The organism is Lacrimispora sp. 38-1, assembly GCF_049890855.1.
GTDB lineage: Bacteria > Bacillota > Clostridia > Lachnospirales > Lachnospiraceae > Lacrimispora.
The window spans coordinates 1-57,671 of sequence record NZ_JBANEW010000083.1 but is presented as its reverse complement, the minus strand read 5'-3'; the positions used below and the strand labels follow the sequence as shown (position 1 = coordinate 57,671).

63 protein-coding genes, 2 tRNA genes and 1 pseudogene are annotated in these 57,671 nt (G+C 37.9%); 57 read left to right on the top strand and 9 right to left on the bottom strand.

The features are described 5' to 3' along the window. Positions 1-70: 70 nt before the first annotated feature. Entirely contained in the window at positions 71-208 is a 138-nt protein-coding gene (locus tag V7D18_RS23330; protein WP_170313509.1) for a hypothetical protein, read from the top strand. Positions 209-485: 277 nt separating this feature from the next. Here V7D18_RS23330 and V7D18_RS23325 read toward each other — a convergent pair whose 3' ends face one another. Together V7D18_RS23325 and V7D18_RS23320 are read right to left on the bottom strand one after the other, a co-directional pair. Next, positions 486-719 carry a hypothetical protein gene (locus V7D18_RS23325; RefSeq protein WP_426157986.1) on the bottom strand — a complete coding sequence of 78 codons (234 nt, stop codon included), beginning with the start codon at positions 717-719 and terminating at the stop codon, positions 486-488. A gap of 274 nt (positions 720-993) precedes the next feature. Then, positions 994-1,194 carry a cold-shock protein gene (locus tag V7D18_RS23320; RefSeq protein WP_104436338.1) on the bottom strand — a complete coding sequence of 67 codons (201 nt, stop codon included), beginning with the start codon at positions 1,192-1,194 and terminating at the stop codon, positions 994-996. Positions 1,195-1,479: 285 nt separating this feature from the next. Between V7D18_RS23320 and V7D18_RS23315 the strand changes: the two genes are divergently transcribed. Further along, the gene (locus V7D18_RS23315; RefSeq protein WP_426157984.1) at positions 1,480-1,914 is read left to right on the top strand and encodes a DUF5684 domain-containing protein; all 435 of its coding nucleotides are present in this window, start codon (positions 1,480-1,482) and stop codon (positions 1,912-1,914) included. Positions 1,915-2,019: 105 nt separating this feature from the next. Here V7D18_RS23315 and V7D18_RS23310 read toward each other — a convergent pair whose 3' ends face one another. Then, positions 2,020-3,684 carry a S8 family peptidase gene (locus V7D18_RS23310; protein ID WP_426157982.1) on the bottom strand — a complete coding sequence of 555 codons (1,665 nt, stop codon included), beginning with the start codon at positions 3,682-3,684 and terminating at the stop codon, positions 2,020-2,022. An 87-nt stretch (positions 3,685-3,771) separates the two neighbouring features. Next, positions 3,772-4,137, bottom strand: coding sequence for an ACT domain-containing protein (locus V7D18_RS23305; RefSeq protein ID WP_426157980.1), 366 nt, complete (start codon positions 4,135-4,137; stop codon positions 3,772-3,774). A 312-nt stretch (positions 4,138-4,449) separates the two neighbouring features. On the opposite strand from V7D18_RS23305, the gene V7D18_RS23300 reads away from it, so the two are divergent. Then, complete coding sequence (locus V7D18_RS23300; RefSeq protein WP_426157979.1) at positions 4,450-4,791, top strand: four-helix bundle copper-binding protein; 342 nt, start codon at positions 4,450-4,452, stop codon at positions 4,789-4,791. Positions 4,792-5,866: 1,075 nt separating this feature from the next. Further along, a complete protein-coding gene (locus V7D18_RS23295) occupies positions 5,867-6,187 on the top strand; it encodes a hypothetical protein (protein ID WP_426157977.1) in 321 nt (106 codons plus the stop codon). 131 nt (positions 6,188-6,318) lie between these two features. Here V7D18_RS23295 and V7D18_RS23290 read toward each other — a convergent pair. Both V7D18_RS23290 and V7D18_RS23285 read right to left on the bottom strand, forming a co-directional pair. Then, a tRNA-Val gene (locus V7D18_RS23290) sits at positions 6,319-6,391 on the bottom strand. A gap of 75 nt (positions 6,392-6,466) precedes the next feature. Further along, positions 6,467-6,540: transfer RNA gene (locus V7D18_RS23285), tRNA-Pro, on the bottom strand. A 127-nt stretch (positions 6,541-6,667) separates the two neighbouring features. Between V7D18_RS23285 and V7D18_RS23280 the strand changes: the two genes are divergently transcribed. Genes V7D18_RS23280 through V7D18_RS23270 form a run of 3 tightly spaced genes read left to right on the top strand, consistent with a single transcriptional unit; the run spans position 6,668 to position 10,678 of the window. After that, positions 6,668-7,462, top strand: a complete 795-nt coding sequence (locus V7D18_RS23280; RefSeq protein ID WP_426157975.1) for a Cof-type HAD-IIB family hydrolase — start codon at positions 6,668-6,670, stop codon at positions 7,460-7,462. Further along, on the top strand, positions 7,462-8,901 hold the full coding sequence (gene lpdA / locus V7D18_RS23275; RefSeq protein ID WP_426157974.1) for a dihydrolipoyl dehydrogenase: 1,440 nt from the start codon (positions 7,462-7,464) through the stop codon (positions 8,899-8,901). Before V7D18_RS23280 ends, lpdA (V7D18_RS23275) begins: the two co-directional genes overlap by 1 nt. After that, on the top strand, positions 8,891-10,678 hold the full coding sequence (locus V7D18_RS23270) for an aminopeptidase P family protein (protein WP_426157972.1): 1,788 nt from the start codon (positions 8,891-8,893) through the stop codon (positions 10,676-10,678). The genes lpdA (V7D18_RS23275) and V7D18_RS23270 overlap by 11 nt, the downstream gene beginning before the upstream one ends. A 22-nt stretch (positions 10,679-10,700) precedes the next feature. On the opposite strand, the gene V7D18_RS23265 is transcribed toward V7D18_RS23270, so the two are convergent. Next, complete coding sequence (locus V7D18_RS23265; protein WP_426157971.1) at positions 10,701-11,042, bottom strand: helix-turn-helix domain-containing protein; 342 nt, start codon at positions 11,040-11,042, stop codon at positions 10,701-10,703. A gap of 171 nt (positions 11,043-11,213) precedes the next feature. Between V7D18_RS23265 and V7D18_RS23260 the strand changes: the two genes are divergently transcribed. Further along, positions 11,214-12,113 (top strand): GGDEF domain-containing protein, encoded by a 900-nt coding sequence (locus V7D18_RS23260; protein WP_426157970.1) that lies wholly within the window; start codon positions 11,214-11,216, stop codon positions 12,111-12,113. Positions 12,114-12,168: 55 nt separating this feature from the next. On the opposite strand, the gene V7D18_RS23255 is transcribed toward V7D18_RS23260, so the two are convergent. After that, complete coding sequence (locus tag V7D18_RS23255) at positions 12,169-12,759, bottom strand: prolyl-tRNA synthetase associated domain-containing protein (RefSeq protein ID WP_426157968.1); 591 nt, start codon at positions 12,757-12,759, stop codon at positions 12,169-12,171. Between the two features lie 154 nt (positions 12,760-12,913). Between V7D18_RS23255 and rlmD the strand changes: the two genes are divergently transcribed. From rlmD to V7D18_RS23240, 3 genes are all read left to right on the top strand, one after another. Beyond that, positions 12,914-14,347 carry a 23S rRNA (uracil(1939)-C(5))-methyltransferase RlmD gene (rlmD, locus tag V7D18_RS23250; RefSeq protein WP_426157966.1) on the top strand — a complete coding sequence of 478 codons (1,434 nt, stop codon included), beginning with the start codon at positions 12,914-12,916 and terminating at the stop codon, positions 14,345-14,347. A 192-nt stretch (positions 14,348-14,539) separates the two neighbouring features. Next, a complete protein-coding gene (locus tag V7D18_RS23245; RefSeq protein WP_426157965.1) occupies positions 14,540-15,046 on the top strand; it encodes a GNAT family N-acetyltransferase in 507 nt (168 codons plus the stop codon). 100 nt (positions 15,047-15,146) lie between these two features. After that, positions 15,147-15,632 carry a GNAT family N-acetyltransferase gene (locus V7D18_RS23240; RefSeq protein WP_426157963.1) on the top strand — a complete coding sequence of 162 codons (486 nt, stop codon included), beginning with the start codon at positions 15,147-15,149 and terminating at the stop codon, positions 15,630-15,632. Positions 15,633-15,797: 165 nt separating this feature from the next. Here the strand turns inward: V7D18_RS23240 and V7D18_RS23235 are convergent, their stop codons facing one another. Further along, entirely contained in the window at positions 15,798-16,673 is an 876-nt protein-coding gene (locus V7D18_RS23235) for a LysR family transcriptional regulator (protein WP_426157962.1), read from the bottom strand. A gap of 366 nt (positions 16,674-17,039) precedes the next feature. On the opposite strand from V7D18_RS23235, the gene V7D18_RS23230 reads away from it, so the two are divergent. The 46 genes and pseudogenes from V7D18_RS23230 to V7D18_RS23005 all read left to right on the top strand — a co-directional run bounded on the left by V7D18_RS23230 (position 17,040) and on the right by V7D18_RS23005 (position 57,213). Next, positions 17,040-18,815, top strand: a complete 1,776-nt coding sequence (locus V7D18_RS23230; RefSeq protein ID WP_426157960.1) for an ABC transporter substrate-binding protein — start codon at positions 17,040-17,042, stop codon at positions 18,813-18,815. Positions 18,816-18,867: 52 nt separating this feature from the next. After that, positions 18,868-19,818, top strand: a complete 951-nt coding sequence (locus tag V7D18_RS23225; protein WP_426157958.1) for an ABC transporter permease — start codon at positions 18,868-18,870, stop codon at positions 19,816-19,818. Then, complete coding sequence (locus tag V7D18_RS23220; protein ID WP_426157956.1) at positions 19,815-20,939, top strand: ABC transporter permease; 1,125 nt, start codon at positions 19,815-19,817, stop codon at positions 20,937-20,939. The genes V7D18_RS23225 and V7D18_RS23220 overlap by 4 nt, the downstream gene beginning before the upstream one ends. A gap of 13 nt (positions 20,940-20,952) precedes the next feature. Next, a complete protein-coding gene (locus V7D18_RS23215; protein WP_426157955.1) occupies positions 20,953-22,035 on the top strand; it encodes an ABC transporter ATP-binding protein in 1,083 nt (360 codons plus the stop codon). Continuing rightward, the gene (locus V7D18_RS23210) at positions 22,019-23,002 is read left to right on the top strand and encodes an ABC transporter ATP-binding protein (protein WP_426157953.1); all 984 of its coding nucleotides are present in this window, start codon (positions 22,019-22,021) and stop codon (positions 23,000-23,002) included. Before V7D18_RS23215 ends, V7D18_RS23210 begins: the two co-directional genes overlap by 17 nt. Further along, on the top strand, positions 22,980-24,158 hold the full coding sequence (locus V7D18_RS23205; protein ID WP_426157951.1) for an amidohydrolase family protein: 1,179 nt from the start codon (positions 22,980-22,982) through the stop codon (positions 24,156-24,158). Before V7D18_RS23210 ends, V7D18_RS23205 begins: the two co-directional genes overlap by 23 nt. Further along, positions 24,155-25,288 carry an amidohydrolase family protein gene (locus tag V7D18_RS23200; protein WP_426157949.1) on the top strand — a complete coding sequence of 378 codons (1,134 nt, stop codon included), beginning with the start codon at positions 24,155-24,157 and terminating at the stop codon, positions 25,286-25,288. Before V7D18_RS23205 ends, V7D18_RS23200 begins: the two co-directional genes overlap by 4 nt. Next, on the top strand, positions 25,285-25,983 hold the full coding sequence (locus V7D18_RS23195; RefSeq protein WP_426157947.1) for a gamma-glutamyl-gamma-aminobutyrate hydrolase family protein: 699 nt from the start codon (positions 25,285-25,287) through the stop codon (positions 25,981-25,983). The genes V7D18_RS23200 and V7D18_RS23195 overlap by 4 nt, the downstream gene beginning before the upstream one ends. A gap of 28 nt (positions 25,984-26,011) precedes the next feature. Beyond that, positions 26,012-27,712 carry an acetolactate synthase large subunit gene (locus tag V7D18_RS23190; protein ID WP_426157946.1) on the top strand — a complete coding sequence of 567 codons (1,701 nt, stop codon included), beginning with the start codon at positions 26,012-26,014 and terminating at the stop codon, positions 27,710-27,712. A 165-nt stretch (positions 27,713-27,877) separates the two neighbouring features. Beyond that, a complete protein-coding gene (locus tag V7D18_RS23185) occupies positions 27,878-29,065 on the top strand; it encodes an MFS transporter (RefSeq protein WP_426157944.1) in 1,188 nt (395 codons plus the stop codon). 14 nt (positions 29,066-29,079) lie between these two features. Beyond that, positions 29,080-29,565, top strand: a complete 486-nt coding sequence (locus V7D18_RS23180) for a permease (protein ID WP_318063834.1) — start codon at positions 29,080-29,082, stop codon at positions 29,563-29,565. Beyond that, complete coding sequence (locus tag V7D18_RS23175) at positions 29,562-30,101, top strand: permease (protein ID WP_426157942.1); 540 nt, start codon at positions 29,562-29,564, stop codon at positions 30,099-30,101. Before V7D18_RS23180 ends, V7D18_RS23175 begins: the two co-directional genes overlap by 4 nt. Before the next feature lie 95 nt (positions 30,102-30,196). Then, on the top strand, positions 30,197-30,481 hold the full coding sequence (locus V7D18_RS23170; RefSeq protein WP_426157940.1) for an ArsR/SmtB family transcription factor: 285 nt from the start codon (positions 30,197-30,199) through the stop codon (positions 30,479-30,481). Positions 30,482-30,513: 32 nt separating this feature from the next. Then, the gene (gene lpdA, locus V7D18_RS23165) at positions 30,514-31,899 is read left to right on the top strand and encodes a dihydrolipoyl dehydrogenase (protein WP_426157938.1); all 1,386 of its coding nucleotides are present in this window, start codon (positions 30,514-30,516) and stop codon (positions 31,897-31,899) included. 25 nt (positions 31,900-31,924) lie between these two features. Beyond that, positions 31,925-32,314 carry a hypothetical protein gene (locus tag V7D18_RS23160; protein WP_426157936.1) on the top strand — a complete coding sequence of 130 codons (390 nt, stop codon included), beginning with the start codon at positions 31,925-31,927 and terminating at the stop codon, positions 32,312-32,314. Then, on the top strand, positions 32,311-32,604 hold the full coding sequence (locus V7D18_RS23155) for a 4Fe-4S dicluster domain-containing protein (RefSeq protein WP_426157935.1): 294 nt from the start codon (positions 32,311-32,313) through the stop codon (positions 32,602-32,604). The genes V7D18_RS23160 and V7D18_RS23155 overlap by 4 nt, the downstream gene beginning before the upstream one ends. Beyond that, the gene (gene gcvH, locus V7D18_RS23150) at positions 32,597-33,454 is read left to right on the top strand and encodes a glycine cleavage system protein GcvH (RefSeq protein ID WP_426157934.1); all 858 of its coding nucleotides are present in this window, start codon (positions 32,597-32,599) and stop codon (positions 33,452-33,454) included. Before V7D18_RS23155 ends, gcvH begins: the two co-directional genes overlap by 8 nt. Next, complete coding sequence (locus V7D18_RS23145) at positions 33,447-33,845, top strand: putative zinc-binding protein (RefSeq protein WP_426157932.1); 399 nt, start codon at positions 33,447-33,449, stop codon at positions 33,843-33,845. The genes gcvH and V7D18_RS23145 overlap by 8 nt, the downstream gene beginning before the upstream one ends. 3 nt (positions 33,846-33,848) lie before the next feature. Continuing rightward, the gene (locus V7D18_RS23140) at positions 33,849-34,253 is read left to right on the top strand and encodes a putative zinc-binding protein (protein WP_426157931.1); all 405 of its coding nucleotides are present in this window, start codon (positions 33,849-33,851) and stop codon (positions 34,251-34,253) included. A gap of 112 nt (positions 34,254-34,365) precedes the next feature. Next, positions 34,366-35,355, top strand: coding sequence for a lipoate--protein ligase (locus V7D18_RS23135; protein WP_426157929.1), 990 nt, complete (start codon positions 34,366-34,368; stop codon positions 35,353-35,355). A 100-nt stretch (positions 35,356-35,455) separates the two neighbouring features. Beyond that, positions 35,456-36,079, top strand: a complete 624-nt coding sequence (locus tag V7D18_RS23130; protein ID WP_426157927.1) for a hypothetical protein — start codon at positions 35,456-35,458, stop codon at positions 36,077-36,079. A 72-nt stretch (positions 36,080-36,151) separates the two neighbouring features. Continuing rightward, positions 36,152-36,721 (top strand): thioredoxin family protein, encoded by a 570-nt coding sequence (locus V7D18_RS23125; RefSeq protein ID WP_426157925.1) that lies wholly within the window; start codon positions 36,152-36,154, stop codon positions 36,719-36,721. Position 36,722: 1 nt separating this feature from the next. Beyond that, positions 36,723-37,412 (top strand): cytochrome c biogenesis protein CcdA, encoded by a 690-nt coding sequence (locus V7D18_RS23120; RefSeq protein WP_426157923.1) that lies wholly within the window; start codon positions 36,723-36,725, stop codon positions 37,410-37,412. Between the two features lie 259 nt (positions 37,413-37,671). Next, on the top strand, positions 37,672-37,998 hold the full coding sequence (locus V7D18_RS23115; RefSeq protein ID WP_426157921.1) for an ArsR/SmtB family transcription factor: 327 nt from the start codon (positions 37,672-37,674) through the stop codon (positions 37,996-37,998). A 149-nt stretch (positions 37,999-38,147) separates the two neighbouring features. Next, positions 38,148-38,495, top strand: a complete 348-nt coding sequence (locus V7D18_RS23110) for an ArsR/SmtB family transcription factor (RefSeq protein ID WP_426157919.1) — start codon at positions 38,148-38,150, stop codon at positions 38,493-38,495. Positions 38,496-38,508: 13 nt separating this feature from the next. Next, on the top strand, positions 38,509-39,594 hold the full coding sequence (gene arsB / locus V7D18_RS23105; RefSeq protein WP_426157917.1) for an ACR3 family arsenite efflux transporter: 1,086 nt from the start codon (positions 38,509-38,511) through the stop codon (positions 39,592-39,594). Between the two features lie 21 nt (positions 39,595-39,615). Next, the gene (locus V7D18_RS23100; protein WP_426157915.1) at positions 39,616-39,798 is read left to right on the top strand and encodes a hypothetical protein; all 183 of its coding nucleotides are present in this window, start codon (positions 39,616-39,618) and stop codon (positions 39,796-39,798) included. Positions 39,799-39,820: 22 nt separating this feature from the next. Further along, positions 39,821-40,216: an arsenite efflux transporter metallochaperone ArsD gene (gene arsD, locus V7D18_RS23095; protein ID WP_426157913.1), complete on the top strand. Its 396-nt coding sequence runs from the start codon at positions 39,821-39,823 to the stop codon at positions 40,214-40,216. Positions 40,217-40,299: 83 nt separating this feature from the next. Then, complete coding sequence (locus V7D18_RS23090; protein WP_426157911.1) at positions 40,300-41,514, top strand: MFS transporter; 1,215 nt, start codon at positions 40,300-40,302, stop codon at positions 41,512-41,514. A 109-nt stretch (positions 41,515-41,623) separates the two neighbouring features. Further along, complete coding sequence (locus V7D18_RS23085; protein ID WP_426157909.1) at positions 41,624-41,857, top strand: 4Fe-4S dicluster domain-containing protein; 234 nt, start codon at positions 41,624-41,626, stop codon at positions 41,855-41,857. 53 nt (positions 41,858-41,910) lie between these two features. Continuing rightward, positions 41,911-43,647, top strand: coding sequence for an arsenical pump-driving ATPase (gene arsA / locus V7D18_RS23080; protein WP_426157907.1), 1,737 nt, complete (start codon positions 41,911-41,913; stop codon positions 43,645-43,647). Between the two features lie 340 nt (positions 43,648-43,987). Further along, a complete protein-coding gene (locus tag V7D18_RS23075) occupies positions 43,988-44,938 on the top strand; it encodes a PstS family phosphate ABC transporter substrate-binding protein (RefSeq protein ID WP_426157905.1) in 951 nt (316 codons plus the stop codon). A gap of 63 nt (positions 44,939-45,001) precedes the next feature. Continuing rightward, on the top strand, positions 45,002-45,928 hold the full coding sequence (pstC, locus tag V7D18_RS23070) for a phosphate ABC transporter permease subunit PstC (RefSeq protein ID WP_426157903.1): 927 nt from the start codon (positions 45,002-45,004) through the stop codon (positions 45,926-45,928). Further along, a complete protein-coding gene (gene pstA, locus V7D18_RS23065) occupies positions 45,918-46,817 on the top strand; it encodes a phosphate ABC transporter permease PstA (protein ID WP_426157901.1) in 900 nt (299 codons plus the stop codon). The genes pstC and pstA overlap by 11 nt, the downstream gene beginning before the upstream one ends. 19 nt (positions 46,818-46,836) lie before the next feature. Next, positions 46,837-47,592 (top strand): phosphate ABC transporter ATP-binding protein PstB, encoded by a 756-nt coding sequence (pstB, locus tag V7D18_RS23060; RefSeq protein ID WP_426157898.1) that lies wholly within the window; start codon positions 46,837-46,839, stop codon positions 47,590-47,592. A gap of 88 nt (positions 47,593-47,680) precedes the next feature. After that, the gene (locus V7D18_RS23055; protein ID WP_426157896.1) at positions 47,681-48,019 is read left to right on the top strand and encodes an ArsR/SmtB family transcription factor; all 339 of its coding nucleotides are present in this window, start codon (positions 47,681-47,683) and stop codon (positions 48,017-48,019) included. Positions 48,020-48,056: 37 nt separating this feature from the next. Further along, positions 48,057-48,788, top strand: coding sequence for a metallophosphoesterase family protein (locus tag V7D18_RS23050; RefSeq protein ID WP_426157894.1), 732 nt, complete (start codon positions 48,057-48,059; stop codon positions 48,786-48,788). A gap of 29 nt (positions 48,789-48,817) precedes the next feature. Further along, positions 48,818-49,234, top strand: a complete 417-nt coding sequence (locus tag V7D18_RS23045) for an arsenate reductase ArsC (RefSeq protein WP_426157892.1) — start codon at positions 48,818-48,820, stop codon at positions 49,232-49,234. Positions 49,235-49,373: 139 nt separating this feature from the next. Continuing rightward, the gene (locus V7D18_RS23040) at positions 49,374-49,811 is read left to right on the top strand and encodes an arsenate reductase ArsC (protein ID WP_426157890.1); all 438 of its coding nucleotides are present in this window, start codon (positions 49,374-49,376) and stop codon (positions 49,809-49,811) included. 595 nt (positions 49,812-50,406) lie between these two features. Beyond that, a complete protein-coding gene (locus V7D18_RS23035) occupies positions 50,407-51,864 on the top strand; it encodes a SulP family inorganic anion transporter (RefSeq protein WP_426157888.1) in 1,458 nt (485 codons plus the stop codon). A 98-nt stretch (positions 51,865-51,962) separates the two neighbouring features. Next, complete coding sequence (locus tag V7D18_RS23030) at positions 51,963-53,627, top strand: ribonuclease J (protein ID WP_426157886.1); 1,665 nt, start codon at positions 51,963-51,965, stop codon at positions 53,625-53,627. A gap of 784 nt (positions 53,628-54,411) precedes the next feature. Continuing rightward, a complete protein-coding gene (locus tag V7D18_RS23025; protein WP_426157884.1) occupies positions 54,412-54,747 on the top strand; it encodes a multidrug transporter in 336 nt (111 codons plus the stop codon). Positions 54,748-54,957: 210 nt separating this feature from the next. Beyond that, positions 54,958-55,062 (top strand): AbiH family protein, encoded by a 105-nt coding sequence (locus V7D18_RS23020; RefSeq protein ID WP_426157882.1) that lies wholly within the window; start codon positions 54,958-54,960, stop codon positions 55,060-55,062. Positions 55,063-55,073: 11 nt separating this feature from the next. Next, positions 55,074-55,934 carry an AbiH family protein gene (locus tag V7D18_RS23015; RefSeq protein ID WP_426157880.1) on the top strand — a complete coding sequence of 287 codons (861 nt, stop codon included), beginning with the start codon at positions 55,074-55,076 and terminating at the stop codon, positions 55,932-55,934. 95 nt (positions 55,935-56,029) lie between these two features. Beyond that, a pseudogene (gene rhuM, locus V7D18_RS23010) lies at positions 56,030-56,791 on the top strand (RhuM family protein); the annotation flags it as partial. A 98-nt stretch (positions 56,792-56,889) separates the two neighbouring features. Then, complete coding sequence (locus V7D18_RS23005) at positions 56,890-57,213, top strand: multidrug transporter (protein WP_426157878.1); 324 nt, start codon at positions 56,890-56,892, stop codon at positions 57,211-57,213. The last annotated feature ends 458 nt before the right edge of the window (positions 57,214-57,671 follow it).

Genomic DNA, 57,671 nt, shown 5'->3' with positions numbered 1-57,671 from the left:
AATTATACATTTAAAAAAGTGCTGAATAAAATACAGATTCAGCAGACATATTAATTATGAGGTGAGATCAATGTCAAGGGATGATACAAAGAAAACCAATTCAGTGGAAAATTATCCAGAAGATAAAGGGAAAGTTAAAAATCAGAATCAGACTCATAATTCCCGCAGGGAAGGTATGGGACCCAATACCAAAAGAAGATCAGATTAATGAAAAGGGCGAAAACCAGGATGCGTTGGTTTTCGCCCTAATGAGGTTCATACTTATGATCGGGCAGTTACAGAACTCATCATCAACCGGTATATAAAGTCTGGCAGCGCGAAAAATGAGTTGTTTACATTGGTAAAGGCGGTTATGCGGCAGCTTGCGCTCGTATCCGTTATCTCCGGTATTTTTTGATATCTCGTTCTGTAATAATATTATATGCATGTTCTTATAGTGTGTGAACAAGCTGGACATGTCTTATCTATCCCATTCACATCTTGTCTTATTGTACCATATAATAAAGTACAACTAAGAAAAGGAGGATATTTTTATGGGATGCTTCTGGGGTTGTGGAAATAATTGTGGTTGTAATGGCAACAATAATTGCGGCTGCAATGGTAATGGTAATGGTAACAGTAACAACAACTGTGATGATGATGTTGTGAACTGCGCAGAGAAGGTAAGAAGAGCATACTGGGCTGGCTTTAGAGCAGGATGCAATGATCCTCGATGCCACCACCATCACCATGATGATGATTGCTGATAATGTTAATTATGGCGGAGATCCGTTATTATGGACCCGCCATTTTTTCGCTTTATACCCTGAAATTAGTTTGAGCCAGCCGGGAATATGGAATAAACCCTGCTGGCTTAGCTGTAATAAATAAAAATAGCTCTGACTTTTTAAAATACAGATAGTTGGTACATTTTCACTTTATCAGATTCACATTATCAAATTGGTATTTGAAGAAATGGATAAATTAGACGTGATTCGTACAATCTGTATGAGATTAAGCGACGTGAACGTTAACAGCCTGAAGACCACGGTTGCCATTGATTGTTTCGAATACAACAGACTGACCATCTTCTAAAGACTTAAAACCTTCCATAGCAAGACCGGAGAAATGAACGAAAATATCGTTACCTTCTTCATCACAGATGAAACCAAAACCCTTTTGCGCATTAAACCATTTTACTGTACCTTTTTTCATGAAAAGATACCTCCTTTAAATTATTGTGTATTCTGCTTAAAACTAAAAATCGCATATACTTGTAAATCATCAATAGAATAATGACTTACAAATATATGCGAAATCAAAACTTTATTAAAATACTGATTTAGTATAGCATAGAAGAAAATACAAGTCAAGTAAATTCAAATAACAAATCAATCCAATTAACGAATCAAAAATTGTTGTTATACGACTTTTTTGGATAATATTGTCAATTTTGGTATAATCATGTATAATAATTAAAAATAAATGGAGGAAATGAGTATGAATAGTAGTTTTTACGCTGCATTTGCAGCATTTGGTATGATCATTATTTTATTAGGATTAGCTATTGGCATCTTATTATTAGCTGCTGAATGGAAGATTTTTTCTAAGGCTGGAAGACCAGGCTGGGCAGCATTGATTCCGATTTACAATATTTACGTCAGATCAAATGTCGTTTTCGGAAATCTGGGTTACTTTATTGCTTTTTTAGTTATAGCAGTAATTAATTTTATTGGAAGGACTTCTGAAGTCGGAGGCTTGAATAGTCTTGGAGCGTTGTGCACATTCATTCTGCACATCGTTTACTGCATTAATATTTCGAAAGCGTTTGGAAAGAGCGGTGGTTTCACCGTTGGTTTAATTCTGTTACCAGTAATTTTCTTCCCAATACTGGCATTTGGAAGCGATGAGTACATAGGACCACAAAAGATTTAAAATTTTAGAACATTACAAGGGGGCGGTTACTGTTACCGTCTCTTTTTTTTTGATGGATGAAGTATGGTCTGGGCTTAATATGTCCTGGAGAAGTTCACAGGAAAATTATAAAATCTTAATAAGCCGGCTAATGATCTCATTGACATCTAACTGCCCATAGCCCCAGACGTTATTGGGATAGAAATAGGAATTGCTGCGCCGGGCGCCCCGGACAATCATGCGATTAATCTGTTTTCCCGTAAGTCTGGTGTAATTCCCCTTGCACATGGTCCATTCCATGACCATGGCGATTCCGCCTGCAGCATGTGCAGCAGCAGCCCCTGTTCCGGTCATTGTTCCGTACTGGTTTCCTGGAATCGCACAGGGGACCCGGTAGCCGGGAGCCGCAACATCAGGTTTGACCAGTCCATGGCTGGTATAGCCTCTTCCGGACTGCTCTAATATGGTGTCATCGAACTGATTGTAAGCGGAGACAGTCAGAGTACTGTATGAGTTCCCGGGATTTGTTATGGTAACATCCGGACTTGCATTAAGAAAATAGGTATTATCTGATATCAGATTACCAGATGGCAGCCAGGAATGAAGATAAAAAGGCTGGCCTTCCGTGCTTTCAAGCTGGAATGACCAAATTCCCGGTTCAGGGTTTTCAAAGCGAATGAGAATTAACTGATCTCCGGTTTCTTCCTCAAAAATAATATTATTTACCCAGACAGAACTCTGGCCATAAGAGAATTTAATACATTCTTCAAATGAAGGTTCTATTCTTCCGGTTGTCATCTGATTTGGAGAAATGATCTCGATGGAAGGTCTTCCGGGAACACTGGGCCAGATTTCCATTGCAAACTTTTCATCACCAACATTCAGCTGAAAAGCGGCTCCATACGGAGCTGAGTTAACGTTTTCAAAATAATGCCGGTTCCGGTTTCCCTCATCCCCGGCAGCAATGGAAATATTAATACCGGATAAGCGTACAAGATATTCCAGATACTCGCTCATTACACCCTGCCCGTCATGGCTTCCATGGCTGCTTCCCATTGCAAGACAGATGACAAGGGGGCGGGCCATTTTCTCTGCGATGGTAATCAGATAACGGATTCCCAGTATGATATCGGATTCCTGAAAACATAGTTTGTCTTCTGGTATAAAGAAAATATTTTTAAGGTTTTGTTTGGCTTGTTTCAGCTTCACCACAACCAGTTGGCTGTATGGAACAATCCCGCTAAAGGAATTAGCAGAATGGATACTGCCTGAAATGATACTGGCAATTGCTGTTCCGTGCCCGTCAGTATCTGAAGTGGGAACCAGAAATAAGGGGTCAATTGAAAGCAGTGCGGCATTGATCTGCTGTCTGCTGTATTCGGAACCGAATGTAAAGCCTTCAGGGGGAGTACTGCTCTGATCAGTCTGATCCCAGATGGAGAAGATGCGAGTACTGCCATCTTCGTTCCTGAATGCAGGATGCTGATAGTCAATTCCGGTATCAATTATCCCAACGAGCGTACATTGTCCTAGCAGATTATAGTCAATTTCAGGCATGGCTGTCTGGACGGACGAATTTTCCTCACTGGCGTAAGAAGTAAGGGTATAGACAGTTGGGAAGGCGTAATATGGGGTCAGGCCTAAGTCACAAACGCCCATGACACTTTTGGAGATATGCAGCAGTGAATGGGTATCATTTAGCAATGTAATGTTATCTCCCGTGTTATATGCAGGGGCTATAAAGTTATCAATTATAAAATCGTAATAATTTTCATCCAATATTTTTTGCATGACAGGCATCCCATCCATTTACAACATATGTTATATAGTATGCTGCGGGGGGCGTTGTATTCGTTTCAATAAGTAAAAACACCGGAATCAGATAAACTTACAGCCATTTTCCAGCAAAGCCCTTTTTACGTCACTTAATTTTTCTTCTTTTAAAAATATATAATCAGTATCATAAGTAGCCACAACTAAAATACAGGTCTTCTCATCGGCTATAATTTTGGATAAAAATGCAATCATGCCGTATTTTTCAAATGATGCATCCTCCGCAATCCGAAAACAGGTCCAGCCATGTTCTGCGGTTATATTTATATTGGGTACATGGTTCGTTTCGCATATCACCGATAACTCGTTATCAGTCTTACTGATAAATGTGAAATCATGTTCTAATAGGTCCGCACTTACCTCGTTTACTTTGCATACTGAAAATTTCCTGTCAATGATCTGTAAATCCATTTTATTTCCTCCTCATAAAAAAAGGTCCAGAATATCACACCTTCAATGGCCTAACGGTATGAAATCTGAACGCTTGTGTTGTACTTTACCCGGCGGCAAAGTTTGCGTGTATAAATATGAATTTGATTGTATTTAATTTACTACAATTTTATTATAAGGTCAAGTACTTTTATCTTTTCAGGATTACGCAAAAAAGAGAGCAGCATACGCTGAGAATATAAAATTGATGGTTTGAATAAAAAAATTACCTCTAATATTTTTGGAGAATTTGTAGATAATAAATTTTGATTAAAATAATTGGAGGTAACGGATATGTTAACAATGGAAACCAAGAAGAATCAATCGTGTATTGACGCATGTGCAAAATGTGCACAGGCATGTTATGAATGTTTTCATGCATGTTTAAATGAGCCTGATTTAAATGAAAGAAAGAACTGTGTCAGTATGTTGGTTGAATGTGCAATGATGTGTCAGATGTCAGTGTCTATGATGTCGATGAACGGACAATACTCGAAAGAGCATTGTGGAATTTGTGCAATGATTTGTGATAGCTGCGCAAGAGAGTGTAATATGTTTAAGGATCAGCACTGCAAAGACTGTGCAAAAGAATGCCAGACATGTGCAGATGAGTGTAGAAAAATGTCTGGAATGTAAGTTTTATTAATATTAAACTGCCAACTGTCAACAAAGTTGGCAGCTTTTTATTATGGGATGTGACCTTTTATAATAGAAAGGTAATTTTATTTTCTTGGTTACAAACAGAGACGGTCAATCCCGTCTTTTTTTTTATCCAATATGACAGTTATCCACGGTAATGTGGAAATAATTGTGGATAGATTGTTAATGTCTGAAAATACGACATAAAACTACAAATTATTACAGTATAATTACTATAAGACTTAAAATAAAAAAACCAGTAAGTACAAGAAATTCCTGTACTTACCAGTTTTTACTGAAAATGATGTAGGAAAAATAATGAATGCGGCTGTGTGGACACGACAACCGATATGCAAGACAGATTGTTAAATCTACTAGAAAGTCATATAAACTGAAATTTTAATTAAAAAACGTACCCTGTAAGCAGAATAGCAGGGTACGTGTAAGAATAAAATCACTTCATTTGCTTCCAGTATTTATGCAGAAAAGCATATGTAATTAAACAATTACCCAATCCCAAGAACGCCATTGGGGTTTTTAGTACAATAAGGTCTATTATGAGACGCGCGACAGCTACGAAAACAATCAAGTAAAATGCTATTCGCTTTTTACTTAAGAGCAGCCAAATGTAGAATATCACAGTAGCAATACATGCGACAGCTACGCTGTAATTAGCATAAATTAAATTTGTTAAAGAACTAAAAATACTACCTAAAATACTGATTACGCACCATATTTTAATGCCTAATCCAAATTTTAAAACATTTTCATTTTCCATACTTATACCTACCCTTTAAATATTTTGAAATAATACATTTAGATTATCGGATTTAATTAAAGGTATCTTAAGCAGGTTAAGAGAAAATTCCAGAGGAGTGATACATCGAGAAAATCATCAAAAGACTGCAGAGCAGACAGAGCAAGCGTAAACAGCCGTATACAGGCGAAGGCGGATGCAGCTATAAAAGCACCGCCGGTTATGACCCATTCAGGACAATGCCAGCTTATACATACACGAGCCTGTGTCCGGATACGAAGCGCAGGATGCCTCCCGCAAGGAAGAAGGTGCAGCATGAAGCTTTTAGATAAACAGATAGTCACTGTCCAGGTTTATGCAGGTAGGAAGTTTGAGACTATGATCGGCAGCAATGACGGTCTGATCGGGATCCTGATAAACAGTGGTGAATACATATGGGCTCCTATGGATTCTTCAATAGCCAACGTAACCAGCAAAGGAAAAGTTACAGCGCTGAGCAAAGGATTGGTCTTAATTAGTGAAAAGGATGCAGACGGAAATATATTTCCAATATTAGAATCCGGGATAATACAAAAGGCAGGTATCCGACATTATGGACCTGCCTTAAATATAGTGAATTATATCATTTTCAGATAGTAGTTTCGTGTGATATCGTGTTGTATTTATGGGTATATCCATGCTTTATTAAGCAAATTATTGTAGACCTCAAAATAGAAAAACCCCAGTATTTACAAGGAATTCTCGTAATTACCAGGGTTCAAAAATAATGGAGACAACAGGACTCGAACCTGCGACCCTCTACACGTCAAGCAGATGCTCTCCCAGCTGAGCTATGTCTCCATACATTTATCAGTAAACCAAAAGCACCGGTTTCCTGTCTGCTTGGAAAGCCGGTACTGATATCGCAATTGTCAATCGGAGTAACAGGATTTGAACCTGCGACCTCTCGGCCCCCAGCCGAGCGCGCTACCAAGCTACGCCATACTCCGTTTCCTGACACTCAGACATTATAGCAGAAAATTTCCAATTGGTAAAGCATATTTGTTGAAAAAATTCAAAATTTAATATATGATGGAACAGACAAGACTAATCAGGAAGAAAAAAAGGTGAAAATAGATGAAACCAATCGTTAGCTTTGATGTAGACATGACGCTGCTTGATCATAAAGACTGGTCGATTCCTGCAAGTGCGATGGAGACAATCGAAAAACTGAGAGAAAATTACACCATAGTGCTGGCAACCGGAAGAGACATGGATTCCATATTCAGTACTGCAATACGGGACCAGGTACGGCCGGAGGCAATTATTCATCTTAATGGAACCAAGGTGACTGTGGGAGAGACTGTTATATATGAGCACACCTTTGATAAAAATCTTTTAAAGCAGATTCTTTCCTATGCAAAGAGCACACCCTACAGTGTTGGTACTACCGTAGGGGAATATGACTATTATGTAAACCCGGAGGCAGTGGCGGAACACGACAGAAAGCTATGGGGAGAATGCCGAAGAAACTTTGCAGATGCCGAAAAGCTTGTACAGCTTGATGTGAGAACCATGGCTTTCATCGGAGATGAAGATGGTGCAAAAAAGATGGAGGAGGAATTCCCGGAGATCCACGTTCATATGTTTGCGGATAAGAAAGGTGCAGATGTAGTGGAACGAAAGGCATCAAAAGCAGTGGGGCTTGCCAGACTCTGCGAATATTATAAGATTCCTCTTTCAAGGACGGTGGCATTTGGAGACAGCATGAATGATTATGATATTGTGAAGGCAGCAGGAATCGGAATTGCCATGGGCAATGCAATGGAAGAGCTGAAGAGAGCAGCCGATTATATTACAGATCCCATCGACCAGGATGGAATTAAGAACGCCTGCCTTCATTTTAAAATGATCCGGCAGGAGGAGATTTAATGGCGATACATTTTGATATCATAATTATAGGAGGAGGACCGGGCGGGTATACTGCTGCATTAAAAGCTGCTTCATTGGGATTTAAGACGGCAATTGTGGAAAAGGAAAAGCTGGGGGGAACCTGCGTGAACAAAGGCTGTATTCCCACAAAATCGCTTCTTCATGCCGCCAGTAAATTTAAAGAACTGCAAAACTGTGATGAGTTTGGTGTATCTACGGATTTTATTTCCTTTGATTTTAAGAAAATGCAGCTATATAAGAAAAGTTCAGTAAAATCTTACCGAAAGGGCATTACAGACCTGATTGAAGCAGAAAATATTACAGTACTTACCGGAACAGCAGTCATTAGAAGAAATAAAACGGTGGAAGTCAATGGTCCGGAAGGAAAGGATTACTATACAGCAGAGCATCTCATCATAGCAACAGGAGCGAAATGCGTAATTCCCGATTTCCCCGGTGCAGATCTGCCGGGAGTATTGACCAGTGAGCGTCTGTTGGCGTCGGATACCTGGAATTATGACCGGCTTCTCGTAATTGGAGGAGGGGTTATCGGTGTGGAATTCGCAACCATTTTCAGTGCACTTTGTTCCAATGTGACGATTCTGGAACGGAAAGCCCATCTGCTTGGACCTATGGATTCTGAAGTGTCCCAGGCGCTGGAAGAAGAGCTGAAGCAAAGAGGAATTACAGTTCACTGCATGGTGAATATTAAGAAAATCAGGGAAGAGGAAGATCACGGGCTGTCCTGCGTTTTTGAGATGGATGGACAAGAGCAGACCATTCGTACAGGACAGATTCTGATTGCAGCAGGAAGAGAGCCCTGCCTGGATGGCCTTCTGGGGGAAGATGTAAGTCTTAAGATGGAACATGGCCGTTTAAAGGTGAATTCAGAATTTGAGACCAGTGAACCCGGTATTTATGCCATAGGAGACGTGGCGTCGGATATCCTGCTGGCACATGTTGCCGCTGCACAGGGAACCTATGTGGTGGAAAAGATCGCAGGAGCGGAGCATACCATCCGGCTTTCTGTTGTGCCGAACGGAATGTTTGTGAAACTGCCGGTAGTTCCCAGCTGCATTTATACAGAACCTGAGATAGCATCTGTGGGAATTACCCGGGAATCAGCTGTGGCAAACAATATGAATGTGCGATGCGGTCACTATTCCATGAGTGGAAACGGGAAATCCATTATCACCAGCAGGCAGAACGGATTTGTTCATCTGGTATTTGAAGAATATTCCGGTACACTGGTTGGAGCCCAGATTGTCTGCCCCAGAGCAACAGACATGATCAGCGAGATGGCAACTGCAATTGCCAACGGATTGACGGCGAGTCAGCTTCGGCTGGCCATGCGTGCCCATCCCACATACAGCGAGGGCATCACAGAAGCCATAGAAAATTATTTTGAAACCAAAGGAGAAGCAGGCAATGATAAGTGAGAGACTGAAACAGTTAAGAGACTTAATGGCAGAGCGCCATATTGACGCCTATATGATTCCAACCTCTGATTTTCATGAATCAGAGTATGTCGGAGAGTATTTTAAAGCCAGAGAATTTATGACAGGCTTTACCGGCTCGGCAGGAACCGCAGTGATTACAAAGGACGAAGCAGGTCTGTGGACAGACGGAAGATATTTTGTTCAGGCTGGAATGCAGCTTTCCGGCACCGGCGTGGAACTTAGAAAGATGGGATACCCGGGAGTCCCTGATATCCTGGATTATTTAGAGGCAGTACTGCCAATAGGCGGCAAACTGGGCTTTGACGGGCGTGTTGTAAACTGCCGCCAGGGACAGGATTTTGAAGAGAAACTGGCAGATAAGCATGTGACTCTGGCCTATGAAGAGGACCTTGTGGATCAGATCTGGGAGCAGCGCCCTGAATTGTCAAAAGAGCCGGTCTGGATTCTTGAAGAAAAGTTTGCCGGTAAATCAGCAGCTGAGAAAATCAGCGATTTAAGAGAAGAAATGAAAAAAGAAAAGGCAACCGTTCATATCCTTACCACACTGGACGATATTGTCTGGCTTTTAAATATCAGAGGAAATGATGTGAGCTGTAATCCGGTTGTTCTTTCCTATGGATTGGTAACGATGGAACGTTTTTACCTGTTCATTAACGAAGAAGTGTTAAATGATCAGGTAAAAGCCTATTTAAAAGACTTATCCGTTACGGTCTGCCCCTATAATGACATCTATGTTTCTGTCAGCCAGCTGAGAGATCAGAGGATTCTTCTGGAGACAGGCAGAACCAATTATGCCATTGTAAAAGGCATCGATTCTTCTAACCGTATCATTGACCGTATGAATCCGACTGTACTTGCAAAAGCCATGAAGAATCCTGTTGAAGTGGAAAACATGAGAAAAGCCCATGTAAAAGACGGAGCAGCCATGGTGAAATTTATATACTGGCTGAAGCAGAATGTGGGAAAGGAAACAATCACAGAGGTCAGCGCCCAGGAATACTTAGATAACCTCCGTTGTGAGCAGGAAGGGAATCTGGGAATCAGCTTTGATACCATCTCTGCTTACGGCGCCAATGCCGCCATGTGTCATTATAAAGCAACTTTGGAAAGCAATGCGGAGATTAAACCAAGAGGCCTTTATCTGGTTGATTCCGGCGGCCAGTACTATGAGGGAACCACTGACGTAACAAGAACCGTTGCGGTGGGACCGCTGACCAAAGAGGAGCGGGAGCATTTTACACTCACAGTCATCAGTATGCTCCGCCTGGCAGCCGTAAAGTTCCTCCATGGCTGCAGAGGGCTGACGCTGGACTATGTTGCCAGAGAGCCGTTCTGGAGCCGTGGAATCAATTTTGATCACGGTACCGGGCATGGAGTCGGATTTCTGCTCAATGTTCATGAGCGTCCCAACGGAATCCGCTGGCGTATGGTACCGGAGCGTCAGGATAACTGTATACTGGAAGAAGGAATGGTCACTTCCGATGAGCCGGGAGTTTATATTGAGGGAAGCCACGGAGTGAGAACTGAAAACCTGATCGTATGTAAAAAAGCGGAGTTAAATGAGTACGGCCAGTTTATGGAATTTGAATTTCTCACCATGGTCCCCATCGATCTGGAGGCACTGGATCCATCACTTATGACAGAGCGGGATAAAACACTTTTAAATGATTACCATAAAGCTGTTTATGATGCGGTGGTACCTCACCTTACAGAGGAAGAAGCGCTTTGGCTGAAAGAACAGACAAGAGCAATATAAAAAACAGGCAGGACCTTATTGATTAAGGTTCTGCCTGTTTTTTACTGCCTGTTTTCGCCCTGAGCCGCAGTAAAATTGGAAAAACTGCTTCCAGATCTTCGTGGCTTAATTCTTTCATAATCGCGGCGGCCTCCCAGAAAAGAGCCTGCTCTTTTTTTTCTGTATTAAAAAACTCAATGGGAGTAATTTCAAGATAATCACAGATTTCGAAAAACTGTTTCATGGAAGGCATAGAACGTCCCGAAGAGATTCCCTGTATATAGCTTTTATTCTTCCCCAGATCTAAGCTCATCTGATATTCTGAAATATTTTTCTTCAGGCGGAGTTCTGTGATTCGGTTCCTGACAAATTGTTCATCCAACATTATCACCTCTTGGTTTATCATAAAGGATATTCTAACCAGACATTACGTATTATATGCGTAATAATGCTCCAAAAACAAGTTGCATATACGGGTAAAAAGCGTTATCATGTATGATATACGAATAGAAAAGACGGGAAATAAAGGATTCCATGAGGTACAGGGGGAAGTATCATGACAGGAAATTCAGAAAGACAATTAGAAAGTGAGAGTAAGGGAATCGGACAGGAGTCTTTCCGTTTCAGCCAGACAGAACAGCTGTACGGGAATATGAGTTTTTTTACTGACACTGTATTGTTCGAGTATTCCTATCCGGAAAAGCGGCTGTGTCTTTCGGCTAATGCGAAAGGTCATATTAATTTACAGGCATTTGAACGCTTTTTTTCAAAGCACAGAGACAATGCACCAAAAGAGGGAGAGATGAGGTCCTTTGAATTCAGTATGGGAAAGATGGGGGAGCCATTCCACTGGTGCAGCTGTAAATTAACCGCTATCTGGGAAGACAAAAAGACAGGCCCGCTGAAACTGATCGGTAAGCTTCAGGATATCAGCGGATCAAAAGCGAGAGAAGAACAGCTGCTGTTAAAGTCTATAAAAGACGGACTGACCGGAGTTTACAACAAATCAGCCTTCGAGTACCGGGTTGATGAACTGTTAAAAAGTGACACAGACAGCTGGCTTTGCATGATCGACATTGATAATTTCAAAGAAATTAATGACTGCTACGGCCACCCCACAGGAGACCGGATTCTGATGAAGGTAGGCGGAATGCTCTGCGATCTTTTTCCGGAGCCGGATCTGGTAGGCAGAGTAGGCGGTGACGAGTTCGTGGTATTTACAGTCGGATCCGATGTCTACAAGCGGGCGGAAAAACTCTTAAAGCGGGCAAAGAAAGCGGTTCCGGAAGGGGAAGGACGCCTTTCCGTCAGTATCGGTATCGTTTCCAGTACAGGGAAAAAAGAAGAAAATTACCAGAAGCTTTTTTCACAGGCGGACCGTGCCATGTATTATGCCAAGCAGGCGGGCAAGAACAGAATTGCCTCTTACCACGATAATATCTGGCAGGTCACGTAGAATAAGTGCAGACCAGGCAGGAGACAGAGATCCTGCCCTTTTTTTGGTTGAGCAGTTACTGAATGGAATCCGGCTCACCAGGAAGATCTACCTGGATGAAGCTATGGTTAATTGCAGGGAGAATCCGGTTAATTAAGTCAGATGTTTTCATTTTTAAGCTGCTGGTATTAATGCAGGGGTGACAGCCAAAGAACTCAAAGGAGAGCACATCTTTGTCAATAAGCAGCTGAACTTTGTTATCTTTATCGTTCATAAGCCCGAGAACAGAGACAGAACCGGGAGTGATATCTAAAAACTGAATCATAAACTCCGGATCAGCAAATGAGAGTCTGGAGGAGCCGATTTGTTTTGAAAGACAGGAAGTGCGGAATTTCTTTTTCCCCGGAAGCAGGAGCAAGTAAAATTCCGTCTTTTTTGCGTTGCAGAGAAATAAGTTTTTGCAGATGTCGATGTTTAGCAGGGAGTCGACATCCCGGCAGGCATCGATGGTGGGGATCGGGGCGTGGTCGAGCCGCTGGTAGGCGATTTGAAGCTGATCTAAGAGATCGTAGGTGCGGAGTTCTTTGTCTGGTCTGTCAGAAGAATTTGCCGGACGTCCATTGTAAAGTGTTTTATCTATATAGAAGCTGGTGCCTGTATCAATCATGAGTGTTTCCTTCCTTTTCTCTTTTTGAATTATTATAAACTTCAATGGCGAAAATGCAATAGTTTTTAAAGAAACAAAGGAATTCGGTGGTTTTATGGGGAAGAATATACTATAATAGCTTTTGATAACAGAGAAGAAAAGGCGGATTAATGAAATGATAGATAATCGATTGAAGAAGGAAAAGTTTCGTATAGATGAGAAAAAGGCGAACGGGAAGAGGCAGGATGGTAAGATACAGGTTGAGAAAACAATGAATGGGAAGCCGCAAAATGGCAAGGCAGAGAATGGGAAAGCGCAACCCGGGAAGCCATTTACCCGGACAACACAAAGTGATAAGACACAAGCTGGCAAGATGCGGAATGATAAGATAAGAAATGATGAGCGGTCAGGTAATAAGATGCATAAGGACAGGGGACAAGGCAATGCATCTCAGTGTCCGGTTTATAGAAGGTGCGGAAGCTGCCAGTTACTTCATCTGCCTTATAAAAAACAGCTGGAACAGAAACAAAAGAATCTGGAAACGTTGTTAAAGCCATTTTGCCGCCTGGAGTCCATGATGGGAATGAGTGATCCTTATCACTACCGTAATAAGGTACATGCTGTATTTGATCACGACAGAAAGGGAAACCCTATTTCTGGTGTTTATGAAGCTAATTCTCATATAGTAGTTCCTGTGGAAAGCTGCCTGATTGAGGATGAGAAATCAGATGAGATTATTGGGACGATCAGAGGGATGCTTAAATCTTTTAAAATCCGCACTTATGATGAGGATACAGGATATGGCCTGCTGCGTCATGTCTTAATTCGCCGTGGTTTTGTGACAGGTGAGATTATGGTTGTGCTTGTGACTGCTTCCCCAATATTTCCTTCAAAGAATAATTTTGTTAAAGCTTTAAGGGAACGCCATCCGGAAATCACGACAGTGATACAGAACGTGAATAACAGAGGAACCAGTATGGTGCTGGGAGATAAGGAGCATGTACTTTATGGTAAGGGTTATATAGAAGATGTTCTTTGTGGCTGTCGTTTCCGTATATCTTCTAAGTCTTTTTATCAGGTAAATCCCGTTCAGACAGAGGCTCTTTATAAGAAGGCTATTGAAGCGGCGGGACTGACCGGAAAAGAGAGGATCATTGATGCATATTGCGGAATCGGCACAATAGGAATTGTTGCCAGCAGCCATGTAAAAGAAGTGATTGGTGTGGAATTAAACAAGGATGCGGTTCGTGATGCAATTGAAAATGCAAAAATCAATAATGTAAAGAATGCAAGCTTTTATTGTAATGATGCTGGTCGGTTTATGGTCAATATGGCAGAATCCGGGGAGCATGTGGACGTTGTGTTTATGGATCCGCCCAGAAGCGGGAGCACGGAAGAGTTTATTGACTCCGTTGCTGTAATGAGGCCGGATAAAGTGGTATATGTGTCTTGCGGGCCGGAGACATTAGTCAGGGATTTGGAGTATTTTAAGAAAAAGGGATATGAGGCGAAGAAGGCGTGGGGGGTGGATATGTTTCCTTGGACCACCCATGTTGAAACGGTGATAATGATGACGTATTGTGGTTTGGACAAGAAAAGCAGGGGTTAGACCACAAGATGTTGTGCTTTTTGACTGAAAAATGAGCAAAAAATGGGGCTAAAATATGCGATTTTTAGCCCCGTTTCAGAGTATGTTATAGCAATAATAAGAAGTTGGGGAGCAAGGTTTAGTTATAAAATGGAAGGATACTAATAATTATGAAAATGAGACAAGTTTCAATCAAAATTTGCTGAGGTAAAGATGATGAATATAAATTATAGACTTGGAACTTTAGAAGATTTGAATGAAATAAATAATCTTGTACACCAAGCAATTAAGGTAATGGAGAATAATGGTATCAAACAATTGGATATGATATACCCTACTCAGGAAGATTTTATAAATGATATTAAAGCTGAGCAATTATATGTAGGATTAAGTTACGAAAAACTGGTTGTTATTTATGTTTTAAACCAGGAGTGTGATGAAGAATATAAAAAAGGTCAATGGAAAGATGAGGAAAAAACTTTTTATGTAATACATAGACTATGTGTAAATCCGCTATTTCAAAACAAAGGAATCGCCAGAATTACGATGGAACATATTGAGAAGGAAGCCAATAAAAAGGGAGCTAAGGCCGTTCGTTTAGATGTATTTACAGAAAATCCATATGCTTTAAAATTGTATAGTAATTGTGGATACAGTAGAGTAGGAACTGTAGAATGGAGAAAAGGAAAGTTCTTTTTAATGGAAAAATATTTACAATAACAAATTCCAGTCTGTAGGTTACCTTGAACTTCCCATTATATTTATAAAGTATTGAACTGTGTATAGTAACATAGAAATTTGAATTTAGAGAGGTACTAATATGGATGTAATAGTTAGATTGGCATATAGGGAAAAAGATGAAATACTTCAATTGTTTAATGAATATACAGATAGTATTTTAGCAGACGATGAAGATGTTGTCGAGTGTTTGAAATCACAGAATTATGGTGATGAGAAAAATAAGCTTGAAGAAAAATATAGCTTGCCAGAAGGAAGATTATATATTGCAAGCATTGACAACAAGTTTGTAGGGTGTGTTGCGTTAAAAAAAGATGACGATGAGTATTGCGAAGTGAAACGCTTATATGTCAGACCGGGTAATCGAGGAAAGCATATAGGAAAGAAACTTATGGAACAGGTTATTTCTGATGCAAAAGAAATTGGCTATCAACATATAAGACTTGATACGTTTCCTTTTATGGAAAAAGCAATTAAAATGTATAAGTATTATGGATTTTATGATATCGAAAGATATAATGACAATCCAGCATCTACAGCAATATTTATGCAATTAGATATACAATGACAAATCCCAATTTGCATGGGAGTCTGAACTTCCCATTATATAACCTGTGGCATTGACCGCCATAGAATCTCCGCTGTAGGAAAGCCCCAAGAGGGGCGACAGGATGCCATCCTAAAGCGTATAGAAGGTAGAAACGGATATTTGAATATTTCTTTTATGTAGAAATTAATTGCTAAAATACTCTTTACAAACATCAAGAAACTCTAAACAACCCTGGTATGGTACCATAGGGTTATAAGCAGCAACAATATTTGGACAAAGCGGCTCTGTTAAAATATCTTCCATTCTCATTTCGTCAGGTAACGCAGATTTTACAAATGGAGGCATAATTGCGATTGCTGATTTGCTTCCCAACATAAGTATCTGAGTATGTAGAAAATTAGTTTCAATAAATTCTGAAGGGTGAAGATGATACTTATTACAATAAGCTTCAACCGGCTCATAATTATTTCGGTATATAGTTATAATTCTTTGATTTTGTAAAGTTCTCTGTTGCTGCCTTGTGAGATCCCAAAATGGACTGTTATTATGTGCTACAACCTGCCATGGTTTATTGTAAATAGTGGAAGAGATAAGACCGCCACATGCATTCGCGCAATCTTCGGTACAAAAACCAAAATCAACCGAATGGTTAAAGAATCTGGAAGCAAGTATTTTATATGTGTATGCCATTATTGTTACTTCAGAATCTGGATACCTGGATTGGAAAATCTTAAGCGGTTCATGTAATAATAAATGCTCATATGGTCCTGTAGCAAATCGAATACGAAAACGGTCTTCATCTGCCGCCTTGCAGCAACCATGAATGATATCCTGATGCTGTTCCATAAAGCTTGAGGCAGTATTAAATAAATATTTTCCCGCCTGTGTCAGTTCTACACCTTGTTTGGTTCGAATAAACAGGGAAACTCCAATCTCATCTTCTAATGCTTGTATTTGTCTGCTAATGGTTGCCTGCGTCACTTGTGAGGCTTCAGCAGCTTTTGAAAAATTATGATAGTATGCAGCATTGATAAAATATTCTAATTTTTGATAATCCATTTCTCCTCCTCCGTTGTATGCAATGTATCCATACGATTTTTGTATGACATAATAGAAAATTTCAGATTTACAAATGTTGAAATATAGTATATACTAACGAAAATCAAGATAGAAAGATTTATTCGCTAAAAATAATTTTGAATAACATATTTCTTCTATAGTATAGTGTCAAATACGATAAGCGTCAATGGACATTTAAAGAACAACTAATAATTACTGAAAATATCTTGGTTGTTTCCTATTAAAAAAATATGGAAGTATAGAACATAGGTGTTCAACCAGCTTTATCTGGTATGAAGACCTTTTTTTATATCCATACGTTTTGTGTATAAAATAGAACAGGTATTTATTAAAGGAGGAAATTTTATGAAAAGAAGAATTGGATTGATTCTTACTACGTTATTATTTACCTTAACTGTTACAGGCTGTGGCAATACTAATAGCACAGGCAGCAACTCAGATTTAAGTAATGTAGAAAGTGGTACGAATAGCGTAGATAATGGGGGAGCCGAAAAAAAATTTCGTTGGTCCAGTACATCATCTGCAACTAACATTAGTCCTTACGAGGGCAATACTGAGGTAGTTGATTATATTCAGGCTAATTTATACCGCTATGTTCCGAATGATACAAGAGATGGCATCAAATTGGTACCTGATCTTGCTGAATCAGAGCCTACGACACAAGATGGCTATACATGGACCATTAAAATCAATCCAAACGCAAAATGGGCAAATGGAGAAGCGATTAATGCAGATACATTTTTATATTCCTGGCAAAAGGCACTTGATCCGAATATGATGCTTTCAGCAGCAAGTGGACTTGCTCAAAATATGATCACTATCAAAAATGCTTATGAATATTATACTCAAAAAGCAAAAGGAATTGAAGTGGCATGGGAGGATGTAGGCTTAAAGAAGGTAGATGATTATACCGTTTCGGTTACGACGACAGAAAAATATACAGTTACGCAGGTTATGCAGCATTTTCAAATGCGTTACACAGGCCCTGTTTATCAGCCGCTATATGATTCCTGTATTAGTCAGGACGGTACATCAACTACATACGGTACGGAAGCAGATTTATTTATGGCAAGCGGACCATTTGTGTTAAGTTCCTGGACGAAAGGGACTGAACGGGTATTTGAGAAAAATGACAACTATGTCCATGCGGAAGAAATTAAGTTAGATGGTATGAATGTTCGTGAAGTGGCTGATGAGGTAACTCAATTAGAACTTTATCAAAGTGGTGAAATTGATTTCCTTGAATTAGGAACCAATGGATATCAAGTATATGGGGAGGATCCACGAACAATTAAATACGATACTGCAACCATACGGGATTTAGAAATAAATTTTGAAAATCCAGATAAGCCATACTTGAATAACCTGAATTTCAGAAAAGCACTTTATTATGCAATCGATCGAGATACATTAGCAAAACTAAATAATTATATAGGAGCTGGTTATTTTCTTCCAGAAAGTTATACCGTTTCAGCCGATGGTACCTCCATTCGTAAATTAGAAGGCGGAACCGATAATCTGCCTGAGAACAATGGATATGACAAGGAATTAGCAGTAGAATATTTTAACAAAGCTATGCAGGAATCAGGAATTGATAAGGTGGACTTAGCACTTATTTATAACGAAGCAGTTCCGGCAACCAGAACCGCATCCGAATATATCCAAAGTACACTAACAGAAATTTTTGGAGCAGATCATTTTAACTTAAGTATCAAAGCAATGAATAATGCTGAAGCAGTAAAGCTGATGAGAACATCACAGAATGGTCCTACAAATGGTTGGGATTTATGTTGGGGAGGTTGGGATTTAACGTCTGCTACCTATTCAGCTAATAAAAAATTTGAGGTTTACCGGACTACTGATGCAAGAAGATTTACACAATATCAGAATAAAGAAATTGATGATTTATACGCACTATCTGTTTCAGAAGAATATCGATTGGATGAAAAGAAGCTGGGGGAAGTAACTTTAGCAATGGAGAAATCTTTACTTGATAACATAGATTGCATCCCGGTATTTCAGCAGGTACAGTATTTCATATTTAATGAAAGAGTGCAGCTTCCATTAGAAACAAGAGTCAGGATTTTAGGATTTGGATATCAATATATTGATATTAAGTAAATTTAGCTTGGTATACAACTTTTTGAAATTATAAAAGGGAAGAGGAATTAGCATGCGAAGATATATTGTGAAGCGATTGTGCATAGCTTTTATAACACTATTTATTATTTTAACCGTTGCTTTTGTTGTTGTTAGGTTAATGCCGGGAAGTGTTTATGACGATCCCAATCTTTCAGCTTCCGTCATCGCAATTTTAGAAAAAAAAGCGCATTTAAATGAACCCATTTATGTTCAATACTGGTATTTTATGAAAGGAATCTTATTGGAGAATGATTGGGGAACTTCTGTAAAGGTAGAACCAGGAGTACCAGCTTTTCAGGTTTTACTTAGTAAAATGCCTGTGTCTCTGGCAATTAACTTATTATCCCTTGTCATTGCAATTCCACTCGGTATGGCTGCGGGGATTCTTTCTTCTATAAAGAAGAATAGTAAAACGGACATTTTGATCTCCTTTGGTGTTATATTAGGAATTTCCGTTCCTTCTTTTGTATTTGCTTCACTGTTACAATATATTTTAGGCTATAAGTTAGGTTGGTTTTCTATCCTTTACAAACCAACTACCTCCTTTTTAGGTCAGCTTTATTCTATTACATTACCCGTAATTGCTTTAGCATTAACGCCTGTCGCTACAATTACCAGATACCTTCGGGGAGAGTTGATTGAGGTGTTAAATTCAGAGTATATGACATTAGCAAGAACAAAAGGGTTAACGCAGAAACAGGCCATATTACGTCATGCATTAAGAAATTCAGGAATTCCCATGGTTAATGTCATTATACCAATGTTTGCCAATGTATTGGGAGGCTCTATGGTAGTTGAGCGATTATTTTCCATTCCAGGAGTAGGAAGTTTAATGATTCGCTCCATTAATGCCAATGATCACTCACTTACGATTGCTATTCTAATTTTTTATGCAGCTATTTCTATTGCAACTATGCTGATTGTTGATTTATCCTATGGGCTAATCGATCCAAGAATCAGAGTAGGAGGAAAAGAAAAATGACTGAACGTAATAATAATGACGATTTTACATTTATACAAGATATTTCCTTACAAATGTGCTCTGAAAATGAAGAAAAATCAGCGGGATTTTTTCAGGATGCTATGGTACGTCTGCTAAAGAATAAAGCATCCATTATTACCATGGTGGTTATACTGCTCATCTCCTTATTTGCAATTTTGGGTCCCTCTATGAGTAAATATGGTTATAATGATCAGGATGTGACAAGAACAAATTTACCTCCTAAAATACCAGTTCTGGAAAAATTACATATAGCAGACGGAACAATGATTCTATATAACAAAGCAGAATCAAGTTTAACAGATAAAAACAAATTTCCAGAGGGTAGTGTGGTTGAAATTACAAATCGTTATAAAAGCAGCGGAGTATCCATGGTTGATGTCAAAGTTGACATGTATAAATACAGCAATGTAGAAGAGGGAGTCTACTATATATGCGGAACGGATTATCTGGGAAGAGATCTCTTTACGAGGCTGTGGAGAGGTGCCAGAGTTTCACTCATGATTGCTGTTCTTTCTGTAGCAGTGAATATATGTATTGGATTACTATACGGTTCCATTGCAGGCTTTTATGGCGGAAAAATCGATATGGTTCTTATGCGGCTTGTGGAGATTATAAGTGCTTTTCCACAAGTCATCATAGCAACGATGCTCATATTATTTTTAGGAACAGGTATTAAAGCAATTGTGATAGCTCTCATAATTCGTGGGTGGGTTGCAACAGCTAAGATGATTCGAGGTCAGTTTTTCAGATTTAAAGAAAGAGAATATGTTTTAGCTGCAAAAACTTTAGGTGTTTCAGATTTTAAATTGATTTTTAGATATATTATGCCTAATTCCATAGGACCGATTATTACAAAAGCTATGTTAGAAATACCGTCAGCTATATTTGCGGAATCCTTTTTAGCATTTATAGGCTTGGGAGTACAGGCACCTGAGCCATCAATTGGTGTTTTATTATCAGATGCACAAAAGGTTCTGATTACCTATCCGTATCAGATGTTATTTCCAGCAGTATTAATTTCTATATTAATGGTCTGCTTTAATTTATTTGGTAATGGTTTACGAGATGCATTTGATCCAACGATGCGTGGACTAGAATAACAGGAGGTAAGAAATGGAAGAAATTATAAAAAAAGAATCCCCGAAAGAAGTAATTTTATCAGTCAGGGACCTTCGCATTTCTTTCCGTTCGTATGCGGGAAAGGTACAGGCGGTCAGAGGTATTACTTTTGATTTGAAAAAGGGTGAAACCATAGCTATTGTAGGAGAATCTGGTTCGGGTAAAAGTGTAACGGCTAAGAGTATTATGGGTATCTTAGCTAAAAATGCCATCACGGAGGATGGAGTTATTTCTTATCAGGGTTATGATTTGACAAAAATCAATGAAGAGGTATTTCATGAAATACGCGGAAAGAAAATAGGCTTAATTTTTCAGGACCCTATGTCAGCATTAAACCCTATAATGACCATCGGAAAGCAGATTACAGAAGTCCTTTTACTGAATCAGAATATGACTAAGGAACAGGCAAAAACAAAAGCGTTATCCTTAATGGAGGAAGTGGGTATACCAGATGCAAATAGAAGATTTCATCAATATCCATTTCAATTCTCTGGAGGAATGCGTCAAAGAATTGTAATTGCAATCGCACTTGCAAATGATCCGGAGATTCTGATTTGTGATGAACCGACTACTGCCCTGGATGTAACCGTACAGGCTAAAATATTAGATTTAATAAAACAATTAAAAAAAGAGAAAAATCTTTCTATTATATTCATTACCCATGATCTTGGAGTCGTAGCAAATATAGCAGACAGAGTATATGTTATGTATGCAGGTAAAATCGTTGAATATGGTTTGTGCACAGAAATATTTCTGGATCCACGGCATCCATATACCTGGGCTTTGTTAGCCTCCATGCCAGATATGGAAACACAGGGGAAATTAATGGCAATAACAGGAACGCCGCCTAATATGGTTAATCCACCGAAAGGAGATGCTTTTGCAGCCAGAAATGCCTATGCAATGAAAATTGATTTTATAGAAGAACCTCCGTATTTTCCAATCAGTGATACCCATTATGCGGCAACCTGGCTCATGGATGAGAGAGCGCCAAAGACAGAACTGCCACCCATACTTTCACAGCGTATTAATAGAATGCTTGCAGAGGAGGCGGAATACCTTGAAAGAATTAAATAGTAATCCCATATTAAGTGTAAAAAATTTAAATATTTCTTTTAACACGAATACAAAATTTAAAAAGCATATAGTTAAGGCTGTGGATGACATTTCATTTGATGTTTATCCAGGTGAAACATTTGGCCTGGTAGGAGAATCAGGTTGTGGTAAAACAACCACAGGACGTTGTATTATTCGATTATATTCACCATCAGGCGGCTCCATAACCCTGCATGGACGTGAAATAACTGGTCCCATGACAAAGGAACTTCGAAGATATATTTCTTCTAATATTTCTATGATTTTTCAAGATTCCATGGAATCGTTAAATCCCAGAATGACAATTGCAGAAATTATCGGAGAAGGATTAAGGGTAAAGGGCTTAAAGGACAAGAATGATATTTTAGAAAAAATATATGCGATATTAGAAAAGGTGGGACTTACCAGGGAACAGGCTGGTCGTTATCCACATGAATTTTCAGGTGGACAGCGACAGAGAATAGGCATCGCCAGAGCAATTGTGGTAGCTCCCAGCTTAATCATTGCAGATGAACCAGTTTCTGCTTTGGATGTATCCATACAGGCACAGGTGATCAATTTATTGAATGATTTAAAAAAGGAATTGAATCTTACTATTTTATTTATCGCACATAATCTTTCGGTGGTTAAGTATTTTTCAGACAGGATTGGGGTCATGTATTGCGGCAGACTGTTAGAAGTTGCCAGCAAGGAGGAAATCTATCAATACCCATATCATCCATATACCAGAGCGTTGTTATCCGCCAGTCCGAATCCGAATCCGTTATCGGAAAAGAGAAGAGAACGATTGGTCTATGAACCAGCAAAGGAACATGATTATTCGGCAGAAAAACCTGAAATGCTGGAAATTTCAGAAAATCATCTTATTTTTGCGTCACAAAGTGAAGCAGAACAATATCGCAAGTTGTATGAAAGAAGAATAGAAAATGATACTAATAAAAAATGCTAAAGTACAGTCTATGGAAGCGGCTGATGACAAATACACAGATATTCTGTTAAAGGATGGAAAGATAAAAAAAATATGTAAAAACATAAGTGAAACGGATTATGATCACAATGTTAAAATCATAGATGCCAAAGGCTGTCTTGTTACTCCTGGATTAGTAGAATCTCATTGTCATATTGGAATGGCTGGACCTGACGGGAATCATACAAATGAAATTATAAATCCGATTCAACCAGGATTTCGGGCCTTGGATGCCCTGGATTATGCATCTAAGGATTTTGAAGCAGCACTTAAAACAGGAGTAACAACGGTAATTACAGGCCCTGGAAGTTCCAATTTAATGGGAGGAACCTTTATTGCTATAAAAAGTGCAGGTGATTCCATACAAGAGAGAATTATATCTGAAGAAATAACTATGAAAATGGCACTAGGTGAAAATCCAAAATTAAATTACAGCAAGATGGGAAGATCGCCCAGTACCAGAATGGGAGCAGCAGCACTAATTCGGGAAATGCTATATAAAACACTTGAATACAAAGAAAAGTGGATTGCCTTTCAAAATAAAAAGGAACTACAGGACTGCAAAACCTTTCAATATGATTTACATATGCATTCTCTTATGCGCGTATTTGATGGAATGCGTATAAAAATACATGCACATCAGGCAGATGATATACTTACAGGCTTAAGAATTGCCAGAGAATTTAATTTAAAGGTTTCTATCGATCATTGTACCGAAGGCTATAAGGTGTTTGACGAAATCAAGGAATCGGGCTGTAAGGTTATTTTGGGACCTGTTATTGGTGGAAAAGGCAAAGCAGAATTAAGCGGTAAACGACTTGATGCAGCAGCCATGTTTGAGGAGAAAAAAATTCCCTTTGGACTGGCTACCGATTTTGGCGTAATTCCAATGGAAGGTCTGTTAATGCAGGCATGTATTTTGGTAAAACATGGACTATCCAGGGAGGGAGCTATAAAAGCTCTCACAATACATGCGGCTGATGCAGTTGATTTATCTCATAGAATTGGAAGTATGGAAGAGGGAAAGGATGCCGATATCGTAATCTGGAATGGAGATCCGTTAGAAACCATGGGAGAAGCCAGCATTGTAATCATTGATGGTAAAATACGTCTGATGGAGGGGAGGGTGATTTCATGATCATTAAAAACGGAACGATTCTTTCAATGGCAGGCATAGAGGAAGAGAGAAAAGATATTCTGATTAAAAATGGAACTATTTTTTCAATCAAAGATCATATCAATCCTGCCAACGAAGAAGATGTGATTGACGCAGAGGGGCGTATCGTCATGCCAGGATTTGTAGAACCTCATACTACCATGGGAGTGAATAATCAAGTGTTTCGCTTTGACAAAATGGATGCAAACGAGGAGTCAGATCCATTAATGCCGCAGCTTAGAGCCATTGATGCCATCGATGTGGAGGATGAGGGCTTTGCTATGGCGCGTAGAGGAGGAATAACCAGTGTCGTTACAGGTCCGGGAATGTCCGATTTAATTGGTGGAACATTCTGTGCCTTTAAAACGGGAGGCAGTTCCTTTTCTGAAAGAATTATTCGGGAAGAAGTGTGCTATCACTTCGTTTTAAGCAGTGAACCAAGAAAAAAATATGGCAGCAAAAAGAAATCTCCCGAAACAAGGATGGGTTCCGTCGCATTGATAAGAGAGATGCTATATAAGGCCCAAATTTATGATAAGAGAATTCGGGCCGGGGAAAAGCTGCCGTATGATATAAAATCAGCCTCCTTATCCAGAGTATTTCATGGATTGCTGGTGAAATTCAGTGCCTGTCAGGAAAATGACATAAGAGCAGCCATCCGAATTGGTAAGGAATTCAATCTGAAGTATACCATTGATTTTGGGTATGATGCCATGAAGCTGCAGGAAGAATTAAAAAAAGAACAAATTCCTGTTATCATAGGACCTCTTTTGGGTAAAGGATATCAGGCTGAAACACAAGGGAAAGATTTGTCGATGGCAAAGCAATTAGATAAATCAGGATTAAATTACTGTTTAATGACCGGTCATCCACTGGTTAATGGGGAATTAACAGGTGCCTATCTGGCATTGCTGCATAAATACGGAATGTCCAGAAGGGAAGTACTGGAAGGACTTACCATAAGAGCTGCAAAGCTATCAGGAATTAATGACAGGGTAGGAAGCTTAGAGGTAAATAAGGATGCAGATATCGTAATATGGAATGGAGATCCACTGGATTATTATGCGTCGGTACATACCATGATTATTAATGGAAGGCGGGTGCCAATATGAAACCACTTGTCGGAATAACGGCATCGGATTATCAGGATGAAACTTATTATATGACAAAAACTGCCTATATTAACGCAATTCTTTTGTCGGGTGGGATACCCATTTTACTGCCTTATACATCAGACTTTGAGGAATGTAAGAATATCATTACAAAGTTAGATGGCTTGATGATACCAGGTGGGATTGATGTTTCCCCGCTTATGTATAGAGAAGAGCCACTTCCAAAAGTAAATAAGTCGATCCGTAATATGGATTTATATGAAATAGAATTAATCAGGGAGGCACAAAAGCAGAATAAGCCAATTCTGGCTATTTGCAGGGGAATGCAGATATTAAATGTTGCCTTTGGAGGTACACTTTATCAAGATATTTATGAACAAAAAGCGGCATCTCTATGTCACATTCAGAGCATGGATATACGAAGCGAGATGACCCATTCAGTTTCTATTCGGACAGACAGCAGACTCTTTCCTATATATGAACAAGTAAAAATATTAGTAAACAGTTATCATCATCAAGCCGTAAAAGACTTAGCAGACACTTTGCTTCCAGCCGCTTTTTCGGCAGATCAGATATTAGAGGCATGTGAATCAAAGGATGGAAGAATCATAGGAATACAATGGCATCCGGAAGCTTTAATCAATACTGATTACAAAACGCAAAAGCTATTTCGCTATTTTATTGAACTGTGTTAAACTAAAATATCTGATAGAAGAGGATAACATGAATATGATTGAGATTGTAGAAGAAGAAAAAGAAGAGACTTCTTGCTATAATGTAGCACAGATGTTGGTTAAATCACTAGAACAGGAAAAAGTAAAATATATATTTGGAATACCTGGAGAAGAAAATTTAGAAATTATGCATGCACTTAGAAATTCTTCAATTCAATTTATCACGGTTCGCCACGAACAAGGTGCTGCATTTATGGCGGATGTATATGGAAGGCTGACTGGAAAGGCTGGTATTTGTTTATCCACGTTAGGGCCAGGCGCTACGAATTTAGTTACGGGAGTTGCAGATGCGCATAGTGACGGAGCTCCCTTAATTGCCATCACAGGGCAGGTAGGAACAGAACGAATGCATATTACTTCACACCAATTCCTTGATATAGTGAAAATGTTTGAACCAATCACGAAAAGAAGTAAGCAAGTAGTCAATCCTGATTCAATTTGTGAAATTGTAAGGTTAGCCTTCAAATATGCTGAAAGTGAAAAACCAGGTGCTTGTCTCATTGATATTCCTGTTAATGTATCCAAAATGAAAGTACCTGAAACGGAAGTTCCAATGATAAAAAGAATTATTCCGAAAGAATATGCAGAGCTTGAAACGATTGAGATAGCTGCTGGTGCAATCTTTACTGCAAGAAAACCAGTCATATTAGCAGGTAGTGGTGCAATTAGATCCAATGCAAGTGAAGCAATTACACAATTAGCGGAAAAACTTCATATTCCAGTTATCAATACCATGATGGCAAAAGGAATCATCTCTTATGACAATCCTTATTCCATGTGGACAATTGGAATACCACAGAAGGATTATGCAAACAAAATTATTGAAGGTGCCGATTTGGTCATTACAATTGGCTATGATATAGTAGAATATGCTCCTAGTAAATGGAATTCCAATAGAGATATTCCTATTATTCATATAGATACAAGACCAGCACATATAAATAAATATTATCAGCCATTGGTAGACATAATAGGTGAGATACCCTCATCTTTGGAGCGTCTGTCAAAGAGGGTATCTCCGAAAGATGAACCATTAGAGACATTTGCAATTAAAAAACAAATGGAAGATGAGCATTACAGCTATGAAAATGATGATAGTTATCCGATGAAGCCTCAAAAAGTTCTTATAGATTTAAGAAATGCGGTTGGCAAGGATGGAATTCTTATTTCAGATGTTGGTGCTCATAAAATGTGGATTGCAAGACATTTTAATTGCTTTTTACCAAACACCTGCATTATTTCAAATGGATTTGCTTCTATGGGAATCGCGATTCCAGGAGCTATTGTTGCTAAATTATTAAATCCACTAAAGAGAGTAATCGCAGTATGCGGAGATGGTGGATTTATGATGAATTGTCAGGAGATGGAAACGGCTTTTCGTATTGGAACTCCAATTGTCGTATTAATATTTAATGATAGTAGTTATGGCTTAATTAAATGGAAACAGCTTGATCAATACGGTCAGGATTGTTTTGTTGATTTTGATAATCCAGACTTCGTTAAATTTGCAGAAAGTATGAATTGTAAAGGCTATCGGGTGGAAAAAGCAGAAGATTTTTCTGCGATTTTGGAAGAAGCCTTTCAGCAAAATGTACCATCAATTATAGACTGCCGTATCGATTATAATGAGAACATGAAACTAACAAAGCACTTGAAAGAAATTTATTGTGAGGATATGAAAAAAGTATAAATAATATATAAAAGAAGCGCTTACGAAATATCAGACAGCAGAGTCTGATATTTTTTTACTAAAACATATTGACAAACATCGATTTGATGCTATAATTTACATATCGACAAACTTAGATATGTATAATGAATGAATCTTAGCATGAAAGAAACGGAGAAAAATAATATGGATAGCAAAAGTAAAAACAAACTAATCATGATTTTGGGCTTAATGGCCTTCCTCGCAAATGGAGATAATTATGCCGCAGCACCATTAATCATCAATATTTCAAAAGATTTAAATATTTCAGTAAGTACAGCAGCAATATCTGTAACGGCATATATGCTTGCATTCGGAGTATTTACCCTCATATTTGGACCTGTGTCAGACCGTTATGGCAAAGTGAAAATAATAAATATAGCGGCAATGGGAACTTCTGTTTTTAGTATATTAGGAGCATTTGCATTTGATTTGCCGTCTTTAATATTCTTCAGGGCTATGAATGGTGCATTTGGTGCAGGGATCTTCCCGGTTACTATGGCTTTGGTTGGACAAAGCTTTGATGACAAGAACCGTCATAAAGCACTTGGTAAGGTTATGGGACTCATGTTTTTAGGAGCTGCTACAGCCTCTGCAATTGGGGGTGCGTTATCCTATTTCGGTTCATGGAGACTTGTTTATCTCATATATGGAATAGGAGAATTAGTACTTTCTATAATTATGCTTAAGATTTTGGAGCGGGATAAACCGGTAGTTGAAACACTGGACTTCGTAAAAGCATATAAAGAACCATTGACAAACTTTAAATTTATGAAAATTGTACTTATCGTATTCTTTTTGGGTTTCAGCGTTTTTGGAAGCTTTACTTATTCCGGATCATTAATACAGGAGATCACAGGATATAATATACTGATTGTCGGATTGATCATTTCTTTATTTGGTGTTGGTACGGTTATAGGCGGGAGAATGGCACCAAAGTTGAAAGCAAAGCTGAAAAATGGATTTTTAGTCTTAGCAGGAATAATAGGAGCAATATCCTTGTTTGCTCTTTCAACAGTTACAAATGCCTGGATGCTGGGAATGGCTCTTTTTGGTTTTGGCTTAGCTTTTATCTTCCTTCAATCAACGCTGATTGCAACGGCTCAGGAGCAATTGCCGAAAATGAAAGGAACAGCAATGTCTCTTACGTCCTTTAACATGTTTGTGGGTGGTGCCGTTGGCACAAGCTTAAACGGAATGATTATTAAAACTTATGGTGCTTCAAGAATCTTCCTGGTCACGGCGGTCCTCCTTTTGGTAGTTTCAATGTTTGCTGCATTCCTCGTTGCAAAATTTGAAATGAGTAAAATGAAATCGACACTACAGTCAAATTAAAGGGAGGCTTGTGTATGGATACCTATATCTTTTATGGGATTACTATCATTCTATTACTTATATCATTTTTTAAGGATAAAAAGAAAACAAAGATGGCACTGAAAAAAGCCTGGAAAGCATTTGAAAATATTCTTCCTGAATTTTTAGTTGTAATATTATTAGTTGGTGTCATGCTGGCGGTATTAAATACGGAGACCATTACCAGAATCATAGGATCGGATTCAGGCTTTTTAGGAGTGGGAATTGCTGCAATTGTAGGGGCTATAACGTTGATTCCCGGATTTGTAGCATTTCCTATGGCAGCGCTCCTTTTACAGGGAGGAGCCGGATATATGCAGATTGGAGCATTCGTTTCAACCTTAATGATGGTTGGAATTGTAACAATGCCGGTTGAAATTAAATATTTTGGCAGGAAAGTTACGATAATAAGAAATATTTTAGCTTTTATATTTTCCTTTATTGTTGCATACGTGATCGGATTGGTGGTGAATGGAATATGATAAAAATTTTAAAGAGATACCGTGCATTTCTTGTAGTACTTGTATTCATTGCTGTATTGACAGTTGTAAATGATAAGTTAGGGCTCAAAGCATTGACCATTTCTGCAAATTCATTTAAAGAAATGCTGTTTGTAATACCGCCTGTATTTGTATTGCTTGGCTTACTGGATATATGGGTTCCGAGAGAAACCATGGTTAAATTTATGGGAGAGGAATCCGGCATTAAGGGAGTTATCTTATCCATTCTGCTGGGGTCGGCAGCAGCCGGGCCATTGTATGGTGCATTTCCCGTTGCAGCTGTTTTTATGAAAAAGGGTGTTAAGTTCATGAATATACTTATATTCATAGGAGCGTGGTCAACTACAAAGATTCCGATGTTTTTATTTGAGATAGCCGCATTGGGAAACAATTTTGCAATTACAAGGCTGCTCGTGGACATTCCCGGAATTATAGTGATCGCCTTTATCATTTCCAGATTTGTTTCAAAAAAAGAAGTGGAAGAAATCTATGCAAATGTGGAAAAGATAAATAAATAATTTACCTGATGAAATTAATTAACGATTGACATTTATCGATATGTGAGATAGGATAAAATTATCATATCGATAAATATAGATAAGAGGTAAATACAATGATAAACCAATATGAAAAAGATGCAAAAATCTTTAAAGCACTTTGTGATCCCAACCGATTAATGATTATTGAAATGTTACAGGGTGGAGAAAAATGCGCATGCAAAATACTTGAAGATTTAAATATTGTACAGTCGACTTTATCTCACCATATGAAAATATTATGTGAGTCTGGTTTAGTGGAAAGTACCAGGGTAGGAAAGTGGATGCATTATTCATTAAGTAAACAGGGGTTTGAAACAGCAACAGCCCGCTTAGCTGAAATTGCAAAGAATATTAAATAAATCCTGACATGATTTTGGGGGTGATCCGATCCATGAAAACTTTAAATACTACAATTGCAGTTTTAGGCGGCGGACCTGCCGGATACGCAGCGGCAATCCGAGCGGCACAATTGGGTGCTGAGGTAGTTCTGATAGAAGAAAAAGAGATAGGAGGAGTGTGCTTAAACATTGGCTGCATTCCCACAAAAGCACTGTTAAAAACTGCTGAAACAGGTACTGTCATTAAGAAATCAAAAGAGTTTGGCATAGAAAGCAGCATGAGTAAAATTGATTGGAACGTTTCTGTTGGAAGAAAAAACAGAGTGGTGAAAAATCTTAATACCGGCGTTGAACAACTTCTTGCTTTTCATGGCGTAAATATAGTGAAAGGGCGGGGGACCGTTGTAAACGAGAAAAAATTAGTTGTTGCAACATCGGAAGAAGAGGTTTGTGTAAATTGTGAAAAGATCATTTTAGCTGCGGGTGCAGAGCCAATGCTGCCTCCTGTTAAGGGAATTCACTTAGATGCAGTGATGACCAGTAATGAGGCGTTAAGTATGGGAGAGTTACCTGAAAGTATGGTGATCATAGGTGCCGGAGTCATCGGACTTGAGTTTGCCACTATGCTTGCTCCATTGGGAGTTAAAATAACAATGATTGAGTGTAAGGACAGAATTCTTCCGGGAGAAGATGAAGAAATTGCATCAGAGCTGCAGAAATTGATGAAGCGCCAGGGAATCACTTTTAAATTATCAGCAAGAGTAACAGAAATTGAGAAGACTGAGAATGGTCTTACCGTTCATTATGATATGGGCGATAAAGCGTGTGTAATATCTTGCAGTAAAGTGTTGGCTGCCGTAGGCAGAAAACTAAATTCAGATAAATTTTCAAACCTGACATTACATATTGAGAATGGTGCTGTAGTTACAGATGAAAGAATGGAAACGAACGTGAAAGGGATTTATGCGGCTGGAGACCTTACGGGAAACAAACTGCTTGCGCATCTTGCATTTATGGAAGGAAAGATTGCAGCTGAAAATGCTTTTGGTCTGGAAAGCAGGATGGATTATGTGGCTGTACCGTCCTGCGTCTATACGAATCCTGAAGTGGCGGCTGTTGGTATGACAGAAGAGGAAGCGAAAAGGGCCGGCATATCCGTTAAGGCAGGCAGGTTTCAATTCCGAAACAACGGCCGTGCCTTGACTTTAGGAGAGCGGGAAGGGTTTGTAAAAGTGATTGCTAATGAAAAAAATGAAATTATAGGCGGACAGATTCTTGGTGTGAACGCATCTGAAATGATATCTGAACTCACTTTAGCAATTAAGTTAAAGGCAAAGGCGGGAGATCTTGCGGATATGATTCATCCCCACCCCACCCTTTCAGAAGCCATTTGGGAAGCATGTGGAGATATTATGGGGAAAGCACTCCATAAAATATAAATTGATATATCAAGTAGGAGGATACATGATGGAGGAAAAAGAACGTTACGGGTTTATTATGTGTGTCTGTACAGGTAAATGCCCTGGTTTTCAGGCTATGGATATCTGGGACTTTATTAATCAGGTAAGAGTGGAACTTCCGGTGGAATACGGATTTATTCACCCTCAGCTTTGTGAAGAGGATGGAGACCGTTTCCTTGCGGATTATTTAAAGACTCACAGAAAGCTTATTATCGGGGCGTGTGCGCCAAATATGCAGAAAAAGATGTTCAGGCAGGCATTTAAAGATGCGGGACTTGATGTAGAAAAAGATGCGGTTATGCTGGATATCAGAGATATGACCAACGAAAAAGCTTTTGAGGTCGTTAAAAATGCACTCAATGAGTTGGGATTTAAGGAGGATGATCTATCATGAGCGAGCTTACATTTATGGGTGTTCCAAGAGAGAAGATTGACTGGAGTCCCCGGATTGATTTCAGTAAATGCAACTACTGTATGGAATGCGTTGAATTTTGTCCCCATAATGTTTTTGAGGTTCATGAGGGGAAAGACCAGAAGTTTGTTGTAAAAAATCCAGATAACTGTGTTGTATTCTGCCGTGCCTGCGGTAAAACATGCGGACTCGATGCAATTGATTTTCCAAACAAAAATGAAACAACTGCCCGAATCAAGGAAATTAGAAAGGAAGTGGAGAGCAATGAGTAAATCCTATGCTGTACTGCCTTGTAATGGACTGGATAAATGTGCCGGGTGTGTTTCAAAAGAAGTTGCAGTTAAACTAACAGAGCATACAGACAGTGAAATAATATGTCCTGTTTTTTACCGTGTGGCAGATGCTAAGTATAATAAGCTGGCACAGGAAAAACCACTTCTTGTAATCGATGGCTGTGCAACACGTTGCGCCAGTAAGCTTGCTGCAGAGAAAAACTTGAAGATAACAGATAAAATAAATATTACAGAGGAAGCAAAAGCAAATAACATCAACTTGAGTTCCGGCTTACGATTAGGCGAAGATGAACTGAAGTTATCAAATATTATTTTTGAAAAGCTTACAATCGAGAAGAATTCTGCAAAAGAAAGTGAAGAATCCATTTTATTTCCGAATAGTCTGACTTATGAAATCTATAAGAAAGATAAATTTGTTTTCCGTCTACCTAAAGAAGAAGGATTTTATTTTAATGAGAACGACGTATGGGTATATGTCTCAGGTAATAAAGCGCGAATCGGAGTTACTGATTATGCCCAAAAAAGTCTGTCAGATATCATGTTCTTTAATCCTCCGGCAATCGGAGCTGAAATGGAACAATTTGAGGAAGCTGGTTCCATAGAGTCAGGAAAGGCAGTTTTCGAAATCGTTTCCCCGGTTTCCGGAACCGTAACGGCAGTCAATGAGAAATTAATTGATTCACCTGAGCTTATTAATCAAAATCCATACGAGCAAGGTTGGATAGCGGAAGTGGAATTATCAGATTTTGAAAGTGATAAAGATTTACTTCATGAATTTAATGGATATTTCCAGGTGTTAAAAAGAAAGGTGGATGAATTTCATGTCTAAAGTTAAGGTTGTTGCATGCAGCGGAATCGGAAAAGTATTTGGTTTAATGACAAGAGAAGCGGTGTTAGAGGTTACCAATCATCTGGTTCCTGATAAAGCAGAAACAGTCTGCCTTGCACATGTTGTGACAGGAGATAAAGCAGGCAGTGAAAAAGTAAAAGGCTGCACCTGCATTACTGTTGATGGCTGCCCTGCCCTGTGCTCTGCAAAAAGTGTTGAAAATGCGGGAGGGATCGTAAAGGCAAGCTTTCGTTCCGTAGATGAAATGCGTAATCACAGAGGTGTCAATGCAGGAACAGCAACTGCATTAACAGAAGATGGCTGGCAGATCATAGATGAATTTGCAGAAAAGATTGCCGCAAAAGTAAATGAACTGGCTGAGGAGGAATAGATCATGGCTGATACACAAGTAGGAGTACTTTCATGCAGTGGAGAAGAGTTTTTGGGCGGGACTATCGTCAGGCTTGCTACCAGAAAGGTGATGGAAGAACTGCGTACCGATAAAGTAGTCACCCTGTGTCTTCCTCTTTACATAGCAGGAGGCGATGAAGAAAGAGAATTCGCGAAGACCTATCCGGTGATTGCAGTTGATGGCTGCAGCAAAAGCTGTGCCAGAATTGCGACCTTAAAATACAGCGGAGAAGTGCGGGATACTATCGTTTTGTCAGATCTGTTTGGTGAAGATGTTGTTTTATCAAATATAGTTTCGGCGAGAGATTTAAAACCAGAACACTATGAGATGGTGGATAAAGTTGCAGTGGAAATCTGCAAAAAAATGGATGCGATTTTAGCAGAATAACAGAATGAAAAGATAAAATATAAGTATAAAAATTATTTAAGCAAGAGTGAAAACAAAAAGTCATCTCTTGCTTAAATAATATAGAGAATCAAATAAGAAATGAGGAATGTAATTGATTAATATCATTAATAAATCGAATGACCCATATTTCAATCTGGCATTGGAAGAGTATTTTATGAAATACAAGGATATGAAAGAGGATGTTCTTATTCTTTGGCAGAATGAACCTACGATTGTAATAGGGAAAAACCAAAATGCTTATGAAGAAATAAATCGGGATTTTGTTGAAAAAAATAAAATAAATGTTGTAAGGCGTATGTCTGGTGGCGGCGCTGTATACCACGATTTTGGAAACCTTAATTATACTATAATAAAAAATGATGGAAAGCTGCATGCGAATGATTTTTCTTTTTTCGCACTTCCTGTTGTCGCCTGCTTGAAAAAGTTTGATGTAGATGCAGAATTTAATGGAAGAAATGACATTACAATAGATGGTAAAAAATTCTCCGGTAATGCCCAGTATTTTTATAAAAGTAAAGTATTGCATCATGGTACACTTATGTTTTCAAGCGATTTAGCTGTTTTATCACAAGCATTAATCGTTGACAAAGAAAAGATTGAGTCGAAAGGGATTAAATCCGTAAAAAGCAGAGTAACCAATATTAGTGAGTATATTAATAAGGATATTACCTTTGCGGATTTTCATAATTCCTTACTCATCAGTATGTTTCATGAAGATAGAGAGAGTATACAAAACTACGAATTAACAAATGAAGATATTTCAGCAATAACAGAGATTCGTAACAACAAGTATAATACCTGGGACTGGAATTTTGGAAAATCACCACAGATGAGTTATCAAAAAAAAATACGTTTTCTTGCCGGAAGTGTATCACTTATAACGCATGTAAAAGACGGAATGATTGACAGCTGCAATCTATATGGAGATTTTTTTGAAGTAAATCCAGTAGAAGGATTGACGAAAAAGATTGAAGGAAGGCGATATGATAAATCAGAGATAGAAGCATTATTAAGTGATGTGAATATACAGGAATATATCTATATGTTAAGCAATGAGGAATTCAAACAATTATGGTTTTAATGATAGATTATGAAAATTGTGTGAACGACAGTAAAACAAATTGACATTTATAGATATGACTGGCAAAATATCGATAAATGTAGATATGAGGTTCTAAATAATGAGCAGATACAGAGCTAAGAAACTATTATTTTTAGTAATAGGATTAGTTATAGTACTAATAACAGGTTGCCAAAGTAATGATAAGGGAAAATCGTTAAAGGGTAGTGAAACTAATTCCGGTTTACTGGCAGAAGAGGAAAGCAATTCTACCGAAACAGATCCTGTTTTACTGACACCGTCTCCAACTAATACATTTGAAATGGAAACATGGGAAGAGAATGAACATGTGGAATCTTTAGCTGTTGTAATATCTGCAGACCAAGATGGTGTATTACAAATAGAAGAAGATAAATTTGTATCGCAAGTGGGAGAGATATATAATCATCCAGATAAATATATTGGTAAAACAGTGAAATACCAAGGATATTTGTATTTGGAAGAATATGAAAGTAAAGAATATTTCTATGTTGTCAGAAATACATACGCATGTGAATGTGGAGAGGAAGAAAGTGTTGTAGGCTTAGAGATAGCATGGGAAGGAGACATGCCGGAAGAGGGAACATGGGTAGAAGTTACGGGTGTTTTAGATTCATACGTGGAAGAAGAAAAACAGTATATTATAGTTAGAGTTTCAGATTTAGATATTAAAGATGATACTGGAAAGACATTTGTTACTGAATAGGGTGATTTGCTCTAAAACTGATATCTGATATTAATAATAAGAAGGAAGAATCTTATACAGGAGGAAATTGTTGTGGAAAATCAAATGGTGAAAAAAAATAAAAAATTGTGGGTAAATATACTGATTGTAACTTTAGCGTTAGCAGTTGTAGCAGGTATCTATGTATATAAGAAGTCGGAGGAAGATAAACTAAATAATCAAATTACAGCTCAAACAGATTCTAAAAATACAGATATAGAAAGCTCATCCTTAGAAATATCATCCATTGATTTACATAAAATCAAGTCTTATGGACTTCCTTTTGTTATCGACTTTGGTTCGGATTCCTGCATACCGTGTAAAGAAATGGCGCCGGTTCTGGAAACAATACATAAAGATTTTCAGGGAAAAGCAATTGTGCATTTCGTAGATGTGTGGAAAAACACAACTGCCGCAAATAATTTTCCTGTATCGGTTATTCCAACGCAAGTATTTTTCAATACAGATGGAACACCTTTTGTACCAAGCGATGAGCTTGCTCAGGAAATTGAATTTACCATGTATCGATCCAAAGATACGAGTGAGCATGTGTTTACCGTTCATCAGGGAGGTGTAACAGAAGAGCAAATGAGAAAAATATTTGCTGAAATGGGGGTCGAGTAAGGTGAATACAATTCTGGAATCAATTTCTGCTTTAATGAAAGAAAGCACTTGGCTGGCACCATTATTAGCATTTGTAGCTGGTATCTTTACCTCTGTTACACCATGCTCTATATCAACAATTCCGCTTGTACTAGGTGTTGTGGGCGGAACGGGGCAGAAAGACACAAAGACAGCTTTTAGACTGTCACTGACTTTTGCAGCTGGTACGGCGATTACTTTTACCATTCTTGGAACCATGGCATCCTTAGCCGGAGATTTAATTGGAACTTCTGCAAAATGGTGGTATATTGCTTTAGGAATATTAATGGTTATGATGGCTTTGCAGACTTGGGAAATATTCAGTTTCATCCCTTCCACCTATTTGATTTCTAAAAGTACAAGAAAAGGATATATAGGAGCATTGATTGCAGGTATTCTGGGTGGGGTATTCTCTTCTCCGTGTTCCACACCGGTTTTGATCGCACTTTTAGCAATTGTAGCGGGCAAGGGGAGTATTGTATGGGGTATTCTGCTGCTACTTTTATACTCCTTAGGGCATGCTGTTTTAGCGGTAATCGCAGGAACGAGTATTGGATTTGTTAAAAAGCTCACTGGCAGTGAAAAATATGGAAGATTCAGTACAATAATAAAAGTTATAATGGGCTGTATTATTTTAATCATAGCATTTTATATGTTCTATTTAGGATTTTAATCAATGCCTGCTTCATAGTGGCTGCTTAGGCGGTACTAGTAAGCAGGCATTTATTGTAATTGGCGGAAGCTCCAATTAGAATATAATTTCAAAGTGTGGTTCTTAATGTTGTCTGATATAGAAAAAATAAATATTTTACATAAAAACAACATAAAGATTACACAATACACATTGACAAATATCTATATGGTCTTTATAATAAGGACATAGACAAATATCTATATCAAAAACCTTGGAATATAAAAATGGAGAAGACAAAATGGATCTGCATGCAGACTATGCACCATTATTTAAAGCATTAGGTGATGCTACAAGACTAAAAATCATAGAAATGTTATCCTGCGGTGAGCTTTGTGCATGTGACATTCTGGAATGTTTTGAAATTACACAGCCCACATTATCCTACCATATGAAGATATTGACTGATTGTGGTCTTGTAAAAAACCGAAAAGAAGGATCGTGGATCCGATACAGCAATAATACCGACTTAATAGAACATATAAAAAATTTTTGGGATAATATCACAACGGAACAGGAACGCTGTATCTGTAAATGCGCTAAGAAGGACAATCGATGCGATTTATAATTATTGGTGCAGTGGCTGCCGGAACTTCGGTCGGTCCGGCGGACATAAAAATTATAGAAAAAGTAGGAAATCATAGTAACATATGATTTCTCTGTGCATAGGATATGCATATATGCTCATATAAATATTTACAAGGAAGGGGTGAAATCGTGGTCGATATTTTTAAAGCACTATCAGAAGAGAGCAGGCTAAGAATCCTGGCTTTACTGACGGAAAGAGAAATGTGTGTCTGTGAGATTGAAGTCTGTTTAAATATGACGCAATCTAACGCTTCCAGGCACTTGACCGTACTTAAAAACTGCGGAATTCTTAATTGTTATAAGAAAGCACAATGGGCATATTATAAGATTAACGACAGCTTTAGAGAAGAAAACAAAAGCCTGTGGGAGTATCTGCAGCAAAAGATTGTTGAGTTACCAACCTATCAGGCGGATCATGAACAATGTGAAAAGTACAAAACCATTGATGTCTGTGCAAATTCAAAAATAATACATTGAAGGAGAGAAAGAAATGAATAAAGAAAAATCAGCAGAAATTGGTTTTTTTCAGAAATACTTAACGATATGGGTAGCTTTATGTATGATTACGGGAGTACTGATCGGAAAGTTTCTGCCGGCAGTACCTGTATTTTTTAATCAGTTTGAATATGCAAATGTATCCATTCCTACAGCAATACTAATCTGGGTCATGATTTACCCAATGATGATGAAGGTGGATTTTGAAAGCGTTAAAAATGTAAGAAAAAACCCAAAAGGATTATATGTGACATGGGTTACCAACTGGCTGATTAAGCCTTTCAGCATGTTTGCAATCGCTTCTTTCTTTTTCTATGTTGTATTTAAGGGATTGATTCCTGCAGAGTTAGGAAAAGAATATTTAGCTGGAGCCGTTTTATTAGGAGCTGCGCCATGTACTGCCATGGTTTTTGTATGGAGTCAGCTGACGAAAGGTAATCCGGCCTATACAGTCGTACAGGTGGCAACCAATGACTTGATTATTCTGGTTGCATTTGTACCCATTGTTAAATTTTTACTGGGAGTGAGTAAGGTGACTGTTCCCTGGGATACTCTGATTATATCAGTTGTCTTGTTTGTGGTAGTTCCATTAACTGCAGGTGTATTAACAAGAATGTATGTAAGTAAGAAGAAAGGAACAGAATATTTTGAGAATCAGTTCCTGCCTAAATTTGATAATGCAACAATCGCTGGATTATTACTGATGCTTGTACTTTTATTCTCCTTCCAAGGGGATGTCATTTTAAACAATCCTTTGCACATATTACTGATCGCAGTGCCATTGACCATACAGACATTTTTGATTTTCTTCATTGCCTATCTTGCAGCAAAGGTACTGAAGCTTCCTCATAATATAGCAGCTCCGGCAGGTATGATTGGTGCTTCCAATTTCTTTGAACTTGCAGTGGCGGTTGCGATTGCTTTGTTTGGAATGGATTCTCCGGCAGCACTGGCTACTGTTGTAGGTGTTTTGACTGAGGTACCAATTATGCTGATACTGGTTAAAATAGCAAATAATACAATGCATTGGTTCCCAGAAGGTTCTGATGTCGGAAACATAGTATGTGAAGATGAAAACTAATTAGAGGAGGTGAGGTTTTGTATGAGTAATAATCGGCTTCTAAATTGGGGGCGTGGTTTAAACCCAATTGACGAAGTATTGAAATTTTCCTATTCTAATCAAAATGGAGTTTCAAATCAGCCCAAAGTAAAATATTCGTTAAATGATATGTGTGGATATTCACAAAAAGGTGATGAAATATTTGATATTACAAAGAAAAATTAATTTATCAATAGGAGGTATTGAAATGAAGATTATGAAAATTTATGAACCAGCCATGTGCTGTTCAACCGGACTTTGCGGCGTTGGAGTCGATCCGGAATTATTAAGAATTTCTACAGTATTAAACACACTGAAGAATAATGGAGTGCATGTTGACCGGTTTAACCTTACAAATGCACCTCAGGAATTTGTAACGAATAAAACTGTAAATAGCTTTGTTAAGGAAAAAGGGGTAGAAGGTTTACCGGTTATAGTTTTAGATGGAGAAATTATTATAACTGGAAGATACCCATCCAATGAAGAATTTATAAAATTGCTTCATGTACCGGAAAGTTATATTGGAGAAAAGTCAGATGCGGTAAACGAGGCAAGTAAGAAAACACAGGGCTGTGGATGTTCCGGAGGGGATTGCTGCTGTTAATTATATATAGAACCGGAGTTCAGAGAAGATAAAAGATTATTAAAATACGCAAGAGAGGGGTGGCTGCTGTAGATCGGAAAAATATGTCCTGGAAAAGAAAGTTTGCAGTAATATGGACTGGTCAGGCAATATCAATCTTTACGAGTTCCATCATACAGATGGCAATTATCTGGTATTTAACAGATAAAACGGAATCTGCTGCAGTTCTGTCCTTCGCAACGCTGGCAGGCTTCTTGCCACAGGCAGTATTGGGCCCATTTATTGGTGTTTTAATTGACCGATACGATAGAAAATGGATTATGATACTGGCTGATTCAGCAATAGCATTTGTAACCATGGTATTAGTATTGGCTGGTTTATTTGGAACATTGCCTATATGGCTTATTATGATAGTTCTATTTTTTCGTTCCATAGGAACCGCTTTTCATTCACCTTCGCTGCAGGCTGTTACTCCAATGATCGTACCAAAGGAATATCTGACAAATTGTGCAGGCTACACTCAGGGGATGGAATCAGTTTCGTTATTATTAAGTCCTGCGGTCGCAGCAATCCTTTATAGTACTTTGAATATCAGCATGATATTGCTAACGGATATTGTTGGGGCAGCTATCGCAATAATAACAATTACTGTGATAAAGATTCCAAAAACCAATAGGACTGATAATGAAAAGGTACCGGATCTTTTACAGGAAGCAAAAGAGGGTTTTATCGTATTGCGTAAAGAGAAGGGAATGATGAGTCTGATGATTATCAGTTCCCTCTATGCAATGATATATTTCCCGATCGGTACGCTGTATCCTTTGATTTGTATGTCATATTTTGGAGGTACATTTAAAGATTCCAGTATTGTAGAAATTGTATTCTCAGCAGGAACCTTATTAGGAGCAGTTATCTTAGGAAAACGGGGTGAAAAGATTAATAAGATTTATGCCATTATTCTGTCCATAGCTGCGATGGGAGTAGGACTTATTATAACCGGTATCTTACAGCCTGACCAATTTAAGGTGTTTATAGTAATGGCAGGTTTTATGGGAATAACGATTCCATTTTATTATGGAGTTCTCACAGCAATATACCAGCTTAAGATAAAAGAGGAATTTCTAGGCAGAGTTCTTTCCTTATCAACAAGCCTTGGGATGATTGCCATGCCGTTAGGATTAATTTTATCCGGATCCTTTGCGGAGATAATAGGGGTTGAAAATTGGTTTTTTCTATCAGGAATAATAACAGTCGGAATTGCAATGATAAGCTATATGCTGCCATCCCTGCGTCATTGTTACAGTACCAGGGAGATTTAGTATATAAAAGAATACCATTTATTATGATTGATTGACATTAAGATTAAATTATTACAAATAACTATCAGATAGTAAAATTTGAATAATTTTAAAAGGAGATTAAAAAATAATGTCAAAATCCTGGTATCCAATCATTGATTACGATAGATGCTGTGAGTGTGGTAAATGTGTTAATAAATGCAGGCAGGGTGTTTATGATAAATCAAAAATGCCAAAACCTGTTGTTATACATCCCGAAGGCTGTATACAAGGATGTCATGGATGTGGTAACTTATGCCCTAATAAAGCGATTTCTTATGCAGGCGATAACGTAAATAATATGCGCAGGCGAAGAATGTTTTAGTCACTGTTAAATAATGTAAAGATTTTAATTGGAAAGAGTGAAAGGGAGTTATAATGGAAAACTTTAATATACAAGAAGCAGTACTCACAAAATATCTTTTCTTTACAGGAAAGGGTGGAGTAGGAAAAACTTCAACAGCCTGTGCCACAGCGGTGTCCCTTGCTGATGCAGGAAAAAAAGTTTTGCTGATCAGTACAGATCCGGCATCGAACCTCCAGGATGTATTTGAGACAGAATTGGACAATAAAGGCGTTCCCATACATGAAGTTCCTAATCTTGTGGTAGCAAACTTAGACCCCATAGAAGCAGCTGCAGAATATCGTGAAGGTGTAATCGCACCATATCGCGGACAGCTGCCTGAGACTGTGTTAAAAAATATGGAAGAACAGCTTTCTGGTTCCTGTACCGTTGAAATTGCAGCATTTAATGAATTTTCCAAATTTATTACGGATGAAAAAGTTCAGGAAGAGTTCGATTATATTATATTTGATACTGCTCCGACAGGGCACACACTAAGGATGCTTCAGCTTCCGTCTGCATGGAGCAATTTTATCAGCGAAAATACACATGGTGCTTCCTGCCTGGGGCAGTTATCCGGGCTGGAAAGCAAAAGAGAAATCTATAAAAGAGCTGTGGAAACATTAGCAGATGGAGATCTTACAACCTTGATTCTGGTTTCAAGACCGGAGGTTACTCCTTTAAATGAAGCTGCAAGAGCTTCCGGCGAACTGGCCGATATCGGAGTGAAAAATCAGGTGATGATAGTAAATGGAATCTTAACATCCTATGATGATATTATTTCAGAAAGCTTATATAAAAAGCAGCAGGCAGCGCTTGCCGGAATGCCGGAAGAAATCAGGAATATGAAACTGTACTCCATTCCGCTCAGAGCTTATAATATAACCGGTATAGATAACGTAAGAGCTTTTCTGAAAAAAGATAATTATACGCTTCGTGCTGATAAAATAAAGGCAGAAATCATTCCAGGTTTAAAAGATGTGATAGATGATTTATATCATACCAATAAAAAAGTCATTTTTACTATGGGAAAAGGCGGAGTAGGCAAAACTACAATCGCAGCTTCCATTGCATTAGGTTTGGCATCAAGAGGAAAAAAGGTGCATTTAACTACAACTGACCCGGCGGCTCATCTTAAATTTGTTATGAATGAGACAGATGGAATCACAATGAGCCATATTGATGAAAAAGAAGAACTTAAGAAGTATCAGCAGGAGGTACTTTCAAAAGCACGGGAAACCATGTCAGAGGAAGATATCGCATATGTAGAAGAAGATTTAAGATCTCCCTGCACCCAGGAAATTGCCGTATTCAGAGCATTTGCAGAAATTGTTGAGAAGGCAGAGGACCAGATCGTTGTCATTGATACCGCACCGACAGGACATACGCTGCTGCTTTTAGACTCAACTCAGAGCTACAATCAGGAAATCAAACGTTCCCAGGGTGATGTTCCTGAATCCGCAAAAAAGCTGCTGCCAAGATTACGGAATAAAGGGGAAACAGAGGTTATTATTGTAACTCTTGCAGAAACCACTCCGGTTTATGAAGCCATGCGTCTGGAGGAAGATTTAAAGCGGGCTGATATTGCGGCAAAGTGGTGGGTAATCAATTCTTCCCTTTACCGCACCGGTACGACTAATAAATTACTGTCAGCAAAAGCCAGTAATGAAATTGAATGGATTAATAAGGTGGATGAGCACGCAAATGGTAATTTTGCAGTAATCAGCTGGCGCTCGGATGAAATAAAAGGCGAGAATCTATATTTACTGTAGATATAAAATGAAAGAAATAGTAGCATGAGTCTGAAAAACAGATACTGTTACTATTTTTTTTGTGAATTTACATGATTTTTACATGGATTTAACTTAAACAATATTTACATATCAGGATATCATGATATATAATTATAACGTAAAAGAGACAACAACAGTGAAAGCAAATTCTCAAGTGGGTGTCAAAATAGGAAATGGATGGTGGTGATTATGTTTGTATTAGTATTGCTTATAGCATCAATGATTATTTTCGGATACTTTCATTATAAAGGTACGTTGAAAAGAAGCAAGTCATTCATTGAAACAATAATAAATCAGAAGCATAAAGAGGAGAGTTAATGTGAAAAAAATTAATAGTAAAAAGAGTATTTTATTAGCCTTATTACTTACATCAACATTTGTATTTACCGGCTGTGGGCAACAGCAAAGTGCACAACAAGAAAGCGGAACAGCAGGAAAGTTATCAGGAGAAATTAGGATAGACGGCTCTTCAACTGTATTCCCCATAACAGAAGCAGTTGTAGAAGAGTTTAATAAGTCCGAGCCGGACGTTAAGATTCCAGTAGGAATATCTGGTACAGGCGGTGGCTTTAAAAAATTCGTCACAAAAGAAACAGATATCAGCAATGCTTCCAGACCAATAAAAGATGAGGAAGCAAAAAAGGCAAAAGATGCAGGCGTTGATTATATAGAATTAAAAGTGGCTTATGATGGATTATCGGTCCTGGTAAATCCTGAAAATACATGGGTTGATTCCTTAACTGTGGAAGAGCTGAAAAAAATATGGAATCCTGACAGCGAAGTAAAGACATGGAAAGACGTAAGAGATGAATGGCCCGAAGAAGAAATAAAGCTTTATGCCCCTGGTACAGATTCGGGAACCTTTGATTACTTCACAGAAGAAATTAATGGCGAAAGTGGTGCAATCCGTCCTGATTTTACAGGAAGTGAAGATGATAACGTATTGGTTCAGGGAATAGCGGGTGACAAAAATGCGTTAGGATTCTTTGGGTTTGCCTACTATGAAGAAAATCAGGACAAGCTGAAACTGGTACCAATTGATAACGGCAATGGTGCTGTTACTCCATCATTTGAAACAATTAAAAGCGGTGAGTATGCACCACTTTCAAGACCAATCTTTATCTATGTAAATAAAGAAGCTCTTACAAGAGCAGAAGTAAAAGAATTTGTTAAGTTTTATTTTGAAAAAGCAAAGGACATAGTACCGGAAGTAGGCTATGTATCCCTCCCGGAAGAAGAATATAAAACAGAATCAGGTCAGCTTGAATAAAATACAAATCAATCGAAACGTACGCAGGAAAAGGTACGTTTCGATTGATTATATGAGGTAAATATGAGAGAAATAGTAAATGGTGTTAAACATAAAAATAAAAGAAGATTTGATATCATTGAATTTATGATAGAAAAAGTACTTGTACTTTTTGCCGCAATATCAATTCTTACAACTGTGGCAATTATATTTACATTGTTTGGAGAAACCATAGGATTCTTTAAGGAGGTTTCCATTCTTGATTTTTTTACAGGTACCAAGTGGGCGCCAACACTAAAACCAAGAAATTTCGGAGTATTGCCACTTTTAATTGGAACCATAATGATTGCCATAGGATCCAGCATTGTTGCATTGCCAATGGGGCTTGGGAGCGCCATTTACCTAAGCGAATATGCACCAAAGAAGGTGCGGATAATTATAAAACCAGTACTTGAAATACTGGCAGGGATTCCCTCCATCGTTTATGGATTCTTTGCCCTGAATTTTATTACACCAATTATTCAGAAAATACTGCCACAAACACAGATCTTTAATGCATTAAGTGCAAGTATCGCTGTTGGAATCATGACATTGCCCATGGTTGCCTCCTTATGTGAAGACGCCATGATGGCAGTGCCGGATTCCGTAAGAAAGGGAGCATATGCATTGGGATCAACCAAATTCGAGACCGCCACAAAAGTTATTATCCCTGCAACATTTTCAAGTATTGCGTCTGCCTTTGTACTTGCTATATCAAGAGCAATCGGAGAGACAATGATTGTTGCAATTGCTGCGGGACAAAGTCCGGTATTGACGTTAAGTCCACTGAAAAGTATTCAGACTCTAACCGGATTTATGGTAAATATCAGCCTTGGGGATATTCAGTATGGAACCATTGAGTATAATACGGTTTTTGCAGTGGGTGCACTTCTTTTTGGGGTCACTTTCTTAATGAATATCGTTGCAAAAGCGATTGTAAACAGGAACAGGAGGTATTTAAATGGCCAATGATAAACAAGTTGTTGGTTTGAGTGTAATTAATAAAAAGAAAATTAATACAAGAAAAATAAAAAATGATTTATTTCACATAGTATTATTATCGTCCATTTTGTTTTCTATTATTGTCCTTTTCCTTCTTCTCTATCAAATATTCAGTGAAGGAATGAACTGGCTGGACTGGGATTTCGTTACCAGTATGCCCTCTAGAAATCCGGAAAAAGCGGGAATCTTTTCTGCTTTAGCAGGAAGCATCTGGACTATAGGAATTACAGCTCTGATTGCGATTCCGCTAGGTGTTGGAACTGCCGTCTATCTGGAGGAATATGCAAATAAGAAAAGTGGATTTTATAAACTTCTTGTACTTAATATTTCCAATCTCGCAGGAGTACCGTCTATCGTATATGGAATGCTGGGATTGGCAGTCTTCGTAAGGTTCATGAATTTTGGCAGGAGTATTTTGTCTGGTGCTCTGACTTTAAGCATCCTGATTCTGCCAACCATTATTGTTTCTTCCAGGGAAGCACTAAAAAGCGTACCGATGAACCTGAAGGAAGGTTCTTACGCATTGGGGATGACCAAATGGAGAACAATAGCAGGAGTAACCCTGCCTTTTGCATTGCCTGGAATATTAACCGGTTCCATTTTGGCGATTTCCAGAGCAATGGGTGAGGCTGCTCCTCTAATTATGGTAGGAGCAGCGGGGTATGTTGCTTTTTTACCAAATGGACCAATGGATTCCTTTACCGTGCTTCCTATACAGATTTTTAACTGGACTTCCAGACCACAGGCTGAATTTCAGAATGTTGCAGCAGCTGGTATTATGGTGCTGATGGTATTGCTGTTATCAGCCAATGCAATTGCAATAATTTTGCGGAATAAGTATCAGAAGAGAATCGATTAACTTAAGAAATGAGGTAATTATGGAATCCAAAATAAAAGTAGAGGGCTTGAGCTTTTACTATGGAAATGCAAAAGCTTTGAATCATATTAATATGGATATAGAAAAACAAAAAATAACTGCTTTGATAGGACCGTCAGGCTGCGGGAAATCCACATTCTTGCGTACCATAAACAGAATGAATGATTTGATTGATGGAAGCAGATGGGAAGGACGAATATGGATTGATGGTAAAAATGTTCTTGATGCAGAGTATGACATTATTAATCTGAGAAAAGAAGTCGGTATGGTGTTTCAAAGACCGAATCCGTTTCCAAAATCTATTTATGACAATATCGTATATGCACCCAAAAGACATGGAATAAAAAACAAAAAAATGCTGGATGAGATAGCAGAGGTAAGCTTAAGGAAAGCTGCTCTCTGGGATGAAGTTAAAGATAAGCTGGGGAAGTCTGCCCTTGAATTATCCGGCGGACAGCAGCAGCGTCTTTGCATAGCCCGCTGCCTTGCCGTCCGGCCTGAAGTTATTTTAATGGATGAACCAACGTCTGCGTTAGATCCCATTGCCACATTAAAAATAGAAGATCTTTTGCAAGATCTAAAAAAAGAGTATACCGTGGTTATTGTAACACATTCTATGCATCAGGCAGTCAGAATTTCTGATAGAACAGGTTTCTTTTTAAACGGAAATCTGATTGAATATGGTGAAACATCTGCTATATTTTCAGAACCTGAGGATAAACGTACAGACGATTACATCAGTGGGAAGTTTGGATAAAAAAACAATAAAAGAATAGCAAGTTCAATTGATAGGTGGTAAAATCATATTGACATATTATGATATATGATTTTATGAAAGAAGGATTATGATGGAACAGCATATAACGAACGAAGATATTATGAGACTTAAATTAATTAGTAAGTTTTTTAAGGGATTTGCTGATTATAACAGATTATGTATTTTTGAAAGTCTTTTGGATAACGAAAAGACTGTCTCTGAAATTATTAGTTATACAGGATTCAGTCAGTCGAAAATTTCAAACCATTTAAAATGTCTCCGTGAAGGAGATCTTGTGGAAGCAAGACAGGAAGGAAAATTTATCTATTACAGTGTAAAAGATGAAAAAATCAAATCCATACTAAATACGGCAAATGAGCTGGTAAAAGATGCTTCTGAGGAGAAATTTAACTGTATGAATTATTAGCGTGGTAAAAATGAGTCCTTAGAAATGAGGTGAAGATTTGGATAAACAAATCGTATTTATTTCAGACATACATGGAAACATGGAAGCATTTAAAAATGTTTTAAAAGATATTGAGCAAAGAAAAATCAGTCTTGAAGATGTATATTGTCTGGGGGATTGTGTTGGCTATGGAACAAGACCTGATGATGTAATAAACCAAATCAAAGAACTGGGAATTACTTCTATATTAGGAAACTACGATGAAGCAGTGGGTTTTTATCTGCCGACGTGCGGCTGCAGCATTGAATCAGTCAGTGATAAGCATAAGACGCAAAATGCACTTCGCTGGACGGTGAAACATACCAGTGATGAAAACAAAGAATTTTTAAGAGAATTTGAGGAACAGATCACAATTGAGGCAGGAGGAAAGCGTATACTGCTTACCCATGCAAGCCCTGTTTCAATTACAGATTATGTTTACGAAGATAATACGGAGAAGCAGGAAGAAATTGCAGATGAGCTGGAAGAAGATATTATTGTATTTGGTCATACCCATATCCCGTATGTAAAAAAGGTAAAAGACAAACTTTTTATTAATGCAGGCAGTGTTGGAAGACCAAAAGATGGGGATAACAGGGCATGCTACTGCATCCTTACCATAGGAGAAGCAGTTGAGGCTGAGTTTGTCAGAGTACCTTATGATATTGAAACGGTAGCTGCAGAGATCGAGGAGTCAGAGCTTCTTGACTCGTTTGCTATGGTGCTGCGGACTGGCCGGGATACAAAATAATAAATTCAAATAATAAAAAGAGGTTAATAATGAGTGAAATAATAACAGATAATAAGCCGAAAGTTGCCTTCATATGTGTACACAATTCATGCCGGAGCCAGATAGCAGAAGCACTGGGGAAACATCTTGCCAATGATGTGTTTGAAAGCTATTCGGCGGGGACAGAGCTAAAAGATCGTATCAATCCGGATGCGGTCAGGTTAATGAAAGAGATTTATGGAATTGATATGGAGGCAACCCAGAAAAACAAGCTGATTGGTGAAATACCAAATCCGGATGTCGTTATTACAATGGGCTGTAATGTGAATTGTCCGGCGCTTCCGTGCAAATTAAGAGAAGACTGGGGGTTAGATGATCCTACGGGTAAAGGTGATATAGTTTTTAAGAAAACCATCCAGATAATTGAGAGCAAAATCATTGATTTAAAGAACAGGCTGAAAAAGTAATTGTATTTACATTTATTTTACTTATTTATGATAGATAAGATAATGTTTCTTTGGTATAGTTAAAGTATCTGTTTGCAACATGTTTAAAACAAAAAGGAAAGGGTATATAACATGTTATGCTGTTATATAAGGGGATTCTATGGAAAGAGAAAAAATAAGAGTTCTGTTTGTCTGTGTTTCCAATTCATTCCGCAGCCAGATTGCTGATGCAATCCTGAACCACAAATATGGAGAGTCTTTTGTGGCAGAAAGTGCAGGCTTCAGAAAGAAAAGCATTAATCCTCTCGCTATTGAAGTGATGAAGGAATATGGCCTGGATATATCGAATAAGAGTGTTAATGAATTATTGGATTTTTACAATCAGGGCAGAAAATATGATTATGTAATTACAGTTTGTAACAGAGGAGAAGAAGAGGATTGTCCGATCTTTCCGGGAAAGGTTACAAGATTAAGCTGGAGGGAATTTAGGGATCCTGACGATTTTACAGGGACAGAGGAAGAAAAGCTGGAAATGGCAAGAAAATTACGGGATGATATAGCAAAAAGAATTGATGAATTTGTAAATACAGTTAAATAAGTGTAGTAAATTATATAGGATCAATTAGGATGAAATAATCTTAGTTGGTCTTTTTTTGCGATAGTTTATAATAGGTTGAATTAAAAAATAATAAATTATAAGTAAAATTACTATTCAAATATGAATTATAGTATGTTATAATCATATAAATAGTAATAGAAGAAAAAAGGTACAATACAGGTTGGCAGCTATGTTTTGATTCATTGCAAAGCTTTTAGAGGATAATGTTATTGATTAATAGCAGTATCCTATGAAAAGAAATGCCAACATTAGTGACGGAAGCAATAATGTAATATTTTTAGGGTGCAGAAACAGGTATATAAGGTGGGAAATAATCCTTATATGAGAGGTATATTTTATATTGTGTTTTTATATCGGTGTTTTGCAAAGTCGTTATTGGTAATCGCAGAATAACGATTTATTTTTGTGGACATTTATAATAGAAAAGGAGATGAATATGTTCATAAAGGAGCTTCCTGATTAAGGGAAGAAAAGTCGATTGTCGAATGGAGATCCCCTTTGGCAAGTGTTTATTACAATGGGAGGCTTGGGGAAGTTAACAAATTTACATAAAAATACAATACAAGGAGAGTTTATGAAAGAAGTTAGAATAGAATGGTTTGGAAATGTAAAAAATGATGTAATGTCAGGAATTGTAGTAGCAATTGCGCTGATTCCTGAAGCAATAGGTTTCGCATTGCTTGCCGGGTTAAGTCCCATGGTCGGATTGTATGCTTCCTTTTGTATCGCAATTGTAACTTCAATTGCTGGAGGGCGTCCTGGCCTGATTTCAGGGGCAACAGGTGCCATGGCATTAGTATTAGCCGGTTTAGTGAAGGAACATGGAATAGAATATATGTTAGCCGCTACTATTTTGGCAGGTATCCTGCAAATGATGATGGGACTATTAAAAGCCGGTAAACTGCTTCGGTTTATACCAAGCCCTGTAATGACCGGATTTGTAAATGCATTAGGAATTTTAATCTTCAAATCCCAATTGTCTCATTTTATAGGTGCTGATATAACCATGTATCTATTAGTCGCGGCTGGAATGGCAATCATTATTTTCTTTCCGAAAGTAAACAGGGCAATACCAGCTCCTCTTGTCGCAATTGTGTTGTTGACAATTATTACCATTGCTGCTGATATGAATGTTACAAGAATTGGCGACATGGGAGATATTACCGGAACATTGCCAAGACTTTTATTGCCTGATATAAAGCTTAATATGGATACCTTTCGAATTATTTTCCCCGTTTCTCTTTCGTTGGCAGTTGTAGGTTTGGTAGAATCCATGCTGACATCACAGCTATTAGATGAATTAACAGATACAAAAAGCAATAAGAACAGGGAATGTATCGGGCAGGGACTGGCAAATGTTGCTTCAGGTCTTTTCGGAGGCATGGCAGGCTGTGCTATGATAGGCCAATCCGTTATTAATCACAAATCCGGTGGCAGAGGCAGATTGTCCACTTTTTTATCAGGTTCCTTACTGATGACTTTTATTGTTGCACTAAACAGCTGGGTTATCCAGATTCCAATCGCTGCACTTGCGGCGGTCATGATCATTGTTTCCATTGCAACCTTTGACTGGCACTCTATTAAGCGAATGACAAAAGTTCCGAAGACGGACACAGCAGTTATGGTAACAACGGTTGCGATTGTATTATTGACGGATAATCTGGCATATGGAGTTGTTGTCGGCATTATTATGAGTGCTTTGTTCTTTGTATATAAAATATCCCAGACCGTGGTTGAAAAGATCGAAACAGAAGAAGGTATTATTTACCGTTGCTATGGTCAGCTGTTCTTTGCATCAACCACTCATTTTTTAGAAAAGTTTGATTTTGATATTAGCAATCAGACCATAGGTCTTGATGTCACTCACCTTAAATTCTGGGATGAATCGGCGGGGGATGCGTTTGACAAATTAATCATGAAGTATAGTGAAAAGCATGTTAAAATCAAGATAGAAGGGCTGAGTGAGGCCTGTGAGAAACTGCTTCAAAAAACATCCCTGCAATATTCCATTATGCCGGAGTATGTAGACTGATCGTTGTAGTGAGCGATGATATGGTTTGGGGTTCATAACTATTATGTAGCTTAAGAAGGTATATTTGTTGCGTAAAATCGCAGAAAGGGTTTGGTTCTATGAAGGAGAAGGAACTGCAGGAAAAAAAGATAAAAATCATTCCTCTTGGTGGACTTGAAAAGATTGGTATGAATATAACTGCCTTTGAATATGAAGACAGTATTATTGTGGTGGATTGCGGAATATCGTTTCCAGAGGATGATATGCTGGGAATTGATCTGGTAATCCCTGATTTCACTTATTTATTGAAAAACCGTGATAAAGTGAGAGGATTTTTTATTACCCATGGTCATGAGGATCATATCGGTGCACTTCCGTATATATTAAAGGATTTAAATGTTCCGGTATATGCGACGAAGCTGACGCATGGACTAATTGAGCTTAAGCTGAAGGAGCATAATTTACTTAAAAACACGAAAAGAAAAGTAGTGAAGCATGGACAGTCAATTAATTCAGGTGCTTTCCGGGTGGAATTTATAAAAACAAATCATAGTATTGCTGATGCATCCGCACTGGCAATTACTTCACCTGCAGGAGTCATCTTACATACAGGTGATTTTAAAATAGATTATTCCCCGTTATTTGGTGATGTCATTAATTTACCGAGATTTGCTGAAATTGGAAAGAAGGGAGTCCTTGCTCTGATGTGTGACAGTACGAACGCACAGAGAGAAGGGTTTACCGTATCGGAACAGAAGGTTGCCAAGACCTTTGATATTCTTTTTACAGAAAATATCTCCAGCAGGATGATTATCGCAACTTTTGCGTCAAATGTAGACAGAGTAAATCAGATTATCAGTACAGCCTATAAATTTGGCAAAAAAGTTGTGATTCAGGGAAGAAGCATGGTCAATGTGATTAAAGTGGCTTCTGAACTGGGCTATATTGATATACCTGAAAATACAATTATTGAAGTAGAAGAAATGAAAAAATACCCGGATGAGAATCTGGTCATTATTACAACGGGAAGCCAGGGAGAAAACATGGCAGGGTTATCACGAATGGCGGATTCAACCCATAAAAAGATAATAATCCGGCCAGGTGATAAGGTTATTTTAAGTTCTACTCCGATTCCCGGAAATGAAAAGGCAGTTGCAAGAATCATTAATGATCTTTCCAGAAAAGGCGCTGAAGTCATTTACCAGGATACTCATGTTTCCGGGCATGCATGCCAGGAAGAACTGAAACTCATATATGCTCTGCTGAAACCACAATATGTCATACCGGTGCATGGAGAATTCAAGCATCTTAAGGCACAGGAAAAACTGGCACAATCCATGGGGATACCAGATGATAATATATTTATTCTGCAGTCAGGAAATGTTTTAGAGCTTTCAGAGAAAGAGGGCGGCATTATTGGTCAGGTAACAGCAGGGGAAGTGTTTGTTGATGGACTGGGAGTCGGTGACGTTGGTAATATTGTTATTAAGGACAGACAAAATTTATCCGCAAATGGTTTATTGATCGTTATTATAGGAATGCAAAAGGGAAGTAATCAAGTGATTTCAGGTCCTGAAGTTGTTTCCCGGGGCTTTGTATATGTCAGAGAATCCGATGAATTAATAGGTAAGATCAGACGTGTTGCTGGTACAAGCCTTGAAAAATGTAAGAATACCAGAGACTGGGCTAAAATTAAATCTATATTAAAAGATGATATAGGAGAGTTCCTTTGGAAAGAAATAAAACGCACCCCTGTCATTCTGCCGATTATTATGGAAATATAATTTGTTCACTTTAAAAACTGCAGTCGGAAAGGAAAGAAGATTGAAATTATCTCCAAAAAATCTATACAGTAATAATAAATTTAATTATGGCTGGCTGATTGTCTTTGTGGCTGCGTTGTCTTACTTTTTTTAGCTCCGGGTCAGACATTTTTCATCTCAGGATTTATTGATATCTATGTAAAAGATTTAAAATGGGACCGTACAATAGTTTCCAGCCTATATTCAATTGCTACGTTACTCAGCGGTTTATTTATTTTCAGTGTCGGACAGATTGCAGACAGGATTGGTACTAAGATCACCATAATTGCTGCTGGCATACTGTTAGGTCTGGTCTGTATCTGGAATAATTTTAACTTTAGTCTTGTTACTTTGTTTATTGAATTACAAAAAAATTTAGAAAAGACCTGCTCTTATTAAGGAGACCAGATCTTTTCTGTTTGAAATATAACAGTGAAAAAGAGTTTTTCTTAATTTTAAATGCCGTGCTTTTTTTAAAATAGCCCCTCCTGCTGTACCAGCTGGTTAAGGATTGGAATTAGAAAAACAAACATAAAACAAATCTGATGGAATATAAAATCCAGTTGTTACACATTTAGAAATAACTGTAGTTGACAATATGCGGAGTATTAGTTGTTAGGAAATCCCAAATAACTGCTGTGAACTGTCAAGTTACCACGAATCAACCTGTCGGAATTTCCGACAGATTGGAAAAAATTGTGAACTGTCTTGTGAAAAGGCATTTTATAATTCGGATATGAAAGAATCTATTGGGAGGTTTGAGGTTTTGCAAGAGCAGAGATTTACAAAGAAAGACTGGGCACTTTTTAAAAATAAAATTGCTGATTGGCAGGAAAGCTATATGGACAAGCTTAATAAGGAATATATAGAATTATTAAGTGAGAACGATAATCCATCAGATAAGTTTTGGAGACTGGATAAGAGAATAAAGGAAGACAGGAAGAAAACTGGTGTTCAATTAGAAATGAACCGGTCGAATTTTATTTATAATATTATTTCACTTATAAACGAAGGTGCAATTAGCATTGTAGATCTCGAAGAGTTCAGTGATGAGCTGAAAGAAACTGTAAGTACCTTTGTTGAGAGAAAGTTTGGAGTATAAGAGTTCAGTAAGGTATCGTTATTTTAATAAGTATTAGTTAAACGATTGTCTACGCCAAGGACAAAGTGTGTCTTTCAGGAATTATTATCACCGCATCAACACATTGTGAGATTTGTGTCGAATTATGTCGAAAATAAAAGCTTGATCGTGGAATATATTTGGAGAATAAAAGCATATGAAAATTTCACAGCGGAATATAACAATGAGTAAATGAAGATGAAAATATTATTCATTATTGGTAATGGATTCGACATACATCATAAACTAAAAACTGAATATTACCATTTTCGTGATTATATAAAAAACTTATTGTAAATTCCAATGAGATGAACAATAGTGAAGCTCTCAAAATCTTGCTCAAAATTATTGATAAGTATGATGATGCTGGTACTAGTGAAACAAAAAAATGGAGTAAATTAGAAGAGTACTGTTCAAAAATCAGTACGAATGATTTAGCAGAAGAAATAAATATTAGGCAAGATGAGAGATATGATGAAAATGGAGATGTTGTTGAAGAACCATGGATAAATGGAAATGGTAAAGAAATTACAGCGCAATTTTTAGAAGAGAAAATCAATAATGTTATTGGAGAAATTCAATTGCAATTTGTTGAATGGGTAAACCAGATTAAAATTGATTGTAAAAGTGATAAATATTTTCTTTCGTTATTTAACGATTCTGACAATTACTTTTTGTCTTTTAATTATACAGATACACTTGAAAAAGTATATGACATTTTACCAGATTGCATTTGTCATATTCATGGACAGTCCAGCCGAAATAGAGAGAAAATCTATTTCGGAGGTAATATCCAAAAAGAAAAATCATTGAAGAGGGTTAGTTGTCTTTCTGAAGCATTACCCTATATTGGGGCAATAGGTGATGATGATTCTCTTTTTTTTCCACAAGTAATGATAAATAGTATTTTAAGAAAAGATGTTGAAAAAATACTTAAAGACAATAAAGATAAATTCAACAGATTTCAAGATATTGAAGCTGTTTATACATATGGGTTTAGCTATGGAAGGGTTGATAAACCATATTTGGAAGAAATTTATAAATTATCACCAAATGCTAGTTGGTACATAAATGCATATCATCAAGAGGACTATATTAATTATCAAAATATGTTAATTGAAATAGGAATCCCTGAAGAAAAAATTGTTTGCTGGGAAATACAATATTAAACAGTAGATCCGCCAAAGCGCCACCCTATGTACTGGCTGAGATAGTTGAAATAACAGATATGAATCGTATGATTAACAACTGCATTTGCAGAATCCTCCAGATGATTATTGCCGTTGGCTTTAAAGTCAATAATGACCGTGCTGTTCGATTCCGCAAGTGGTCAGGACAAATCGTCAAGGATTACACCATCCAAGGCTGGTCAATGGACAAGGAACGGCTTAAAAAAGGTCATATGTTCACGGATAAATATTTTGAACGTCAGTTGCAGAACATCCGTGAAATTCGCCTTTCCCAGCGGAAATTTTATCAGAAAATCACTGACCTGTATGCTACAGCTTTTGATTATGATAAAGATGCAAAGACTACCAGACGTTTTTTTCAGACCGTGCAAAATAAGATGCACTGGGCTGTTCACAGACATACAGCAGCGGAACTAATTGTGAAACGTGCTGATGCAGAGAAAGAGCATATGGGATTGACCACTTGGGAAGCCGCTCCGGATGGAAAGATTGTGAAAGCGGATGTTTCGATTGCGAAGAATTATCTGAATGACAAGGAAATGTCCTACATGGAGAGAGTGGTATCCTTGTATCTGGATTATGCGGAACTGCAGGCAGAACGACAGATCCCTATGAGTATGGATGATTGGGCAAAGCGTTTGGACGGTTTCTTAGAGTTTAATGGCAACGAAATACTGACAGATGCTGGTAAGATTAGCGCGGAGCAAGCAAAGCTCCATGCAGAAACAGAATTCGAGAAGTATCGTATTGTACAGGATAGAATGTTTATGTCTGATTATGATAAGTTTTTGCTGGAATTAGAAGAACAAACAAAAAACAAATCTGATGGAGTATAAAATCCATTGTTCGGAAATCCAGAACAACTGATGAACTGTCTTGTGAAAAGGCATTTTATAATTCGGATATGAAAGAATCTATTGGGAGGTTTGAGGTTTTGCAAGAGCAGAGATTTACAAAGAAAGACTGGGCGCTTTTTAAAAATAAAATTGCTGATTGGCAGGAAAGCTATATGAACAGGCTCAATAAGGAATATATAGAATTATTAAGTGAAGACGCTAATCCATCAGATAAGTTTTGGAGACTGGATAAGAGAATAGAGGAAGATAGGAAGAAAACTGGTGTTCAATTAGAAATGAGCCGGTCGAACCTTATTTATAATATTATTTCACTTATAAACGAGGGTGCAATTAGCTACGAAGATCTCGAAGAGTTCAGTGATGAGCTGAAGGAAACTGTAAGTGCCTTTCTTGAGAAATAGTCTGTAATATATGAGTTCAGCGAGGTATCCTTTTTATAATAAGTATTAGTAATCGATTGTCTACGCCAAGGACTAAGTGTACCTTTCAGGAATCTTTATTACAGCATCAACACATTGTGAGATTTGTGTCGAAATTTGTCGAGTAAAATAACAAATGATAATATACGTTATAGCCTCTATATGGTAAAATAAAGGTAGCTACAATAAATTAATTTCTAAGGAATTGATATTACTTGAAAATAATAGTTTGAATTTCTGATTATGCCGATAAGGATTAACATCTTAAGCAAATGTTATCAAAGCAAACGCATAGAATATATTGAAGAAGTATTGACTCCCAGAATTTTTGCAGAATGTTCTGGGAGTCTTTTTTTTAGTTTTTATTATTTATATGAAAATATGTGTATGATCCCTGTCCACACATATTATCGTAACTGTGGAGTTTGGCGAGGATGATG

Excerpts from the sequence above, each read along its gene's own strand:
- V7D18_RS23330 (WP_170313509.1), top strand. The coding sequence starts at position 71 with ATGTCAAGGGATGATACAAAGAAAACCAATTCAGTGGAAAATTATCCA.
- V7D18_RS23320 (WP_104436338.1), bottom strand. The coding sequence starts at position 1,194 with ATGAAAAAAGGTACAGTAAAATGGTTTAATGCGCAAAAGGGTTTTGGT.
- V7D18_RS23315 (WP_426157984.1), top strand. The coding sequence starts at position 1,480 with ATGAATAGTAGTTTTTACGCTGCATTTGCAGCATTTGGTATGATCATT.
- V7D18_RS23310 (WP_426157982.1), bottom strand. The coding sequence starts at position 3,684 with ATGCAAAAAATATTGGATGAAAATTATTACGATTTTATAATTGATAAC.
- V7D18_RS23305 (WP_426157980.1), bottom strand. The coding sequence starts at position 4,137 with ATGGATTTACAGATCATTGACAGGAAATTTTCAGTATGCAAAGTAAAC.
- V7D18_RS23300 (WP_426157979.1), top strand. The coding sequence starts at position 4,450 with ATGTTAACAATGGAAACCAAGAAGAATCAATCGTGTATTGACGCATGT.
- V7D18_RS23295 (WP_426157977.1), top strand. The coding sequence starts at position 5,867 with ATGAAGCTTTTAGATAAACAGATAGTCACTGTCCAGGTTTATGCAGGT.
- V7D18_RS23280 (WP_426157975.1), top strand. The coding sequence starts at position 6,668 with ATGAAACCAATCGTTAGCTTTGATGTAGACATGACGCTGCTTGATCAT.
- lpdA (WP_426157974.1), top strand. The coding sequence starts at position 7,462 with ATGGCGATACATTTTGATATCATAATTATAGGAGGAGGACCGGGCGGG.
- V7D18_RS23270 (WP_426157972.1), top strand. The coding sequence starts at position 8,891 with ATGATAAGTGAGAGACTGAAACAGTTAAGAGACTTAATGGCAGAGCGC.
- V7D18_RS23265 (WP_426157971.1), bottom strand. The coding sequence starts at position 11,042 with ATGTTGGATGAACAATTTGTCAGGAACCGAATCACAGAACTCCGCCTG.
- V7D18_RS23260 (WP_426157970.1), top strand. The coding sequence starts at position 11,214 with ATGACAGGAAATTCAGAAAGACAATTAGAAAGTGAGAGTAAGGGAATC.
- V7D18_RS23255 (WP_426157968.1), bottom strand. The coding sequence starts at position 12,759 with ATGATTGATACAGGCACCAGCTTCTATATAGATAAAACACTTTACAAT.
- rlmD (WP_426157966.1), top strand. The coding sequence starts at position 12,914 with ATGATAGATAATCGATTGAAGAAGGAAAAGTTTCGTATAGATGAGAAA.
- V7D18_RS23245 (WP_426157965.1), top strand. The coding sequence starts at position 14,540 with ATGATGAATATAAATTATAGACTTGGAACTTTAGAAGATTTGAATGAA.
- V7D18_RS23240 (WP_426157963.1), top strand. The coding sequence starts at position 15,147 with ATGGATGTAATAGTTAGATTGGCATATAGGGAAAAAGATGAAATACTT.
- V7D18_RS23235 (WP_426157962.1), bottom strand. The coding sequence starts at position 16,673 with ATGGATTATCAAAAATTAGAATATTTTATCAATGCTGCATACTATCAT.
- V7D18_RS23230 (WP_426157960.1), top strand. The coding sequence starts at position 17,040 with ATGAAAAGAAGAATTGGATTGATTCTTACTACGTTATTATTTACCTTA.
- V7D18_RS23225 (WP_426157958.1), top strand. The coding sequence starts at position 18,868 with ATGCGAAGATATATTGTGAAGCGATTGTGCATAGCTTTTATAACACTA.
- V7D18_RS23220 (WP_426157956.1), top strand. The coding sequence starts at position 19,815 with ATGACTGAACGTAATAATAATGACGATTTTACATTTATACAAGATATT.
- V7D18_RS23215 (WP_426157955.1), top strand. The coding sequence starts at position 20,953 with ATGGAAGAAATTATAAAAAAAGAATCCCCGAAAGAAGTAATTTTATCA.
- V7D18_RS23205 (WP_426157951.1), top strand. The coding sequence starts at position 22,980 with ATGATACTAATAAAAAATGCTAAAGTACAGTCTATGGAAGCGGCTGAT.
- V7D18_RS23200 (WP_426157949.1), top strand. The coding sequence starts at position 24,155 with ATGATCATTAAAAACGGAACGATTCTTTCAATGGCAGGCATAGAGGAA.
- V7D18_RS23195 (WP_426157947.1), top strand. The coding sequence starts at position 25,285 with ATGAAACCACTTGTCGGAATAACGGCATCGGATTATCAGGATGAAACT.
- V7D18_RS23190 (WP_426157946.1), top strand. The coding sequence starts at position 26,012 with ATGAATATGATTGAGATTGTAGAAGAAGAAAAAGAAGAGACTTCTTGC.
- V7D18_RS23185 (WP_426157944.1), top strand. The coding sequence starts at position 27,878 with ATGGATAGCAAAAGTAAAAACAAACTAATCATGATTTTGGGCTTAATG.
- V7D18_RS23180 (WP_318063834.1), top strand. The coding sequence starts at position 29,080 with ATGGATACCTATATCTTTTATGGGATTACTATCATTCTATTACTTATA.
- V7D18_RS23175 (WP_426157942.1), top strand. The coding sequence starts at position 29,562 with ATGATAAAAATTTTAAAGAGATACCGTGCATTTCTTGTAGTACTTGTA.
- V7D18_RS23170 (WP_426157940.1), top strand. The coding sequence starts at position 30,197 with ATGATAAACCAATATGAAAAAGATGCAAAAATCTTTAAAGCACTTTGT.
- lpdA (WP_426157938.1), top strand. The coding sequence starts at position 30,514 with ATGAAAACTTTAAATACTACAATTGCAGTTTTAGGCGGCGGACCTGCC.
- V7D18_RS23160 (WP_426157936.1), top strand. The coding sequence starts at position 31,925 with ATGATGGAGGAAAAAGAACGTTACGGGTTTATTATGTGTGTCTGTACA.
- V7D18_RS23155 (WP_426157935.1), top strand. The coding sequence starts at position 32,311 with ATGAGCGAGCTTACATTTATGGGTGTTCCAAGAGAGAAGATTGACTGG.
- gcvH (WP_426157934.1), top strand. The coding sequence starts at position 32,597 with ATGAGTAAATCCTATGCTGTACTGCCTTGTAATGGACTGGATAAATGT.
- V7D18_RS23145 (WP_426157932.1), top strand. The coding sequence starts at position 33,447 with ATGTCTAAAGTTAAGGTTGTTGCATGCAGCGGAATCGGAAAAGTATTT.
- V7D18_RS23140 (WP_426157931.1), top strand. The coding sequence starts at position 33,849 with ATGGCTGATACACAAGTAGGAGTACTTTCATGCAGTGGAGAAGAGTTT.
- V7D18_RS23130 (WP_426157927.1), top strand. The coding sequence starts at position 35,456 with ATGAGCAGATACAGAGCTAAGAAACTATTATTTTTAGTAATAGGATTA.
- V7D18_RS23115 (WP_426157921.1), top strand. The coding sequence starts at position 37,672 with ATGGATCTGCATGCAGACTATGCACCATTATTTAAAGCATTAGGTGAT.
- arsB (WP_426157917.1), top strand. The coding sequence starts at position 38,509 with ATGAATAAAGAAAAATCAGCAGAAATTGGTTTTTTTCAGAAATACTTA.
- V7D18_RS23100 (WP_426157915.1), top strand. The coding sequence starts at position 39,616 with ATGAGTAATAATCGGCTTCTAAATTGGGGGCGTGGTTTAAACCCAATT.
- arsD (WP_426157913.1), top strand. The coding sequence starts at position 39,821 with ATGAAGATTATGAAAATTTATGAACCAGCCATGTGCTGTTCAACCGGA.
- V7D18_RS23090 (WP_426157911.1), top strand. The coding sequence starts at position 40,300 with ATGTCCTGGAAAAGAAAGTTTGCAGTAATATGGACTGGTCAGGCAATA.
- V7D18_RS23085 (WP_426157909.1), top strand. The coding sequence starts at position 41,624 with ATGTCAAAATCCTGGTATCCAATCATTGATTACGATAGATGCTGTGAG.
- arsA (WP_426157907.1), top strand. The coding sequence starts at position 41,911 with ATGGAAAACTTTAATATACAAGAAGCAGTACTCACAAAATATCTTTTC.
- pstC (WP_426157903.1), top strand. The coding sequence starts at position 45,002 with ATGAGAGAAATAGTAAATGGTGTTAAACATAAAAATAAAAGAAGATTT.
- pstA (WP_426157901.1), top strand. The coding sequence starts at position 45,918 with ATGGCCAATGATAAACAAGTTGTTGGTTTGAGTGTAATTAATAAAAAG.
- pstB (WP_426157898.1), top strand. The coding sequence starts at position 46,837 with ATGGAATCCAAAATAAAAGTAGAGGGCTTGAGCTTTTACTATGGAAAT.
- V7D18_RS23055 (WP_426157896.1), top strand. The coding sequence starts at position 47,681 with ATGATGGAACAGCATATAACGAACGAAGATATTATGAGACTTAAATTA.
- V7D18_RS23045 (WP_426157892.1), top strand. The coding sequence starts at position 48,818 with ATGAGTGAAATAATAACAGATAATAAGCCGAAAGTTGCCTTCATATGT.
- V7D18_RS23040 (WP_426157890.1), top strand. The coding sequence starts at position 49,374 with ATGGAAAGAGAAAAAATAAGAGTTCTGTTTGTCTGTGTTTCCAATTCA.
- V7D18_RS23035 (WP_426157888.1), top strand. The coding sequence starts at position 50,407 with ATGAAAGAAGTTAGAATAGAATGGTTTGGAAATGTAAAAAATGATGTA.
- V7D18_RS23030 (WP_426157886.1), top strand. The coding sequence starts at position 51,963 with ATGAAGGAGAAGGAACTGCAGGAAAAAAAGATAAAAATCATTCCTCTT.
- V7D18_RS23020 (WP_426157882.1), top strand. The coding sequence starts at position 54,958 with ATGAAGATGAAAATATTATTCATTATTGGTAATGGATTCGACATACAT.
- V7D18_RS23015 (WP_426157880.1), top strand. The coding sequence starts at position 55,074 with ATGAACAATAGTGAAGCTCTCAAAATCTTGCTCAAAATTATTGATAAG.